Origin of the sequence: Planomicrobium stackebrandtii, assembly GCF_030814955.1 — a bacterium.
Lineage (GTDB): Bacteria > Bacillota > Bacilli > Bacillales_A > Planococcaceae > Planococcus > Planococcus stackebrandtii.
On the sequence record NZ_JAUSWB010000008.1, the window covers coordinates 56,701 to 114,371 of the forward strand.

Annotated in this window: 57 protein-coding genes and 1 tRNA gene (2 of these 58 only partly in view); 48 read left to right on the forward strand and 10 right to left on the reverse strand. The window is 46.2% G+C overall.

From position 1 onward, the window contains the following. A protein-coding gene (locus QOZ98_RS15230; RefSeq protein WP_308788216.1) for an ABC transporter permease crosses the window boundary here: on the forward strand, window positions 1–248 show its 3' end. The gene continues 955 nt to the left of window position 1, outside the view; 248 of the gene's 1,203 nt are visible here — the last part of the coding sequence; its start codon lies off the left edge, out of view; the stop codon is at window positions 246–248. A gap of 45 nt (window positions 249–293) precedes the next feature. Here the strand turns inward: QOZ98_RS15230 and QOZ98_RS15235 are convergent, their stop codons facing one another. The 3 genes from QOZ98_RS15235 to QOZ98_RS15245 form a co-directional block, all read right to left on the reverse strand. Beyond that, window positions 294–1,463, reverse strand: a complete 1,170-nt coding sequence (locus QOZ98_RS15235) for a M20 metallopeptidase family protein (protein ID WP_308788217.1) — start codon at window positions 1,461–1,463, stop codon at window positions 294–296. 114 nt (window positions 1,464–1,577) lie between these two features. Beyond that, entirely contained in the window at window positions 1,578–2,573 is a 996-nt protein-coding gene (locus QOZ98_RS15240) for a sodium:calcium antiporter (protein WP_308788218.1), read from the reverse strand. 52 nt (window positions 2,574–2,625) lie between these two features. Next, complete coding sequence (locus QOZ98_RS15245; RefSeq protein ID WP_308788219.1) at window positions 2,626–3,138, reverse strand: antibiotic biosynthesis monooxygenase family protein; 513 nt, start codon at window positions 3,136–3,138, stop codon at window positions 2,626–2,628. A gap of 212 nt (window positions 3,139–3,350) precedes the next feature. Here QOZ98_RS15245 and hemE point away from each other — a divergent pair, with 212 nt between their 5' ends. Genes hemE through QOZ98_RS15265 form a run of 4 tightly spaced genes read left to right on the forward strand, consistent with a single transcriptional unit; the run spans window position 3,351 to window position 7,286 of the window. After that, window positions 3,351–4,397 carry a uroporphyrinogen decarboxylase gene (gene hemE, locus QOZ98_RS15250; protein ID WP_308788220.1) on the forward strand — a complete coding sequence of 349 codons (1,047 nt, stop codon included), beginning with the start codon at window positions 3,351–3,353 and terminating at the stop codon, window positions 4,395–4,397. A 25-nt stretch (window positions 4,398–4,422) separates the two neighbouring features. Then, window positions 4,423–5,349, forward strand: coding sequence for a ferrochelatase (gene hemH / locus QOZ98_RS15255; RefSeq protein WP_308788221.1), 927 nt, complete (start codon window positions 4,423–4,425; stop codon window positions 5,347–5,349). A gap of 30 nt (window positions 5,350–5,379) precedes the next feature. Then, window positions 5,380–6,819: a protoporphyrinogen oxidase gene (hemY, locus tag QOZ98_RS15260; RefSeq protein WP_308788222.1), complete on the forward strand. Its 1,440-nt coding sequence runs from the start codon at window positions 5,380–5,382 to the stop codon at window positions 6,817–6,819. Beyond that, the gene (locus QOZ98_RS15265; protein ID WP_308788223.1) at window positions 6,816–7,286 is read left to right on the forward strand and encodes a FixH family protein; all 471 of its coding nucleotides are present in this window, start codon (window positions 6,816–6,818) and stop codon (window positions 7,284–7,286) included. The genes hemY and QOZ98_RS15265 overlap by 4 nt, the downstream gene beginning before the upstream one ends. Window positions 7,287–8,081: 795 nt before the next feature. Here the strand turns inward: QOZ98_RS15265 and yhfH are convergent. Next, window positions 8,082–8,207: a protein YhfH gene (gene yhfH, locus QOZ98_RS15270; protein WP_308788224.1), complete on the reverse strand. Its 126-nt coding sequence runs from the start codon at window positions 8,205–8,207 to the stop codon at window positions 8,082–8,084. 141 nt (window positions 8,208–8,348) lie between these two features. Between yhfH and QOZ98_RS15275 the strand changes: the two genes are divergently transcribed. The 7 genes from QOZ98_RS15275 to QOZ98_RS15305 all read left to right on the forward strand — a co-directional run bounded on the left by QOZ98_RS15275 (window position 8,349) and on the right by QOZ98_RS15305 (window position 17,631). After that, entirely contained in the window at window positions 8,349–9,341 is a 993-nt protein-coding gene (locus tag QOZ98_RS15275; RefSeq protein WP_308788225.1) for a lipoate--protein ligase, read from the forward strand. Window positions 9,342–9,413: 72 nt separating this feature from the next. Continuing rightward, a complete protein-coding gene (locus tag QOZ98_RS15280; protein WP_308788226.1) occupies window positions 9,414–10,118 on the forward strand; it encodes a response regulator transcription factor in 705 nt (234 codons plus the stop codon). Continuing rightward, window positions 10,118–11,191, forward strand: a complete 1,074-nt coding sequence (locus QOZ98_RS15285; RefSeq protein ID WP_308788227.1) for a sensor histidine kinase — start codon at window positions 10,118–10,120, stop codon at window positions 11,189–11,191. Before QOZ98_RS15280 ends, QOZ98_RS15285 begins: the two co-directional genes overlap by 1 nt. After that, window positions 11,124–11,897 (forward strand): ABC transporter ATP-binding protein, encoded by a 774-nt coding sequence (locus QOZ98_RS15290; RefSeq protein WP_308788228.1) that lies wholly within the window; start codon window positions 11,124–11,126, stop codon window positions 11,895–11,897. Before QOZ98_RS15285 ends, QOZ98_RS15290 begins: the two co-directional genes overlap by 68 nt. Next, window positions 11,869–13,806, forward strand: a complete 1,938-nt coding sequence (locus tag QOZ98_RS15295) for an ABC transporter permease (RefSeq protein ID WP_308788229.1) — start codon at window positions 11,869–11,871, stop codon at window positions 13,804–13,806. Before QOZ98_RS15290 ends, QOZ98_RS15295 begins: the two co-directional genes overlap by 29 nt. A gap of 97 nt (window positions 13,807–13,903) precedes the next feature. Next, window positions 13,904–15,457, forward strand: a complete 1,554-nt coding sequence (locus tag QOZ98_RS15300) for a fatty acid--CoA ligase family protein (RefSeq protein WP_308788230.1) — start codon at window positions 13,904–13,906, stop codon at window positions 15,455–15,457. Window positions 15,458–15,654: 197 nt separating this feature from the next. Beyond that, entirely contained in the window at window positions 15,655–17,631 is a 1,977-nt protein-coding gene (locus tag QOZ98_RS15305) for a S9 family peptidase (protein WP_308788231.1), read from the forward strand. Between the two features lie 71 nt (window positions 17,632–17,702). Here the strand turns inward: QOZ98_RS15305 and QOZ98_RS15310 are convergent, their stop codons facing one another. Further along, window positions 17,703–18,479 (reverse strand): enoyl-CoA hydratase-related protein, encoded by a 777-nt coding sequence (locus QOZ98_RS15310; protein ID WP_308788232.1) that lies wholly within the window; start codon window positions 18,477–18,479, stop codon window positions 17,703–17,705. A 101-nt stretch (window positions 18,480–18,580) separates the two neighbouring features. Between QOZ98_RS15310 and QOZ98_RS15315 the strand changes: the two genes are divergently transcribed. Beyond that, a complete protein-coding gene (locus tag QOZ98_RS15315) occupies window positions 18,581–20,197 on the forward strand; it encodes an ABC1 kinase family protein (protein ID WP_308788233.1) in 1,617 nt (538 codons plus the stop codon). A 206-nt stretch (window positions 20,198–20,403) separates the two neighbouring features. Here QOZ98_RS15315 and QOZ98_RS15320 read toward each other — a convergent pair whose 3' ends face one another. Then, window positions 20,404–20,958: a competence protein ComK gene (locus tag QOZ98_RS15320; protein ID WP_308788234.1), complete on the reverse strand. Its 555-nt coding sequence runs from the start codon at window positions 20,956–20,958 to the stop codon at window positions 20,404–20,406. 177 nt (window positions 20,959–21,135) lie between these two features. Between QOZ98_RS15320 and QOZ98_RS15325 the strand changes: the two genes are divergently transcribed. The 6 genes from QOZ98_RS15325 to QOZ98_RS15350 all read left to right on the forward strand — a co-directional run bounded on the left by QOZ98_RS15325 (window position 21,136) and on the right by QOZ98_RS15350 (window position 29,581). Then, complete coding sequence (locus tag QOZ98_RS15325; RefSeq protein ID WP_308788235.1) at window positions 21,136–21,378, forward strand: IDEAL domain-containing protein; 243 nt, start codon at window positions 21,136–21,138, stop codon at window positions 21,376–21,378. Between the two features lie 249 nt (window positions 21,379–21,627). Further along, entirely contained in the window at window positions 21,628–23,610 is a 1,983-nt protein-coding gene (gene uvrB / locus QOZ98_RS15330; protein WP_308788236.1) for an excinuclease ABC subunit UvrB, read from the forward strand. 6 nt (window positions 23,611–23,616) lie between these two features. Continuing rightward, the gene (gene uvrA / locus QOZ98_RS15335; protein WP_308788237.1) at window positions 23,617–26,499 is read left to right on the forward strand and encodes an excinuclease ABC subunit UvrA; all 2,883 of its coding nucleotides are present in this window, start codon (window positions 23,617–23,619) and stop codon (window positions 26,497–26,499) included. Window positions 26,500–26,598: 99 nt separating this feature from the next. Next, window positions 26,599–27,771: a DUF4097 family beta strand repeat-containing protein gene (locus QOZ98_RS15340; protein WP_308788238.1), complete on the forward strand. Its 1,173-nt coding sequence runs from the start codon at window positions 26,599–26,601 to the stop codon at window positions 27,769–27,771. Between the two features lie 210 nt (window positions 27,772–27,981). Continuing rightward, complete coding sequence (locus QOZ98_RS15345; RefSeq protein WP_308788239.1) at window positions 27,982–28,356, forward strand: potassium channel family protein; 375 nt, start codon at window positions 27,982–27,984, stop codon at window positions 28,354–28,356. Beyond that, entirely contained in the window at window positions 28,346–29,581 is a 1,236-nt protein-coding gene (locus tag QOZ98_RS15350; RefSeq protein WP_308788240.1) for a M20/M25/M40 family metallo-hydrolase, read from the forward strand. Before QOZ98_RS15345 ends, QOZ98_RS15350 begins: the two co-directional genes overlap by 11 nt. Window positions 29,582–29,625: 44 nt before the next feature. Here the strand turns inward: QOZ98_RS15350 and QOZ98_RS15355 are convergent, their stop codons facing one another. The 3 genes from QOZ98_RS15355 to QOZ98_RS15365 form a co-directional block, all read right to left on the reverse strand. Further along, the gene (locus QOZ98_RS15355) at window positions 29,626–30,051 is read right to left on the reverse strand and encodes a DUF1801 domain-containing protein (RefSeq protein ID WP_308788241.1); all 426 of its coding nucleotides are present in this window, start codon (window positions 30,049–30,051) and stop codon (window positions 29,626–29,628) included. Between the two features lie 31 nt (window positions 30,052–30,082). Next, window positions 30,083–32,029 (reverse strand): TetM/TetW/TetO/TetS family tetracycline resistance ribosomal protection protein, encoded by a 1,947-nt coding sequence (locus tag QOZ98_RS15360; RefSeq protein WP_308788242.1) that lies wholly within the window; start codon window positions 32,027–32,029, stop codon window positions 30,083–30,085. A gap of 110 nt (window positions 32,030–32,139) precedes the next feature. After that, on the reverse strand, window positions 32,140–32,688 hold the full coding sequence (locus QOZ98_RS15365; RefSeq protein WP_308788243.1) for an N-acetylmuramoyl-L-alanine amidase family protein: 549 nt from the start codon (window positions 32,686–32,688) through the stop codon (window positions 32,140–32,142). A 167-nt stretch (window positions 32,689–32,855) separates the two neighbouring features. Between QOZ98_RS15365 and hprK the strand changes: the two genes are divergently transcribed. The 20 genes from hprK to QOZ98_RS15465 all read left to right on the forward strand — a co-directional run bounded on the left by hprK (window position 32,856) and on the right by QOZ98_RS15465 (window position 49,719). Continuing rightward, a complete protein-coding gene (gene hprK / locus QOZ98_RS15370) occupies window positions 32,856–33,782 on the forward strand; it encodes an HPr(Ser) kinase/phosphatase (protein ID WP_142828821.1) in 927 nt (308 codons plus the stop codon). A 21-nt stretch (window positions 33,783–33,803) separates the two neighbouring features. Continuing rightward, window positions 33,804–34,616, forward strand: a complete 813-nt coding sequence (gene lgt, locus QOZ98_RS15375) for a prolipoprotein diacylglyceryl transferase (protein WP_308788244.1) — start codon at window positions 33,804–33,806, stop codon at window positions 34,614–34,616. Between the two features lie 19 nt (window positions 34,617–34,635). Beyond that, window positions 34,636–35,571: a nucleoside recognition domain-containing protein gene (locus QOZ98_RS15380; protein ID WP_308788245.1), complete on the forward strand. Its 936-nt coding sequence runs from the start codon at window positions 34,636–34,638 to the stop codon at window positions 35,569–35,571. After that, window positions 35,568–36,224, forward strand: coding sequence for a pyrophosphatase PpaX (gene ppaX / locus QOZ98_RS15385; protein WP_308788246.1), 657 nt, complete (start codon window positions 35,568–35,570; stop codon window positions 36,222–36,224). The genes QOZ98_RS15380 and ppaX overlap by 4 nt, the downstream gene beginning before the upstream one ends. After that, window positions 36,221–36,733 carry an acyltransferase gene (locus tag QOZ98_RS15390; protein ID WP_308788247.1) on the forward strand — a complete coding sequence of 171 codons (513 nt, stop codon included), beginning with the start codon at window positions 36,221–36,223 and terminating at the stop codon, window positions 36,731–36,733. Before ppaX ends, QOZ98_RS15390 begins: the two co-directional genes overlap by 4 nt. A 129-nt stretch (window positions 36,734–36,862) precedes the next feature. After that, on the forward strand, window positions 36,863–38,020 hold the full coding sequence (locus QOZ98_RS15395; RefSeq protein WP_308788248.1) for an ATP phosphoribosyltransferase regulatory subunit: 1,158 nt from the start codon (window positions 36,863–36,865) through the stop codon (window positions 38,018–38,020). Next, window positions 38,020–38,646: an ATP phosphoribosyltransferase gene (hisG, locus tag QOZ98_RS15400; protein WP_308788249.1), complete on the forward strand. Its 627-nt coding sequence runs from the start codon at window positions 38,020–38,022 to the stop codon at window positions 38,644–38,646. Before QOZ98_RS15395 ends, hisG begins: the two co-directional genes overlap by 1 nt. After that, on the forward strand, window positions 38,643–39,926 hold the full coding sequence (gene hisD, locus QOZ98_RS15405; protein WP_308788250.1) for a histidinol dehydrogenase: 1,284 nt from the start codon (window positions 38,643–38,645) through the stop codon (window positions 39,924–39,926). The genes hisG and hisD overlap by 4 nt, the downstream gene beginning before the upstream one ends. Next, on the forward strand, window positions 39,923–40,510 hold the full coding sequence (gene hisB, locus QOZ98_RS15410; RefSeq protein ID WP_308788251.1) for an imidazoleglycerol-phosphate dehydratase HisB: 588 nt from the start codon (window positions 39,923–39,925) through the stop codon (window positions 40,508–40,510). Before hisD ends, hisB begins: the two co-directional genes overlap by 4 nt. After that, entirely contained in the window at window positions 40,507–41,136 is a 630-nt protein-coding gene (gene hisH, locus QOZ98_RS15415) for an imidazole glycerol phosphate synthase subunit HisH (protein WP_308788252.1), read from the forward strand. Before hisB ends, hisH begins: the two co-directional genes overlap by 4 nt. Beyond that, the gene (hisA, locus tag QOZ98_RS15420; protein WP_308788253.1) at window positions 41,129–41,857 is read left to right on the forward strand and encodes a 1-(5-phosphoribosyl)-5-[(5-phosphoribosylamino)methylideneamino]imidazole-4-carboxamide isomerase; all 729 of its coding nucleotides are present in this window, start codon (window positions 41,129–41,131) and stop codon (window positions 41,855–41,857) included. Before hisH ends, hisA begins: the two co-directional genes overlap by 8 nt. Then, on the forward strand, window positions 41,851–42,603 hold the full coding sequence (hisF, locus tag QOZ98_RS15425; RefSeq protein ID WP_308788254.1) for an imidazole glycerol phosphate synthase subunit HisF: 753 nt from the start codon (window positions 41,851–41,853) through the stop codon (window positions 42,601–42,603). Before hisA ends, hisF begins: the two co-directional genes overlap by 7 nt. Then, window positions 42,600–43,226 (forward strand): bifunctional phosphoribosyl-AMP cyclohydrolase/phosphoribosyl-ATP diphosphatase HisIE, encoded by a 627-nt coding sequence (gene hisIE / locus QOZ98_RS15430; protein ID WP_308788255.1) that lies wholly within the window; start codon window positions 42,600–42,602, stop codon window positions 43,224–43,226. The genes hisF and hisIE overlap by 4 nt, the downstream gene beginning before the upstream one ends. Before the next feature lie 80 nt (window positions 43,227–43,306). Next, window positions 43,307–44,830 carry a tetratricopeptide repeat protein gene (locus QOZ98_RS15435; RefSeq protein ID WP_308788256.1) on the forward strand — a complete coding sequence of 508 codons (1,524 nt, stop codon included), beginning with the start codon at window positions 43,307–43,309 and terminating at the stop codon, window positions 44,828–44,830. A 69-nt stretch (window positions 44,831–44,899) separates the two neighbouring features. After that, window positions 44,900–45,862, forward strand: coding sequence for a thioredoxin-disulfide reductase (gene trxB, locus QOZ98_RS15440; RefSeq protein WP_308788257.1), 963 nt, complete (start codon window positions 44,900–44,902; stop codon window positions 45,860–45,862). A 206-nt stretch (window positions 45,863–46,068) separates the two neighbouring features. Further along, entirely contained in the window at window positions 46,069–46,554 is a 486-nt protein-coding gene (locus tag QOZ98_RS15445) for an 8-oxo-dGTP diphosphatase (protein WP_308788258.1), read from the forward strand. Further along, window positions 46,547–47,428 (forward strand): RNase adapter RapZ, encoded by an 882-nt coding sequence (rapZ, locus tag QOZ98_RS15450; RefSeq protein ID WP_308788259.1) that lies wholly within the window; start codon window positions 46,547–46,549, stop codon window positions 47,426–47,428. The genes QOZ98_RS15445 and rapZ overlap by 8 nt, the downstream gene beginning before the upstream one ends. 4 nt (window positions 47,429–47,432) lie before the next feature. Next, window positions 47,433–48,428 (forward strand): gluconeogenesis factor YvcK family protein, encoded by a 996-nt coding sequence (locus QOZ98_RS15455; RefSeq protein WP_308788260.1) that lies wholly within the window; start codon window positions 47,433–47,435, stop codon window positions 48,426–48,428. A gap of 23 nt (window positions 48,429–48,451) precedes the next feature. Beyond that, window positions 48,452–49,402, forward strand: a complete 951-nt coding sequence (gene whiA, locus QOZ98_RS15460; protein WP_308788261.1) for a DNA-binding protein WhiA — start codon at window positions 48,452–48,454, stop codon at window positions 49,400–49,402. Between the two features lie 59 nt (window positions 49,403–49,461). Beyond that, window positions 49,462–49,719, forward strand: coding sequence for an HPr family phosphocarrier protein (locus tag QOZ98_RS15465; protein ID WP_308788262.1), 258 nt, complete (start codon window positions 49,462–49,464; stop codon window positions 49,717–49,719). Between the two features lie 64 nt (window positions 49,720–49,783). Here the strand turns inward: QOZ98_RS15465 and clpP are convergent, their stop codons facing one another. Then, window positions 49,784–50,395, reverse strand: coding sequence for an ATP-dependent Clp endopeptidase proteolytic subunit ClpP (gene clpP / locus QOZ98_RS15470; RefSeq protein WP_142828860.1), 612 nt, complete (start codon window positions 50,393–50,395; stop codon window positions 49,784–49,786). Between the two features lie 172 nt (window positions 50,396–50,567). Between clpP and QOZ98_RS15475 the strand changes: the two genes are divergently transcribed. The 9 genes from QOZ98_RS15475 to gpmI all read left to right on the forward strand — a co-directional run. Further along, window positions 50,568–50,639: transfer RNA gene (locus QOZ98_RS15475), tRNA-Arg, on the forward strand. Between the two features lie 196 nt (window positions 50,640–50,835). Beyond that, complete coding sequence (locus tag QOZ98_RS15480; RefSeq protein WP_308788263.1) at window positions 50,836–51,420, forward strand: LemA family protein; 585 nt, start codon at window positions 50,836–50,838, stop codon at window positions 51,418–51,420. Continuing rightward, window positions 51,417–52,202: a TPM domain-containing protein gene (locus QOZ98_RS15485; protein WP_308788264.1), complete on the forward strand. Its 786-nt coding sequence runs from the start codon at window positions 51,417–51,419 to the stop codon at window positions 52,200–52,202. The genes QOZ98_RS15480 and QOZ98_RS15485 overlap by 4 nt, the downstream gene beginning before the upstream one ends. A 67-nt stretch (window positions 52,203–52,269) precedes the next feature. Then, window positions 52,270–52,500: a glutaredoxin family protein gene (locus QOZ98_RS15490; RefSeq protein WP_142828866.1), complete on the forward strand. Its 231-nt coding sequence runs from the start codon at window positions 52,270–52,272 to the stop codon at window positions 52,498–52,500. A 107-nt stretch (window positions 52,501–52,607) separates the two neighbouring features. Continuing rightward, on the forward strand, window positions 52,608–53,651 hold the full coding sequence (locus QOZ98_RS15495; RefSeq protein ID WP_308788265.1) for a sugar-binding transcriptional regulator: 1,044 nt from the start codon (window positions 52,608–52,610) through the stop codon (window positions 53,649–53,651). Continuing rightward, window positions 53,652–54,659: a type I glyceraldehyde-3-phosphate dehydrogenase gene (gene gap / locus QOZ98_RS15500; RefSeq protein ID WP_308788266.1), complete on the forward strand. Its 1,008-nt coding sequence runs from the start codon at window positions 53,652–53,654 to the stop codon at window positions 54,657–54,659. A 110-nt stretch (window positions 54,660–54,769) separates the two neighbouring features. Next, window positions 54,770–55,954, forward strand: a complete 1,185-nt coding sequence (locus QOZ98_RS15505; protein ID WP_308788267.1) for a phosphoglycerate kinase — start codon at window positions 54,770–54,772, stop codon at window positions 55,952–55,954. 27 nt (window positions 55,955–55,981) lie between these two features. Next, complete coding sequence (gene tpiA, locus QOZ98_RS15510) at window positions 55,982–56,743, forward strand: triose-phosphate isomerase (protein WP_308788268.1); 762 nt, start codon at window positions 55,982–55,984, stop codon at window positions 56,741–56,743. Continuing rightward, window positions 56,736–57,671, forward strand: the 5' portion of a protein-coding gene (gene gpmI / locus QOZ98_RS15515) for a 2,3-bisphosphoglycerate-independent phosphoglycerate mutase (RefSeq protein ID WP_308788269.1). Its footprint extends 597 nt past the window's final position; the window shows 936 of its 1,533 coding nt (coding positions 1–936); the start codon lies at window positions 56,736–56,738; its stop codon lies off the right edge, out of view. The genes tpiA and gpmI overlap by 8 nt, the downstream gene beginning before the upstream one ends.

Below are 57,671 nucleotides of genomic sequence, written 5' to 3' on the forward strand. Positions count from 1 at the left end.
TCATTCAAATCTGGCAGGGGTTGACGCATACTCAGCATTTCCGGATGGACAATCTGTTTCCGTTGACCCGGTTCAGCAGGCAGCAGGCTGTCGGGAAGCTTATCCTGGCAATGCAGATTCTGCAGAGCATAGCGGCAGCAGCCGTTTTGCTGGCGATGGGAGAAGTCATTTCTGCTTTGATGACTTTGGTAGTCATATTAGCCATTTCTCTCATTACCGTTACCGTATTAAAAACCAAAAAAAATTAAACAAAGCCCGGCATCTGAGAATAGATGCCGGGCTTTGTTTTTGCGTTATTTATGGAAATTGACCGCTGCTGCACCAAGTGTTTTAGCAGCGAGCAGCATTGCTTCTTCTTTAAAATCAAATTTCGGATGATGGTGAGGGAAGACCTCGCCATCAGGCATTGCTCCTGTAAAGAAGAACGCTCCTGGAATTTCCTCCAAGTAATAGGCAAAATCTTCGCCGCCCATCTGAGGTGGACAGTCATAGACTTGTTCTACACCGGGAACGGTTTCTGCGATATCTTTTACATACAAAGTTTCTTTTTCATGATTAACAACCGGCGGATACCCTCGCTTGAAATGGAACTCATAACGGCTGTTGTTCGCCATGCTGGTTCCTTCAATGACGCGTTCCATCTCTGTCTCCATTAGGCTTCTGACATCCTCTTTAAATGAACGGACAGTGCCGGACAATATGGCCTGATCCGCAATGATATTGAATGGGTTTTGCGCTACAAAAGAACCGACTGACAAAACTGCAGATTCTAAAGGATCCACACGTCTGGATACCAAGGGCTGCAGGTTCGAGACGATTTGAGAACCGATAACAACCGCATCGATCGTTTCATGGGGGCTGGCACCGTGGCCGCCGCGCCCTTGGATTTTGAGTTCAAAGCTGTCTGCGGCAGCCATGATTGGCCCTACACGCGTATCAATTCTGCCAAATGGTGTTGTGGACCAAAGGTGGGTACCGAAAATGGCGTCAACCCCGTCCAGCACACCTGCTTCGATCATCGATTTTGCGCCTCCAGGCACCAATTCTTCGGCATGCTGATGGATCAATACATACGTGCCTTCCAGTTGATCACGCATATTGTGCAGGGTTTTTCCAAGCACTAAAAGCGTGGCCGTATGGCCGTCATGGCCGCATGCGTGCATAACGCCATCAACTGTTGATTTATAAGGTACATTTTCTTTTTGGTCTTGGATCGGCAAAGCATCAAAATCAGCGCGCAACGCGACAGTTTTGCCAGGTTTGGCACCCTGGATAGTGGCGACCACGCCATTTCCGCCAACGCTGTGTTTAACGTCGACACCTAATTGCTCATAATAATTTCGAATGTAACGGGCTGTTTTGATTTCATGAAACGATGGTTCAGGATTCATATGCAGGTGGCGGCGAATCTCCACCATTTCCGGATAAGCAGTATCTAACTCAGCGTATAAGGCATCAATCATTTTCAAAACCCCTTTCTTTTTCAAGCATATCATAAATGGCAGTGAAGGATAGAAGAGAGAGAATATCAAAAAGCGCAGTCAACTTCCTGATGAAGTTGGCTGCGCTTTGTTAGGTTAGTACGTGAAGTTCATGTAGGATGCTGCAAAGTAGGTGATGAGAATAATCACTGATGGCAGTGCATATGCTAATGTAGATTTACTTTCTTTCCGGTAAAGCGATAGCAAGGCCAGCAATGACATGATCAGAACCCCGACAGCAATGATCATGTTCGCACCGGAAACATCCAACATGATAGGTCCAGCAGTATAGACTGGGTCAGACAGAGCTAGGATGATCATGTTGAAGATATTGCTTCCGAGAATCGCACCGACTGCCATATTGACATTGCTCAATCGCAGCGCTACAAAAACAGAGATGGCTTCCGGAAGGGAAGTTGCAGCTGCAATCAGAAAGCTGCCTATAAAGCTGGAGCCGATTCCGGTAATGATGGCAATTTGGTCACCGGTAATCGATAAAGCAGTACCAGCAGCCAAGATAACCAGAGCAGCGATAACAAAGCGGAAAATTGCCGCCTTAGATGATAACGAAGCACTCGGATTGTCGGGTTCTTCTTCCGATTCCGCAACTGCTTCTGCTTCAGGATCAAGTGAAGGCAATTTGTTGATCGCAACCATACCGACGATATAAGTGATGGCGATAATTAAAGCATCCAGACCGACGCCAAGGATTTGTATATCAAGACGGAGCCAAAGTGCCATAATGACAAGAACGGTCAATAAAATCCCGAGTAGGGCTGTGTAAATATTGTTGCGCGAAGCCCGATCTAAAATCCGGCGTCTCCGGAGCAGAAAGTCAAATCCAGCAAGTATGAACAGATTAAAAAGGTTCGATCCGATCATGTTGCCGACAGCGATATCGGCGTTGCCGATCGCTGCTGCTGAGAAACTGGTGGATACTTCAGGCAGGGAAGTAGCCCCTGCAAGCAAAAGTGTACCGACCATCATTCCGCCCATTGCCGTTTTTGAACTGATAACATCGGCGTACTGGGACAACTTGATGGATGCGAATACGGTTAATGCAGCTGCTAATATAAAAATAACGAAAACCAAGTAATTTCCTCCTTAAATTTACAACAAGCCATCTTTGCGTAGCTTGAGGCCATCATTCTTCTTCAGGTTTTGCCCGATAAGTGCTGATGTAGGATACACCAGAGAAAATATTAGGGCGTTGGGAAGCGGCCGAACTTTCCGGCTGAGCGGAATGAGCTTGTGCAAATGCTTGCGACTCTTTCCATTTTTCATAAAAAGCGTGAGATTCCCATTCGGTCAGGACAACATAAGTGTCGGAATCGAGCGGTCTCAGAACACGGAATGCGATATAGCCCGGCTCATTTTCGATCGCGCCAGCCCGATTTTTAAAGCGATGTTCGAAAACTGGGCGGCCTTCGTCAGAGACGGGAATGTTATTAAAGACAAAAAACCCTTTTTCCTTCAACTCACCTGTTCCATCGACCACTTCATATCGGCGAGGTGTTTGGAAAATCGTCTTACCTTCCGTTTCATGAATCATCAACGTCGTGTTTTCGCCTTGCATGAGAACCATCGTCTCGGATGAATGTTTTTCACGCATTTTTTTCATGTAGTCATATGTTCCTGTAGTCATGTAAAAATTCATTGAAACCCCTCCTCGGAAAATATACACATCTTCTTTATAACCTTCCCTATAGAAATCTACACGAAACAGGTATTGACAATCAAGTGAAAAGAGAAGCGTCTAATTTATGACAATTGCGCCCGGAATCTATACAATAAAGGACGGAGCGTCTATAGTATAGACGGATATAGGTAGACAGACAGCATAGCAGCAGACTGAAGGGATGAAAAATCATGACATTTAATGACACGTATCTTCGCGCAGCACGAGGAGAAAAAACCGACCATGTACCGGTTTGGTATATGAGGCAAGCGGGGCGTTCCCAGCCGGAATACCGCAAAATCAAGGAAAAATATTCGCTGGAGGAAATTACGCATCAGCCGGAGTTGTGTGCATACGTGACCAAGCTTCCTGTGGATCAGTACAACAACGATGCAGCGATTCTGTACAAAGACATCGTCACACCATTGCCTGCAATTGGAGTCGACGTAAAAATAAAATCAGGTATCGGTCCTGTAATCGACAACCCGATTCGCACAATGGCAGATATCGAACGCTTAGGCGAGATCAATCCTGAACAGGATGTTGATTTTGTGCTTAATACGATCCGTTTATTGACACAGGAGCAACTGAATGTGCCGTTGATCGGATTTTCAGGTGCGCCTTTTACATTGGCAAGCTACATGATTGAAGGCGGCCCTTCGAAAAGCTATAACAAAACCAAAGCGATGATGGTTTCAGAACCGGCCATGTGGTTTGCATTAATGGATAAACTGGCAGATACCATCATTCCCTACGTAAAAGCGCAGATCCAAGCAGGCGCTAAAGCCATCCAGATTTTCGACTCGTGGGTCGGAGCATTGAATGTAGAAGATTACCGGATTTTCATCAAGCCGGTGATGGACCGCATTTTTGCTGAACTTCGCACAGAAGGCGTACCACTAACGATTTTCGGAGTCGGAGCAAGCCATTTGGCAAAAGAATGGAACGAGCTTCCGGTGGATGTTGTTGGATTGGATTGGCGTCTGCCGATTTCAGAAGCGCGTTCGATGGGCTTGACCAAAACTCTGCAAGGCAACTTAGATCCTTCTTATTTATTGGCAGACTGGGCGGTAATTGAAGAACGCACGAAAAAGATTTTGGACATGGGCATGCAAAGCGATGGCTATATCTTTAATCTTGGGCACGGAGTGTTTCCGGAAGTTAATCCGGATACGTTAAAGCGACTGACTTCATTTGTTCATGAATACAGCACGGCTCATAAAAACAATTTAAAATAAGTACAAAATTCATGTTGAGGTGATTATGTTGAAGAAGACAATGGGATTATTAGTAATGGCATATGGAACGCCGTACTCTGAAGAAGATATTGAGCGCTATTACACGCACATCCGCCGCGGCCGCAAGCCGAGCGAAGAAAGTCTGGAAGATTTGCGCAGCCGCTATAAAGCAATTGGCGGGCTGTCCCCACTTGCAAAAATCACATTGGATCAAGCAAATGGCTTGTGTGACCGTTTGAATGAAGTTCAGGATGACATTGAATTTAAAATGTATCTTGGCCTGAAGCATATCGAACCGTTCGTTGAAGACGGCGTTGAAGAAATGAAAAAAGACGGCATCACTGAAGCCGTTTCGATTGTGTTGGCACCGCATTTCTCGACATTCTCTGTAAAATCATACAATGGCCGCGCAGCTGAAGCTGCTGAAAAAGCGGGTATTTCATTGACATCAGTTGAAAGCTGGTACACAGAACCGAAATTCATCCAATACTGGAGCGAAAAGGTCAGTGCTTCATTTGCTGAAATGTCAGAAGAAGAACGGGCGAAATCATGCCTGATCGTTTCTGCACATTCATTGCCTGAGAAAATTATCGCTAATGGCGATCCTTACCCTGATCAACTAAAAGAAACGGCTGAAATAATTCAACAGGCTACTGGCGTGAAAAATGTGGAAATTGGCTGGCAAAGTGCCGGACAAACAGGCGAACCTTGGATTGGGCCGGATGTCCAGGACTTGACCCGCGAGTTGTTCGAACAAAAAGGGTACACTTCTTTTGTCTACACGCCGGTTGGGTTTGTGGCAGATCATTTGGAAGTTCTTTTTGATAACGACTACGAATGTAAAGTGGTTTGCGACGAAATCGGTGCAAACTACCGCCGCCCCGAAATGCCGAATGTACAGCCTCTATTCATCGATGGCTTGGCTGACGTGGTATTGAGAAAGCTGGCATAAAAATAAACCAATTGAAAGTGAGGATTGAACGTGGCTGGACAAACGCATAAAGTAATCGTCGTCGGCGGGGGCATCACAGGACTGTCGGCAGCATACTACTTACAAAAGCAAGCGATTGAGCAAGGTATGGAGATTGAAATCACAGTGATTGAAGCAGCCCATCGTCTAGGCGGGAACATCCAGACTTTGCAAAAAGATGGCTTTGTAATTGAGCGTGGTCCGGATTCGTTTATCTCACGAAAAAACAGCATCCAGCAGTTGGCCGGAGAGTTGGGGATTGGAAGCCAGTTAATTCAAAGTGCTCCCGGCAAAACACATGTGGCTGTTGAAAATCAATTGTATGCGATTCCGGCTGGCACCGTAATGGGTGTGCCAACGAATTTCGGCTCATTCCTTGCTTCGGGCATTAGTTCCTGGTTCGGCAAAGCCCGGGCTATGGGAGACTTCTTCCTGCCTGTATCACCGACACTTGAAGATCAGCCGCTGGGCAAGTTTTTGAGGCGCAGATTTGGAAATGAATTAGTTGAGAATTTAATCGAACCTTTGTTTTCTGGCGTGTTTGCCGGCGATATTGATCGCTTGAGCTTGAAAGCGACTTTTCCGGAACTGCTTGAAACCGAACAACAGCACCGCAGTTTGATGCGCGGCTTAAAAAAAAGCCGGATATCGGACTACCGTGCTTTTAATACTGAAAAAGAAGGCATGTTTCAAACTTTTAAGGGCGGTCTGGAAACTCTCGTTCACACATTGGAAAAAGAACTTGAAGCCTGTACCATCCTTAAAGGTGTAAAAGTGGAAAAGCTGGAACAACACACTGGACAGGCTAAATTACAGCTCAACAATGGAGCCGCGATTATGGGGGATGCAGTGATCTTTGCCTTGCCGCATGCGAAGCTCCTGCCAATCTTTGAACCTTTTGGGTTGATGAAAGGCTTGAAAGAAATGCCTTCCACATCCATTGCAACGGTATCCATCGCTTTTCCGGAAGGTGCCGTTACGCCGAAACAAGACTGCATGGGGTTTGTGGTGGCACGAAACAGTGATTTCACCATTACTGCCTGTTCAGCAGCCCATCTGAAATGGCCAGGCTTGGTTCCGCCTGGAAAAACGATGTACCGCTCATTTATAGGGCGTGTAGGAGACGAGGCGGTCGTGGATTTGTCTGACAAAGAAATTGTCAAAGCCGTAATGGAAGACCTGCATAAATTATTGGACATTCAGGCCGACCCTGAATTTACCGTCGTTTCTCGCATGAAAGAAGCGATGCCTCAATATACAGTAGGGCATAAAGAACGGATTGCTTTGGCGAAAAAAGAGCTGCATGAAGCGATGCCGATGGTGCAAATTGCGGGCGGATCTTTTGAAGGATTTGGATTGCCTGCTTGCGTCGATCAAGGAAAAGCCGCCGCCAATCAATTAATTGACCAATTTACTGCTGAACCATTCAGCATGGAGGGAAATCTACAATGAAGAAATTTTTGTGGTTAGGCTTGCCGATTTTACTGCTTGCTGCTTGTGGAACCGGTGAAGCTGATTCTTCTGGAGCCGGAGATCCGATTGAAGAAGTGATGGTGTCATTTAACACTGATACCCAGGCTGATCCATCGGAAGAAGTAGTATTGTCGGTTACAGTGACACAAGGGGACGAAGCTGTAGAAGACGCAGACGAAATTGTCTATGAAGTCTGGGAGTCCGGAAATCGCGACAACAGCGAAATGATTACGGCTGAACATACTGAAGATGGTGTCTACGAAGCAAAAACCACTTTTGAAGAAGAGGGACTTTATTACATGCAGGCGCATACGACGGCACGAAGCCTGCATGTTATGCCGAAACAGGAAGTTACGGTCGGCAATCCGGATCCAGATTCCATCGTTTCGGATGACAGTGAAGATTCACAAGGCATGGGTAAAATGGAAGACCATTCCGGCCATTGATATAGAACTCCAGAGGCATCGCTTAGGCGGTGTCTTTTTAATTTTGTGAATAAAAGACAGATGCATCGTTTGAAGAGCAAAATTTTTTCTGGTTTCTATAGCCGCTTCGGTCGCTCTGGAGTAGGTTTCCACAATAAGCCAGGCAGCTGAAGGACGCTGCCTGGCTTATTGCTCCACCCACTCCGTTGCCGCGCCTCAGCTGAGGGTGTATTTGATAGGTGGCAATTCTACTTGTTTGGTATAGATAGGATGGATTAAAATTCTAAAATCGCTCGGCAGCGGTGGTGCACGCGCCGTCGCTTGGCTTGGGGTGGTTATGTGTAGGTTTCGTGGCTTTACCTCACCAGTTCACATTTCTACCTAAGAGAAGTGATGCTTCTACCTTAACTTTTTAGTTTTCTACATGAAGCTTTTGTATTTCTATGCAGATTTTTGAAAATATGATGCGAAAATAGTCTGCTTAGTGGTTGAAAGATTCATCACTCATGGACTGTCAACAAACCAAAAGCAGAAAGCGATCCGCTGCGCTTCTCCGACATGCCCGCTTTTCGCAGGCGAAAAGCATAAGTACAACTCATTTTTTCATCACCTCCTCGAATGAATATAACAGTGATGCCTATCTTCTCATCCACATTAAGAAGAACTCTAAAGAAAGAGCGTAAGACGGCGACTCCCGCGGGAAAGCGTCCGTCTGAAGCGATTTCTCTCCCTTTACACTAATTTAAATTACTTCATAAAAAAAGAAACAGCGCCGGCAAGCGCTGCTTCTTTTTTATAAGTATGTTTTACTGGATTTTATAATTCGCTGCAAGTGTCACATTTAGTACCATAACATTCATGCTGCTCTTCGATCTTTTCTCCGCAAGTCGCGCACTGTTTCGGGGGCAAGTTCTTGAAAAATTCAACTACGTTTTCAATCATAACTTCCATCTCCTTTGTTATAGTACTGTCTGTGTTTAAGTAAGTGTATTATAACAGTTTGGATTCGTCAACCCTAAACAATGAATTTATTCAAATAATCCGTTAAACTGAAGAGAAGAACGCAGCAAAAGGAGAGAGATTATGTATTTCGTAGACAATAAAGGCATTACAGACCCCCGGATTAACTTGGCAATCGAAGAATATCTTTTGAAATCGATGGATGTTGAAAAGGATCCATTCCTTCTGTTCTATATCAATGAACCTTCAATTATTATTGGCAAGAACCAAAACACTTCAGAAGAAATTAATACAGATTATGTGGATTCCAAAGGCATTCATGTGGTGCGCCGTTTATCCGGAGGCGGAGCGGTTTACCATGATCTTGGAAATTTGAATTATAGCTTTATCACAGTGGACGACGGCAACAGCTTCCGCAATTTCCGCAAATTCACTGAACCGGTAGTAAAAGCCCTGCAAAGTCTTGGCGTTAATGCAGAGCTGTCGGGCCGCAATGATTTGATGGCGGAAGGGCGAAAAGTTTCAGGCAACGCGCAATTTTCAACGAGAGGGCGCATGTTCAGCCACGGGACTTTGTTGTTTGATACGCAGGTTGATGAAGTGGTGTCTGCGCTGAAAGTCAGCAAAGAGAAAATCGAGTCGAAAGGCATCAAGTCAATCCGCAGCCGTGTGGCGAACATTTCGGAGTTTTTGAAAGAGCCGATGACTGTCGCAGAATTCCGCAACGCTGTGCTGCATTCGATTTTTGAAGGTGAAGAAAATGTCCGTTATTATGAACTGACAGACGAAGACTGGAAGAGCATCCATGAGTTGTCGCAAGAGCGCTACGGCAACTGGGATTGGAACTACGGCAAATCGCCGAAATTCAACATCAAGCATTCCCATCGCTTCCCGGTTGGCGGCATCGACGTTAGGCTGCAAGTAGATAAGGGCATTGTTCAAGATGCAAATATTTACGGTGACTTTTTCGGTGTGGGCGACGTATCGGAAATCGAACAGGCAATCATCGGTTCGAAGTATGAGCGGGCTTCATTGGATAAGGCAATTGCCGGCATCGATATCCCGAAACTTCTGGGCGGCATCACGACGGAAGAGTTTTTGAAATTAATTTATTAAGAATGTCCGGGAGCCTGCTTTTATGCAGGCTCTTTTGTTAAAATGGAAAGAAAAAGGAAAGGGGGAATCAATGTGGCTGTTCAACGGATCTTCATTGTCGAAGATGATTTGAAAATTGCGGAGTTATTGGCAGAGACGTTAAGGAAATACCATTACGAAGTAAAGACCGCAAAAGATTTTGATCAAATTATCGAAGAGTTCGAAGCTTTTGATCCCCATTTGATTTTACTTGATATTAACCTGCCTTCTTATGATGGCTATTACTGGTGCCGCCAGCTCAGGCAGCAAACTACGTGTCCAATCTTATTCATTTCAGCCCGTTCGGGAGAAATGGATCAAGTCTTCGCCTTGGAAAACGGAGGGGATGATTTTATTACGAAACCTTTCCATTATGAAATCGTCCTTGCAAAAATAAGAAGCCATCTGCGCAGAGCCTACGGCGAATATGCACCAAAGCAGGAAGAACGCTCCATCAAAGCAGGGCGCATCGTGCTGTACATGGAACGCATGGAGCTGCATGTAAAATCGGAAGCTATCCCGTTGCAGAAAAAAGAATGTACAATTCTCGAACTGCTGCTAACGAGTTATCCCAAGGTGGTGTCGCGCGAGCAGCTGCTGGAAGAGTTGTGGGATGACCAGGCGTTTGTTGACGAAAACACATTGAATGTCAATATGACCCGCGTGCGGAAAAAACTTGCCGACTACGGCGTGCTGTCGGCCATCGAAACAGTCAGAGGAGCCGGATACCGGCTGCTGCTCCATGAGGAGGAAGCGTAATGCTGCGATTATTCTTGAGAGAGCATGCGGCATTTATCGTTTTTCAGATTGTGCTGGTGGCGTTCATTATGCTGCTGTACTGGCTGGATGGCTTCCGGAATCTGGATACCGCAATTTATTCCTTTGTCATCAGCAGCGTACTGGTCATCACGTTCCTGAGCGCCCGCTTTGTCAAACGCTATCAGTATTACCAACGGATTTTGGCGACACCGCAAAGCATGGAACATGTGCTTCAGCGTGAAGGCAAATCACCAGAACAAATCCAGAACGAAATTTATCTGCAGAAATTGTACCGCTTGTACCAGCATGAGGTGCAATCTTTATATGCGACCCAAAATCGCCATCTGCAGTTTATGAACCAATGGGTACATCAGATGAAAACACCTTTATCCGTGATGCATTTGCTGCTTCAGGAAGAACGGGAACTCGATAAGAACAGTGTCCGCGAAGAAATGGACCGTTTGAAAGCAGGATTGGATACCGTGCTGATGAATGCGCGCTTAGACACGTTTGAGCAGGATATGCAAATCGAACAAGTTGATTTGCGCTCATTGGTCCGCGAAGTAGCGACAGAGAACAAGCGGCTGTTCATATCTAAACGTGTTTATCCGGAAATATCGATCGGAGAAGAACATATTGTTGCAACCGATCAAAAATGGATGAAGTTTATCATTGGACAATTTTTTACCAATGCAGTCAAATATACATTTGAACCGAATAAAAAAGTAATGATTGCCGCCGAATGCTCAAATGGCAACACGCTCCTTACGATCCGGGACGAAGGAATCGGCATTCCTTCTTCTGATCTGCCGCGCGTAACCAAAGCATTTTTCACTGGAGAAAATGGACGGAAAACGGGAGAATCTACAGGCATGGGCTTGTTCCTGGCAAAAGAAGTTTGCCGGAAATTGGGCCATGAACTGGCGATTTCTTCCGTTCAAGGAGAAGGGACAACCGTCTCTGTGCTGTTCTTCAACCAAGATCTTGCAACACAGGAGGAAAATGATGACAGTAGTGAAAATCGACGAAGTGACAAAAGTATACGAGGGGAAAGTGACCCACCGGGCAGTTAACCAGCTGAGCTTCACAGTGGAAAAAGGTGAATTTTTGGCAGTGATGGGACCTTCAGGAAGCGGCAAAACAACGCTGCTGAATTTGATTTCCACCATTGACTCGCTGACTTCCGGTGAGATTTTAATCGACGGCACCAATCCGCATCTCCTGGATAAAAATGAGTTGGCACTGTTTCGCAGAAGGGAATTGGGGTTTGTTTTTCAAGATTTCAATTTATTGCAGATGCTGACTGTTGAAGAAAATCTGGTGCTGCCTTTAACGCTCGATTATGTCCCTATCGATGAAATGGCACGGCGGGTGCTGCTTGTTGCCAAACGCCTTGGACTGACTTCGATCCTTCATAAAAAGCCGAATGAAATTTCCGGAGGCGAAGCCCAGCGTACGGCAATTGGCCGCGCACTTATCCACCAGCCTGCGCTTATTCTGGCTGATGAGCCAACAGGGAATCTGGACTCCAAATCGTCGCGGGATGTACTGGAAATTTTATCGAATGCGGCGAATGACAGCAACACTACCATAATCATGGTGACGCACGATCCGATTGCTGCAAGCTATTGCGACCGCGTACTTTTCATTAAAGACGGTGAATTTTTCAACGAAATTTATGGAGATGAACGGCGCCAGACATTTTATCAACGAATTTTGAATGTCCTGTCGTTGCTAGGGGGATCCGTGAATGACCTTTCGGCAACTCGCTTACCATAACGTTGTCCGCAACAGAAGAAACTATGCTGCTTTCTTTCTGGCCAGTGTTTTTTCAGTCATGGTATTTTTTGTCTACTCGATGTTCATTTTTCACCCGGCATTCGAGGAAGAAGGTCTTCGGCTGCTGGCCATCCGCGGAATGCTGATTGCGGAAGTGGTCCTTTATATTTTCACGCTGTTTTTTCTGTTTTATTCGATGAGCGCTTTTTTGCAGGCCCGATCGAAGGAATTCGGCGTGCTGATGCATCTGGGAATGACGAAAAAACAATTGAACAAACTAATCTTTTTTGAAATGCTCATCATTGGCACAATCTCCACTGCAACAGGCATTGCGTTCGGTTTTGCTTTCTCGAAATTCTTTTTCATGATCGGCCGTGAAATTATGGAGTTGGAGTCTCTGCCGCTGTATGTTTCGTGGGAACCATTCTTGTTAACCATTGCCGCATTTGCCAGCCTTTTTGTCATTATTTCATTCATTAGTGTTGGATTTATCCGCACAAAGCGGATTGTCGATTTGCTGCAGGGATTTTGGAAAGTGGAAGAAGAAACAAAATCGTCGACGGTGCTGTCGATTATGGGAATTGTCTTTTTAGCTGTCGCTTATACATTTGCTGCGAACGTTTCTGACCGGACCGTCTACCAGATGATTTTTATCGTTCCGCCGCTTGCCACGTTTGGCACGTATTTATTTTTTACCCACACAATTCATTCGTTGCTGCGGCTGTATAAACGCAAAAAGACAGTATACTGGAAAAAAACACGCCTGGTTTCGCTGGCCGAAGCTTCTGTCAAATTGAAAGACAGTGCCCAAATGTTCTTTATTGTCACCATCGTATCGACTGTCGCTTTTTTGACAGTGGGAACTTTGGCGTCTTTCATGTCCTATACAGGCGATTTCCGTGAATCAAATCCGCTTGGCCTCGTCTATATTTCGTTTAATGGAAACGACCAGGAGGCTGAGCATATTGAGCGCTTGACCAGCCAGTTGGAAAGTGAGCAATTGTCCTATGACTTGGTTGAACTGAATGTTAAGCGGCAAACGTCCGGGGCTTCCGGCAACGATGTGGACATCTTATCGCTGTCTGAGTTTAATCGCTTAGCAGGTGCGCTTGATTTTGACCCGGCGCAATTGCAGGAAGGCGAAGGGATGTTTGTTCCGTTTTCACTTGATTCACTAAAGACATTGGAAAGTACGAGCGTCGATACGGTGTTGTTTGAAAGTGACGTGCCCTTGTCAATCCGCTCGACATACCCGCATGTCGTCTTTCCCATCCATACTTTAAATGTCAATACAATTGTAGTCAGCGACGCTGATTATGAAGCAATCAATCAGCCTCTGCTTGGATATGAAGCCGGTGCATCGGATTTTACTTATTACGCCTTTGATGTGCTGAACTGGACAGAGACAATAAATATCGGCAATCGGCTTACGGATACGGTGAGCGAAGCGGTGGAAACTGCGGATTTCAATGGAGTAAACTTTTTCTTTGAAAATCCGGGCGACGATTACCGCTGGTTCAAGTCATCGTTTGCTTTGCTGCTGTTTATTGGAGTGATGGTGGCGGCTGTGTTCCTGCTGGCAGCCGGCAGCTTTATATATTTCAAGTTATATACCGGCCTTGAGCGGGACCGTAAACAGTATAAATTATTGATTCGTCTGGGCATGACAGATAAGGAACTGGGTAAAATTGTAAACCGGCAGCTGGTTCCCCAATTCTTTTTACCATGGAGCTTGGCCTTGCTGCACAGCGCATTTGCTTTTATTTCGCTGCAGGTAGTATGGGAAGAGTTTGCCGAACTGTCGATTCTCGGTGAAATGGCTCTCGTGCTCGGCGGCTTTACCGTTGCGCAAATCCTGTACTTTTTTCTGATCCGCTGGCGCTATGTCGCCCATCTGCAGGCACCGTGAATTCACGGTGCCTGTTGTATTGTCTGAAGATTTATTTTATAATAAACATAGAATAAAATATGAATGAGTATTCATTCAACATGGAAGAGGGATGGAAATGAATTTAATGTCACGTGTTCACGAAATTGCGGAGCAGGATTCTGCCAGAGTTGCCTACAGCTTTATGGGGAAAGACACAAGCTACGGTGAGTTTGATCAGTCTGTTGCTGTTTTTGCTGGTGCTTTGCAAGGATTAGGCGTGAAAAAAGGGGACCATGTCGCATTCCTTCTGGGCAACACACCACATTTTTTAATTTCTTTGTATGCTACGATGCGCCTTGGGGCTACAGCGGTACCAATCAATCCAATTTACAGCCCGGATGAAATCGCTTACATTGCCAACAATAGCGATGCTAAAGTAGTAGTGGCACTGGATATGCTGCTGCCGCTAATCGAAGGAGCGCATAAAGCGTTGCCGGCTGTTAAGTCGTATGTCATTTGTGAGACAGATCCATCGACTCCGGAAAAAATGGGGCAACTTTCTGAAGAAGTGAAAGGAAAAGTCCATTCATTTACAGGGCTATTAGGAAAATCCGCGCCGCTTACTGCATTGGCTGAAGTCCAGGCAGATGATAATGCAGTCATTTTGTATACATCAGGTACGACGGGCAAACCAAAAGGCGCCATGCTGACGCATCAGAACTTATATTCAAACGCACGTGATGTCGGTGAATATCTTCAAATTGGTGAAAATGACCGGGTGGTAGCAACGCTTCCGGTATTTCACGTATTTGCACTGACTGTTGTAGTCAATGCCCCTCTTTTGCAAGGAGCAACGATTGTTTTGGTGCCGCGCTTTAATCCGAAAGAAGTATTCGAAGCCATTAAGACGTCCAAGGCAAGTGTTTTTGCCGGAGTGCCGACCATGTTCAATTTCATGAACCAATTGCCGGATGTTGATCCTGCAGATTTTGCTTCTGTCCGATTGGCAGTTTCCGGTGGATCTGCAATGCCGGTAGCCCTGCTACATAGTTTTGAAGACAAATTCAATGTCCGGATTTCAGAAGGCTATGGGCTGTCTGAAGCTTCGCCGGTCACTTGCTTTAACCCGATTGACCGTGAACGTAAAGCCGGTTCGATCGGAACTTCGATTATCAATGTGGAAAATAAAGTCGTCAACGAGCTGGGCGAAGAAGTGGGACCGAATGAAGTCGGTGAACTGATTGTCCGCGGACCGAACGTCATGAAGGGCTATTACAAAATGCCTGAAGAAACGGCTGCAGCAATTCGGGACGGTTGGTTGTATACAGGCGATTTGGCACGTGTCGATGACGAAGGTTATTTCTATATCGTAGACCGGAAAAAAGACATGATCATTGTAGGCGGGTATAACGTCTATCCACGCGAAGTCGAAGAAGTGCTGTTTGCACATCCGGCAATTCTGGAAGCGGCAGTTGTTGGCTTGCCGGATCCGGATTTTGGTGAAGAGGTCAGTGCCTATGTTGTGCTAAAAGATCCATCTGTCTCGGTGGAGGAATTGAAAGCGTATTGCGCAGAACATTTAGCGAAATACAAGGTGCCGAGACAATTTGAAGTGCTGGAAGAGTTGCCGAAAAATACAACTGGGAAAATTCTGCGGCGCTCACTGAAAGACCAGGCAATGCAAAAATAACTAAGTAAGCAAGGCTCCGGTGCGAAGTCCGGAGCCTTTTTTCTGTTTTGGAGAAAAGAATATGACAGATTTCTTTTGAGACAACTTATCCCGAATACAGATACATAACAATTTGATTGAAAAAACTGACATTTTTGATTATAGTTAAAGAGTAGTATTACGAATTTCGAAATAGTTAAATCCGAGGAGGAAATGGAATGGCGAAAAAAGCAGTGGAAATTAAGGATTTAACCCAGTTGGTTTCAGTGACAGACCCACAGATTTCACCGGATGGAAAAAGAGTGGTGTTTGTTCATACGAAAATTGATGAAGAAGAAAATACATACAGAGCCCATCTTTACCATATTGACCTGGAAACCGGACAGCAGGCTCAGTGGACGCATGGCAAGGAACGCGTAAGTTCACCTCGGTGGTCGGCTGACGGAACAGCTGTGGCTTTTTTATCGGATCGGGACGAAAAAAATCAGTTGTTCGTGATGTCGGCTGCTGGCGGGGAAGCAAGGTCTCTGACAGATTTCGAAAAAGGGGTCAATGGATTTGAGTGGTCGCCGTGCGGCACTAAGATTTGGTTTAATGCATTGGCGAAAGAAGGGAAAACGTTCACGGATAAGGAAGAAAAAGAAGAAAAGAAACAGCCTGAACCGTATCATGTCGACAAAATGAAATACAAGATGGACGGCATGGGCTTATTGCCCAAAGACTTTCATCGCCATATCGGCTCGGTGGAGATTGATTCGAAGAACGTAGAACAGCTGACTGAAGGAAGCTACCATCACAGTCTGGAAGCTGTGTCACATGACGGAAAAAAACTGATTTATGGTGTAACTCGTGAAGAAAATCTGGACTTTGTTTTCCGACAGCCGCTTTATCTCTATGATCTTGAGACAGCAAAAGAATCGGCACTGATAGAAGAAGAGGGGTATTTCGGAGATGCCGCTTTTTCATTCGACGATTCCAAGGTCGCTTTTGTAGGAAGCATGCGACAGTATGAGAATGCCACACATACAGAAATTTATGTAGCGGATTTAAACAATCAGACACGAATTTGTCTGACTGAAGGGCTGGACGCGCCAGTTGGTGATTATGTCGTGGCAGATCACCAGCAAGGAGCAGCTTCACCGGGGGTGGTTTGGACGAAGGACGACCATTTGTATTTCCAGGTATCGGCAATGGGAGATGTGCGTTTGTATTTTGCTTCGCTTGATGGGATGATTTTCCCGGCCTCTCCTGATCTGGAACATGTTTACGGATACGATGTTTCGCAGGATGGTGAATTTGCGATTGCGGCCATCAGCAATCCGGTCAATCCAGGGGAACTGTACCGGTTGACGATTGCGACGGGTGAACGCAAGACTTTGACCCGCTTTAATCAGGAGTTCCTGGAAGGAACGGAGTTGGCTGAAGCACAGCCAATTGTCGCAAAAGGCGCAAAAGATTGGGCGGTCCATGGCTGGCTGATGAAGCCGTATGGTTATCAGGAAGGCCAAAAATATCCCTTGGTCGTCAATATTCATGGCGGACCGCATGCGATGTACGCCAATACTTTTGTTCATGAAATGCAATTGCTGGCAGCCCGCGGTTTTGGCGTTCTGTATGTCAACCCGCGCGGCAGCCACGGCTATAGCCAGAAATTTGTAGATGCAGTGCGCGGCGAATATGGCGGCGGCGATTACGAGGATATTATGAACTCCGTCACTGAAACAGTGGAGTCGAATGACTGGATTGATGCCGACCGTTTAGGCGTTACCGGCGGCAGCTACGGCGGCTTTATGACCAACTGGATCGTCGGCCATTCAGACCTCTTTAAAGCTGCAGTAACACAGCGTTCTATCTCTAATTGGATTTCGTTCTTCGGTGTTTCGGATATCGGCTATTATTTCAGTGACTGGCAGATTGGTGCAGATATGACGGATGTCGACAAGTTGTGGGAGCATTCGCCGTTGAAGTACGCCAAGAATGTAGAGACGCCGCTGCTGATCCTTCATTCGGAAAATGATTACCGCTGCCCGATTGAACAGTCGGAACAACTGTATGTAACGTTGAAGAGCATGGGCAAAGAAACGGAGTTTGTCCGGTTCCCGGAAGCCGACCATAATTTATCGCGGACCGGCAAGCCGAATCTCCGCTTCGCCCGTCTGGAGCAGATTACGGGTTGGATGGAAAAATATCTGTAAACAGTAAAAAACGGAGCGGCTGAATAAGCTGCTCCGTTTTTTGTTTGGAAAAGACTAGGCTGCACTCTTTGTTATCTTCCTTTAAATACCGGTTTCCGCTTTTCGCCGAAAGCAGCAAGTGCTTCCATCCGGTCTTCTGTTGGGATGGTGATTTCATATGCCTTGCGTTCGATTTGAAGGCCGGTCTGCAAGTCGGTGTTCATGCCGTTCTTAACCGCGAACTTGGCCTGTTGAAGAGCGATGGGCCCATTGGCTAACATCGCATCGGCAAAAGCGCCGGTTATTTCTGCCAATTGATCCCGAGCTGCAACACGTGTTACCAGTCCATAATCCAGCGCTTCGGCTGACTTCAGGCGGCGTGCAGTCAAAATCAATTCCAATGCTTTGGATTCTCCAATCAAGCGCGGGAGACGCTGTGTGCCCCCAGCTCCTGGAATGATGCCTAAGCTCGTTTCAGTCAGCCCAAGCAGCGTGTCATCGGCGACAATGCGGAAATCACATGCGAGCGCCAGTTCCATGCCACCGCCGAATGCAAAGCCGTTCATCATAGCGATAGTGGGCTGCGGCAAACTTTCAATGGTTGAAAATACTTCGCCGATTTTGAAAATATTGCGTTTGACGTGCTGTTCTGTCAAATTCTTGCGTTCTTTTAAGTCTGCTCCGACACTGAATGCTTTTTCGCCAGCCCCTGTGAACACTACAACCCGAATGTCCGGGTTAATGCGGATCGCATCCACGACTTGTCCCAGTTCGAGGAGCATATCGTAATTGAAGGCGTTCATTGCCTCTGGCCGGTTTAATGTGATAAAAGCTAAATGGTTTCGTTGTTCGTAATGAATTGTGTCCATTTTCATCCCCCTTATGTCATTCCATCCGTTAAAAACATACCACTTTTTGGACTATTTCGCTATCAGACTCTATAATGAAATCCATGGGAGGGACAGCACTTATGAATCAAATTACGTTTATCCGAATCTTCCGGATTGTCTGGCTGGCAGTCAAAATCTTTTTGCAAGTGACGTTCTTCCAAAAGAGAAATCGTGGAAATTGGAACCCGCTCGTTGAAAAAAGATGGAACGAGATGATAACAAAACAAGCTAAAGAATACAAAAACCTGGCTTTAAAGTTGGGCGGACTTATGATTAAATTGGGCCAGTTCCTGTCAACAAGGGCAGACATTATGCCGCCTTCATTTCTTGCGGAATTGGAAGGGTTGACTGATCGAGTGCCATCTGTTTCAAGAAGTAGCATCGTTTCGGTGCTTGAAGAAGAATGGAATTTACCGCATACCAATTACCTGGAGCAATTGTCGGATTCGGCAGTCGCGTCCGCTTCTATTGGTGAAGTATATAAAGGTGTATTGAAAAACGGCATGGAAGTGGCTGTCAAAGTACAACGGCCAGGAACAGACCGTATTTTGCGTGCGGATTTCAAAGCCATCCGCATAGTGATTTGGCTGGTTGAGAAATTTACGCCGTATGCCAAGCAAATTGATTTTAAATTGCTGTATGCAGAAATGACAGATACGATTGGTGCGGAATTGAATTTCCTGAAAGAGCTTCAGAATGGCCGTTCTTTTGCCGATCGCTTTGACGCCATGGAAGGTGTCCGCATACCGCTGTATTTCGATGAGTATACAACACGGCGTGTGTTGGTCATGGAATGGATTGAAGGAGCCCGCATCACAGATTTGGCCTTCATTGAAAAGAATGAACTGGACCGCCATGAAATTTCCGAGCGGCTGTTTATCTTATTCCTGGAGCAAGTTTTGTACGGCGGACAATTCCACGCTGATCCTCACGGCGGCAACATCCTATTAGAGCCGAACGGTGGCATAGTGCTGATCGACTTTGGAATGATCGGCAACATCAGCAAAAAGGATTCCCAGGCAGTATTGCGGGCAGCGGAAGGCGTCATATTCAAAAACTACGATCAAGTGCTTGATTCACTGGAAGATCTCCGGTTCTTGTTGCCTCAGGCCGATCGGGCAGTTTTGGGAGATGCCATTTCGCGTCTCATAACCGCCTACGAATCGAATGAACTGTCGCAAATGGACAGTTTTGTCGTTGAGCGCCTGTTGAACGACATGCAGGAAATTGTCCGGACGCAACCGGTTCAACTGCCTGCAGAATTTGCCTTTTTTGGACGGGCTGCTTCGATCTTCGTCGGCGTCCTGCATGTCTTGGATCCGAATGTGGATTTGCTGGCGCTTGCCAGACCGCGAATATTGGAATGGGCTTCATCACAAAAAGAAGGCAAAGGCATCTTTGGGAAAGAGGATGTCTTGCGCTGGGCGTTGAACGCCACCGGGCCATTGCGTGTATTTCCGCAGAAAGTCATCAACTACCTGGAGGAGCCGGAACGTCTCCGGCATTATCTCGAAAACCGGGATGGGCGGGAACGGGAATATCGGCGTGATCTGCAGTCCCGAATGTTTGCCGGGATTTTCACCATCATTTCATTTACCGGAATTTCCGTTTCGGTTTGGTTTTGGAACGAACCCTACTTATGGGTTTCCTCGGTATTTTTCGTCGGTTCCCTATGGGCATACCGTTCAATTAAATAAGTAAGATTAAAAAAAGAGTTGCCGCCAGAAGTCATCATACTGACTTTGGCGGCAACTCTTTATTATAATAGTAGAAACTTGATGGGTGATAACGGAAGCTGTTGCAGTAAGGAACAGAGGTCCATATGCAGTGGCTCCATATGGAAAATGCTGCGCGGCAATGGAGATGGGGCCTTTACAGGGAACATTTTGCATATTGTCAGGAGTTACTCGAGTGGCTGTTGTTTGCGCGGAGGAAATGTCCGTTTTGTTACATAAGCCATTGGGCGGTTATGGACACGCTGCGCCTTTTTGAAATAACGGCGCAGCGAACCGGCGAAAGAATGCTGATTCCGTAAAGCGATAGGAGACACATCCAAATAAACCGTCTCGCTGTTGCTTAAGTATATAATGCTGCCCTTGCCGCTGCTGTCGCTTTCGATCAAATCGATGGCATCGTAATTAAACCAAACGCATTCTTTGTTTTTTGGAGAGTGTGTTGGGAAGAAAATGAGTGGATTGCCGTAATACTCGCCGATGATGATGGGGGGCTTATGTTTTACGCCGACCGCTTTTTGGGCATAGAGTGTGGCACTTTCAAGCGAAGCGCGATAGAATCGGCAAGAAGTTGTCACTGTTTTGTAAACCGCTTCTTCAACTACTAATTCACTGCGGTCTTCAATCACACGCATCCAGGTGCGATGGCCATCCGTATAGGGTAAAAGGGCATACGTATTTGCGCAGATTGTATACGAATGTGGTCTGTGGTTCTTTTTGCTCATGAAAATTAACCCCCTAAATTTACTTTACATACCTTATTATAATAAAAAATGGAAATTTCGCAATGCGCATTAGATTGAAAATAATATTTTTTCTATTTCATCGGAATTTTCAAATAAATCTTGATTTATTCTGTTTGCTTAATGTATACTAATGAAAAGCATTCGGGGTGAAGAAGAATGGAAAACTATTATTCTTATGCTGATTTCATGAAAGCGATGGCTCAAACAAAAAAAATTACAGAAGCGGAAAAACTGCTGAATGACATCTACTTGGATCTGTTCTTAAAGCATGTTCACCGTTCGCAGCAAGAAGCACAGCTGTTGGCTCTAATCGACGAAGCCCTGGATAATCATGACCAAAAAGCGTTTATCATATATGCCGCTCAACTACAGACCTTAAAGCACGAAGAAGCTGAATAAATGGCTGCTTGAAGAGAGCCTTGAAAAAAGGAAGTCGGATCTGATCCGACTTCCTTTTTTTTGCCGATAAAAAATACCCATCACTCTTCTGTATATCTTCAGACTCTATTGATTTAGCTGTAACAACGCCTGTCTCTGCCGTCTTTTTTATTTGTCTACATATAAAAAACATACGTTCGCTTTTTGTTAGTGGTTTTTTAGGGCATATGGTAAAGTAGAGGTATTGAAAGAACGGGAGGACGTCTTATCATGAAACAGGAATTTAATCTTCAAGCCCCTTATGAACCAGCCGGCGATCAGCCTCAAGCTATTACCGAACTGACACAAGGCATCATCAACGGCAAGCGTTGCCAGACATTACTGGGAGCCACAGGTACAGGGAAAACTTATACCATGTCGAACGTCATTCAACAAGTAAAAAAGCCGACGCTCGTCATGGCTCACAATAAAACATTGGCAGGGCAGCTCTACAGCGAATTCAAGGAGTTTTTCCCTGATAACGCGGTTGAGTATTTTGTCAGTTATTACGATTATTATCAACCGGAGGCATACGTGCCGCAATCGGATACGTTCATTGAAAAAGATGCCAGCATCAATGATGAAATCGATAAGCTGCGCCACTCCGCCACGAGTTCCCTATTTGAACGGGATGATGTAATTGTCATTGCTTCGGTTTCCTGTATCTATGGACTCGGTTCGCCAAAAGAATATCGTGAACTCGTTGTTTCCCTCCGCAAAGGCATGGAGATTGAACGCAACCAGCTGCTGCGAAAGTTGGTAGATGTGCAATATGAACGCAATGATATCAATTTTATCCGCGGAACGTTCCGTGTCCGCGGAGACGTCGTGGAAATTTTTCCAGCGTCTCGCGACGAAAGATGCTTGCGCGTCGAATTTTTTGGCGACGAAATTGATCGCATCCGCGAAGTCGATGCTTTGACCGGTGAAATTATTGGCGAACGCGAACATGTCGCTATCTTCCCGGCGTCCCACTTCGTAACACGTGAAGACAAGATGGTCAAAGCGATTGAAAATATTGAAGCAGAATTAGAAGAACGTTTGAAAGAGATGCGTGCAGAAGACAAGTTGCTGGAAGCGCAGCGCCTGGAACAGCGGACGCGCTATGATTTGGAGATGATGCGGGAAATGGGCTTTTGTTCCGGCATCGAAAACTACTCACGGCATTTGACGCTGCGTCCGGCAGGTGCACAGCCCTATACATTGATCGATTATTTTCCAGAGGACTTTTTGCTGGTAGTGGATGAAAGCCATGTAACTTTACCGCAAGTCCGCGGCATGTTCAATGGTGACCAGGCACGCAAAAAAGTACTGGTCGACCATGGTTTCCGTCTGCCTTCAGCAATGGATAATCGGCCGCTGACTTTTGATGAGTTTGAAAAACATATCAGCCAGGCGGTTTTTGTATCAGCGACACCTGGACCTTATGAATTGGAACATACCCCGGAAATGGTGGAACAAATTATCCGGCCAACCGGCTTGCTTGACCCGACAATCGAAATACGTCCAATTGAAGGCCAGATTGATGATTTAATGTATGAAATACGCCAGCGTGCTGAAAACAATGAGCGTGTACTGGTGACCACATTGACGAAAAAAATGTCGGAAGATTTAACAGCCTATCTGAAAGATGCCGGCATCAAAGTCAATTACCTCCATTCGGAAATTAAAACGCTTGAACGGATCGAAATTATCCGTGAGCTGCGGATGGGCGTCTACGATGTATTGGTCGGCATCAACCTGCTGCGTGAAGGATTGGATATTCCGGAAGTTTCACTGGTGACCATTCTCGATGCCGACAAAGAAGGGTTTTTGCGTTCTGAACGGGCATTAATCCAAACGATGGGCCGGGCAGCAAGAAACTCCAACGGCCATGTTATCATGTACGCTGACCGCATAACGGACTCGATGCAAAAAGCGATGGATGAAACAACACGCCGCCGCACGATCCAGGGCGATTACAATGAAAAACACGGCATAACGCCAATTACGATACAGAAGAAAATCCGCGACGTCATCCGAGCGACTGCTGCGGCGGAAGAGTCAGAGGAATATATCTCAAAAGCAATTTCAGGCAAAAAACTCAAAAAAGAAGACCGCCTGAAACTGATCAGCTTATTGGAAACAGAAATGAAAGATGCAGCAAAAGCGCTCGATTTCGAACGGGCTGCAGAGCTGCGTGATACCGTGCTTGAATTGAAAGCGGAAGGATGATAGAAAGTGAAAAAACAGGAAATACGCATACAAGGCGCACGTGCGCATAATTTAAAAAATATTGACGTTGTCATTCCGCGTGACAAGCTCGTTGTAATGACAGGGCTGTCAGGATCCGGTAAATCTTCTCTGGCATTTGACACCATTTATGCAGAAGGGCAGCGGCGATATGTAGAATCATTATCGGCATATGCCCGCCAGTTTTTAGGCCAGATGGACAAGCCGGATGTCGATTTGATCGAAGGCCTGTCACCTGCTATTTCGATTGACCAAAAAACTACCAGTAAAAATCCACGTTCTACAGTAGCAACCGTCACGGAAATTTACGACTATATGCGCTTGATGTTTGCGCGGATCGGCAAACCGATCTGTCCAAATCACGGGATTGAAATTTCATCTCAGACAATTGAACAGATGGTTGACCGCATTGTGGAATATCCGGAACGCACCAAAATGCAGATTTTGGCACCTATCGTATCGGGCCGCAAAGGCACTCACGTCAAGCTGCTGGAAGACATCAGAAAGCAAGGCTATGTGCGCGTCCGCGTTAATGGCGAACTGATTGATCTGGATGACAATATAACATTGGATAAAAACAAAAAACATAATATTGAAGTGGTCATTGACCGGATCATTATTAAAGAAGGTATTGCACCGCGCCTGAGCGATTCACTGGAATCAGCTCTAAGGCTGGCAGACGGACGGGTATTGGTTGATGTGATGGAGCAAGAGGAGTTGCTGTTCAGTGAACATCATGCATGTCCAATCTGTGGATTTTCCATCGGGGAATTAGAGCCGAGAATGTTCTCGTTCAACTCGCCATTCGGAGCGTGCCCGGAATGTGATGGATTGGGTATGAAACTGGAAGTGGATCCGGATCTGGTGATTCCAGACTGGAATGTGTCGCTTAATAAAGGAGCTATTGTTCCTTGGCAGCCGACCAGTTCTCAATACTATCCGCAATTATTAAAAGCAATTTGCAAGCATTATAAAATTGATATGGACGTGCCTGTCAGCGATTTGCCGGAAGAGCACATCAACATCATCCTGCGCGGTTCTGGAAACGATAAAATCCGTTTCCGCTATGAAAATGATTATGGCCAGATTCGCGACAACCACATCAATTTTGAAGGGGTGCTCTCCAATGTGGACCGCCGCTACCGTGAAACTTCATCTGATTATATCCGCGAACAGATGGAAAAATACATGGGCGAGCAGCCGTGTACGGTTTGTGAAGGCTATCGCTTGAAGCCCGAAACACTGGCTGTTAAAGTTAATGGCTTGCACATCGGTACTGTGGCTGAGTTCTCCATTATCGAAGCCAATCAGTTTTTCGATCAATTGGTGCTTTCTGAGAAAGACATGCAGATAGCCAAGTTGATCTTGCGTGAAATTCAGGAGCGTGTCGGTTTCCTGATCAATGTCGGGTTGGATTACCTGACTTTGAACCGGGCATCAGGAACGCTTTCCGGAGGGGAAGCACAACGCATTCGTTTAGCGACTCAAATTGGATCGCGATTGACTGGAGTGCTGTATATTTTGGATGAGCCGTCGATCGGTCTGCACCAGCGCGACAATGACCGATTGATAGAGACCTTGAAAAGCATGCGTGACATCGGCAATACGCTAATAGTGGTCGAGCATGATGAAGATACGATGCTGGCAGCTGATTACCTTATTGATGTTGGCCCTGGAGCCGGTGTTCATGGAGGAGAAATCATCGCAGCAGGAACACCTGACAAGGTGATGAAAAACAAAAAGTCGTTAACCGGACAATATTTAAGCGGCAAGAAGTTTATTCCACTGCCTGCAGAGCGAAGAACACCAAGCGACCGGAAGATTTCCATCCGGGGCGCCAATCAAAACAATTTGAAAAAAGTGGATGTTGATATTCCACTTGGCTTGTTTACAGCAGTTACCGGCGTCTCAGGTTCAGGGAAAAGTACACTTATTAACGAAATCCTTTACAAGACGCTTGCACACCGGCTGAACCGCGCCAAAGCGAAGCCTGGACATTTTGATTCGATAGAAGGCACGGAAGAACTGGAAAAAGTCATTGAAATTGATCAGTCCCCTATCGGCCGGACGCCGCGGTCAAATCCGGCAACGTATACAGGCGTTTTTGACGACGTCCGTGATGTTTACGCCACAACAAACGAAGCAAAAGTCCGCGGCTATAAAAAAGGCCGTTTCAGTTTCAACGTCAAGGGCGGTCGCTGTGAAGCTTGCCGCGGAGATGGTATTATAAAAATAGAAATGCATTTCCTTCCGGATGTTTACGTGCCTTGCGAAATCTGCCATGGCAAACGCTACAACCGCGAAACGCTGGAAGTGAAGTATAAAAACAAAAGCATTGCTGATGTACTGGCAATGACAGTGGAAGATGCGTATTCATTTTTCGAGAACATTCCAAAGATCAACCGGAAGCTGAAGACCATTGTAGATGTGGGATTAGGGTACATCACTATGGGACAACCTGCTACAACCTTATCCGGCGGCGAAGCGCAGCGCGTCAAGCTGGCATCCGAGCTTCATAAACGTTCAAACGGCAAGTCCTTCTATATTTTAGATGAGCCGACGACCGGCCTGCACGCTCATGATATTTCCCGGTTGCTGACGGTTCTGCAGCGCCTCGTTGAAAATGGCGATACGGTGCTGACCATCGAACACAACCTGGACGTCATCAAGACGGCGGATTATATTATTGATCTGGGACCTGAAGGCGGCGACAAGGGCGGTACCATATTAGCGACAGGAACTCCGGAAGAGATTGCTGCTGTTGAGAATTCCTATACCGGCAAATACTTGAAGCCGATTCTAGAGCGGGATCGCGCACGGATGGAAGCAACGGTCAAAGGAGCCAGCCGCAAGAAAAAAGCGGTGAAATGAAACTTTTCCTGCTGGCAAACGTAACAATTAGAAGAATAGATCTGTTTGTTCCGTAAGCTCTTGCTTATCGGCATTCAGGCAAAGAGGAGGCCAAAATACATGCAAAGCGAAAAAGAACGCATTTTAGACATGGTAGAGAATGGTACGATTTCAGCGCGGGAAGCGGTTGAGTTGCTGCGCGCTATAGATGGCAACAGTGCTTCTTCGAATGAACCGAATTATGGCCGCAACAGCCAGAAAGACAAATCAGCCAAGCGCGGATTTTTCAGACCGGAAGATATTGTGAAAAGAGTATCAAAAGATTTCTCGAAGAACGTTTCCAAAAACGTTTCAAAAAATGTCTCGCGTGATTTCAATGATTTCGGTACCCGAATGATGGACTTTATGCAATCTTCTGTAGGCAAGCTGAAAACAATGGAATTCGATTCCCCATTTGGTGAAGCGGTTCAATTCAGCCATACTTTTACAGATGAAATGACAGATTTGAATACCATCATTGCGGATATTGCCAATGGCCAATTGGAAATTTTTCCATCCCAAGATGGCTTGCTGCGTGCGGAATGCAGCGTCAAAGCTTACCGGGCAGAGTCTCCAGCACAGGCAAAAGAAGATTTTCTTGATAAATTCGTCTTTATCGCGGATGATCATAAGTTGCGGATCATCAGTGATTTTAAAACGACTCAAGTAAATGTCATTCTTTATGTACCTGAAGCTTCTTATGAACACATCACAGCGCGCCTGTTTAATGGCGGATTCACGATGAAGCGCATCGATGCTGCATTGATCAAGGTGAAAACGGCGAACGGCAAAATCGACTTGAAGCATGTGGAGTTTGACGATGCAGAATTGGAAACAGCGAATGGTGCGATTCACGTCCAGGAAACCAAAGGCAAAGTATTGGAAGCGGAAACCTTGAATGGCCGCATCTATATCGATGGTGATATCCAAACAGTCGAATCCAAGTCTTTAAACGGCAACATTGTCGCTACTACAAGATGTAAGGAAGCACGCAAGCTGGAAGCAAAAACTTTGGCAGGAAATGTGGAAATTTACATTCCAGCTCATTTGCCGCTGAAAGGGGAAGTTTCATCTAACCTTGGCAAAATGGATGTCTTGCTTTCAGATATCGACAGCACGCATGAACAAGGACAATTCATGCAGAAATCGATCCGGTTCTCAAAACAGGGGACTGAACCGGCTGCAGCTCCATTATTAGTCTATGGCGAAACCAAAACAGGTTCTGTTCTGCTTCGCTATTTAACAATCGAATAAAGTAATACAAAAGCCGGCACAGGTATTTAGTGCCGGCTTTTCATATGATAAAATTCACATAAATGGTATTTTCCGCGCTTTTATCATACTATTTGAATAAAGGAAAGGTTTTGAAACATGCTATCGATCATTTTAATAGGGATTACAGTTTTTTTGATGCTGCTCAATTTGTACTATTTCTTTACGAATAAGCAACATAATGAGAGTTTTATGCATACTTCATTATTTACGAAATTATTTCTCGTAATGACAGTGATCACCCTTGGCTTTGCGGTAATTTATTATGTGCTGTCTTTAAATACTGACATTCTGCGAGTTAGTGACGAGACAGGGAGAGCAGGGGGAGACAATTTCTGGGACTATTTATACTTTAGTGGTGTAACGATTCTATCCATCGGCTATGGCGACTTGGTGCCGGTTGGTTCTGCCCGTTTCTTCGCTGTTATTCAAGCCGCATTGGGCTTGCTGCTGCCATCAGCCTATTTTGTGAAAGCATTCAGTGAAATGGGGGATAAAGAAAAAGAGGGTCAAGGAAATCGAAGCGATAAAAAAATAGAAGGTGAGGAAGGTGAAGATGGTGAATAAAAGTGATGCTGCTGCTATTAGCAATGCATTTGACCAATTAGTGAATGACACTGGGATTCAACAGGCGCTCGCGTTTATCGAAAATGATCATCCTCTTACAATCGAAGAACAGATTGCTTTGACAGAGATACCGGCACCGCCGTTCAAAGAACAGCGGCGTGCTGAAAACTTCATGAAGCGTCTAAAAGACTTGGGATTGGCAGATGTCCACATGGATGCGGAAGGAAATGTCTATGGTTTGCGAAAAGGGAAAGGGAAAGGTCCAAGAATTTTTGTATCGGCCCATCTGGATACTGTTTTTCCTGAAGGAACAGATACCACGGTGCATCAGAAAGAGGGTGTTTTGCATGCACCTGGAATTGGAGACGATACTCGTGGATTGGCAGAATTGCTGGCGGTGGTAAGAGCATTCAATGAAGCTGATATTGAAAACAGCGGTGATATTATTTTTGGCGGGACAGTCGGTGAAGAAGGGGCGGGCGATTTGCGTGGCGTCAAAGCCTTTTTTAGAGAGCATCAAGACATTGATGCGTTCCTGTCGCTGGATGGACCAGGATTTAATTACATTACGTATTTGGGTACGGGGAGCTATCGCTACAAGATTACATATAAAGGACCCGGCGGCCATAGCTTTGCGGCTTTCGGCACACCGAGTGCCACCCACGCGTTAGGACGGGCGATGGCGGCAATTGCTGACCTGGAAACGACCAGTGAGCCAAAGACCACTTTTTCAATCGGGGAGGTTTCCGGAGGAACTTCGGTTAATGCCATTGCACAGGAAGCTTCGATGCTGGTCGATCTACGCTCCAACGACCAAGGTGAACTGGATAAACTGGAACAGCGTTTTCTGGAAATCGTACAAGAGGCGGCTCAAGCTGAAAACAGACGGTGGAACGATGACCGGCTGCAAGTAGAAAGCGACCGTTTTGGCAACCGGCCGCCGGCAAGCCAATCGGTCGGAGAGCCGATTGTACAAGTGGCAAGCGCAGCATTACGGGCACTTGGAGCAGAACCTGAGTTGAAGGAGCCGAGCAGCACCGATGCCAACTATCCGATGAGTATCGGCATACCGGCAATTACCATCGGTCTTGGCGGTGAGTTTGACAAGGCGCACACATTGGAAGAATGGCATGATCCAAAAAACGGCCATTTGGCTATTCAAAAAAGCTTGATGACAATTTTGGGCTTGGTTGGTGTTGAGAAGATCAGTTCACCATTGCTTTAGATCAATAAAAAATCCGGACAGCCTTTGACGGCCGTCCGGATTTTTTATTTTTTATCTGGATACAATTCCTGCAGAAAATCAATGGATTGCCTGATCAGCTGTCGCAGGACGTCAAGATCGATATCTTCGGTTTTATTAATGTAAATACAAGATTTTCCACTGGTATGCTTGCCGAATTTCTCGAGCAATGGTTCACGGGCCGTATCTCCGGTTGCAACATACAAACTGATTTTTGCTTTACGCGGGGAAAAACCGACAAGCGGCGCATCGCCTTCATGGCCTGTTTTGTATACATAATGGTACGAGCCGAAGCCGATGATGCTGGGTCCCCACATTTTGGCAGGAAAGCCGCTGGTTTGCTCGAACAGCTCAAGCAATTTAAAAGCATCCAGCCGTTTTTTCGGATTGTCGACCGCTTCAATAAATTCAATGACGTCGGCATCAGTTTCTTTTGTTTTTTGTTCGTACATGGCCAATCCCTCTTTTCCTTTAGATGTGGTCCTACAAACAGTGCATCGCTTTTTCTGCTTTGTCCCATGTCACTTTATAGCCCTGTCCTTTAGCGCAGAAGATGGAAGTGGACGTATAAAGGGGATCTTCGGTTTTAACGTAGCCAATCCGAGCAATCACTTCTTCTTCATTATGACAGAATTCATAGCCATCGAAAAGCAGGCTGAGTGCTCCTTTGCCATGGGTATAGGCAGCGAGTTCCGAACTGTAATTCATAAATGTAGCAACTGGTACGCGGCCTTCAATAATTGTTTTTCCATCTTTTGTTTCCGGGGCATCAAAGCTGCCATGGGCTTGCTGAATGTCGGACAGTACTTTCCCCATTTGATCGAGAGTGACTTTGATTTTGAAACGGTAAACAGGTTCAAGCAGCCGGTTCTGTGCCTGCTCGAGCCCTTGGCGCAGCGCACGGAAAGAGGCTTCCCGGAAGTCGCCGCCTGAGGTGTGCTGGTTGTGTCCGCGGCCGGTCACTAGCGTCACTTTGACATCGGTCAAAGGAGAGCCGGTCAACAACCCATGGTGATCGCGCTCTGCCAGGTGATGAAGAACGAGATTTTGGTGGCCGACCGACATAGCATCGGCATGGCAGGCGTTGGCCACCTGAAAGCCGCTGCCGCGTTCCCCTGGTTCGAGTTTCAAGTGAACTTCTGCGTAATGCCGAAGCGGTTCGAAATGTCCATAACCGGTAACAGCTGCCTCAATTGTTTCCTTGTACAAAATTTCCGGTTGGCCAAACTGTATGGAATGCCCGAACCTTTCAAAAACAATTTGCTCCAGAACTTCCAATTGAATGGCGCCCATAACCTGAATTTGGATTTTTTGAAAATATTCATCCCAGTAGACAGAAAGAGACGGATCTTCGGCGCCGAGTAAATTAAAACAGGCCAAAATTTCCTTTGTATGAATAGATGGATCAAAAAGGACAGTGGATTTTAAGGTCGGCATTACATTAAATAAGGAGCTTTCCTGCCGGACGCCGATAGCATCGCCAATGGATGCTTCTGATAGTCCAGCGATGGCGAACAATTCGCCTGCGCGCGCCTGTTCCACAGCCTGGAATTTATGGCCACTGTAAACGCGGATCTGTGTGACTTTTTCTTCGAGATGACTGGGGCCATAGTGCACTTTGTCGCGCACTTGCAAAGTGCCGCTGAATGCCTTAAGAAAGCAGATGCGATTGCCGTTTTCATCATGCCGAATTTTATAGATTTGGGCTCCGAACGGCTCGCTGTCAGCGTAGGAGCTGACCGTCAGTCCATCGAGTTGCGCAAGAAATTCCAGGATGCCAGTATCCTGCAGTGCAGAGCCGCTGGCACACGGGAAAATTTGCCGGGCTGCAATCATGTTCTGAAATGCCTCCAGCCAAAGTGTCTCGTCATAACCCGATTCCACATACTGTGTCAGCAAGGCTTCATTTCGTTCAGCGATAAATTCAGCCAGCTCTTCACTCATAACTCCGTTTTGAAAAGAACCGTTAATGTCACAAGCGTCCTTTGAAAAGTTCAGACGGATTTCCTCCAGGACCTGATTCGGCTCTGCGCCTTCACGATCGGTTTTATTGATGAAAAAGAAGACAGGCACTTTGTATTTTTCAAGAAGCTGCCAAACGGTTTCAGTATGCCCTTCGATGCCGTCGACTGCACTGACGATGATAATGGCATAATCCATCACTTGGATTGACCGTTCCATTTCAGGAGAAAAATCGACATGTCCTGGCGTATCGATGAGGAAGTATGTTGACTCGTTAAGCGAAAAGCTTGCCTGGTCGGCGAAAATCGTGATGCCTCGGCTTTTTTCGATGGCATGGCTGTCGAGAAATGCGCTTTGGTGATCGACCCGTCCACGCTGGCGAATGCTTTTTGTGTGGTAAAGCAATTGTTCGGAGAACGTGGTCTTGCCGGCATCGACATGCGCAAGAATTCCGATGGTTTTGTTCATATGGTCACCTCTTTAGCTCCATTTTAGCAGAATGTGGATCTGAAATACGAAAAACGCGAAAGCCACATTGGCTTTCGCGTTCGGATATTATAGATTCAAAGGGAATGGGATCAGCGGTTGGCATCGAAACAGGCGATGCCGAAACATATCGCCAATGCGCAGCGCTTCCGATAAGCGGCAGATTTGAGCAGTTCCACCTCCTGTTTATGCGTCATAAAACCGCATTCCACCAAAATGGCCGGCATATGGGTGTCGCGAAGAACAGCAAAGTCTCCTCTTTTGACTCCGCGGTCTTTTCGGCCAGTCACCAAAACCAATGAACGTTGAACCGCCGATGCAAGCTCTTTTGTTGCTGCCTGCGGACGGCTGTATGTGAAAGTTTCCAGGCCGTTTGCTGTATTGAAAGTCTGTCCGAAGGCATTTGCATGTATAGAAACAAACAAATCCACCTTCAAACGATTGGCGAGTGAGGTGCGTTCGTGAAGCGGGACATCCTGGTCGCTTTGATGGCTGAAAAAAACAGTATGGCCATCCAACAACAGCCGTTTTTTTGCCTCTTCGGCAACAGCCGAATTAAAATGGAATTCCCTTAACCTGCCATCCGGCGATCGCTTTCCTGGGGTGTCTGGTCCATGTCCGGCATCAATCATAATCTTCATTTTTGAAAACCTCCTTTTGCGTTCTATATAGATAGAGGGATAGGGAAAGGGGACAAAAATCTTCAAATATATTTTTTACATGTTAAAATAAGAGCAAACCGCATGCAAAAAGAACAACTTCGACGAAAATTCGAAATAATGTGTGGATAAGGAATGAGGGGTAACAAATGGGACAAGTAACAACAAAACAAGTGATGGAAATGTTTGAGCTGGATCTGATCAGCGGTGAAGAAGGCATCGGACGCCATATTCCCATCAGTGACATTTCAAGACCCGGTTTGGAAATGGCCGGTTATTTCACTCACTATCCAGCAAATCGCGTGCAGCTGCTCGGAAAAACCGAGCTTTCTTTTTTTTCCATGCTATTACCGGAAGAACGCCTGGACCGCATGATGAAACTATGCACTGACGATACACCGGCCATCATCGTCTCACATGGTGTTCCGGTTCCGGAAGAATTGGTTATCGCTTCAAGCAACCGGCATGTGCCGGTTATGACTACACCAATGTCAACCACCCGGTTTTCCAGTTTGCTGACGAATTTTCTGGAAAGCCAATTGGCTCCAACAACAGCCGTTCACGGTGTGCTTGTTGATATTTATGGCGTTGGAGTGTTATTGACAGGGAAAAGCGGGGTCGGTAAAAGTGAAACGGCATTGGAGCTTGTCAAGAAAGGCCATCGACTTGTAGCGGATGATTGCGTGGAAATTCATCAGGAAGGCGAGAATACATTGGTTGGCCATTCTCCTAAACTGATAGAGCACTTGCTTGAAATTCGGGGAGTTGGCATCATTGATATTATGACCTTGTTCGGAGCAAGCGCTATTCGAACTTTCAAGAGGATTTCCTTAGTGATTGATCTGGAGATTTGGGATCAGGATAAAACTTATGATCGGCTTGGACTGGAAGAAGAAAAGATGAAGATCATCGATACAGACTTGACGAAACTGACAATTCCGGTCCGTCCCGGGCGAAATTTATCCGTCATCATAGAAGTTGCTGCGATGAACTACCGCCTGAAGCGTATGGGCATCAATGCCGCTGAAGAATTTTCAAAGCGTCTGAATGACGTAATTGCACAAGATACAAACTAAGCGAATGGGAAGGTGCACTACATGTTTTCTATGCTGGCTACAATAGACCCGGTCGCTTTTTCGCTCGGGCCACTTTCGGTACGGTGGTACGGTGTCATCATCGCTGCAGGAATTGTCATTGCTTTTTTGGTGGGGCAGCGCGAGATGGTCAAACGGGGGCTGCATCCCGAATATTTAACTGATTTGCTGATTTGGGCGGTGCCGCTGGCGATTGTCGGCGCCCGCATTTATTATGTCGCGTTTGAGTGGGAACATTATAAAGACAATCTTGGCGAAGTCATTGCCATTTGGAATGGCGGGATCGCGATACATGGTGCATTAATCGCTTCTGTAATCGTCGCTTATATATTTACAAAAAAACGCAATACGCCTTTTTTGAAAGTGGCAGATATATTGGCGCCCAGCATCCTTATCGGCCAAGCGATTGGCCGATGGGGCAATTTCATCAATCAGGAAGCACATGGCGGAGAAGTTTCTCGCATCTTCCTCGAGAATTTGTTCATACCTGATTGGATCATCAATCACATGTACATAGACGGAGCTTACTACCATCCGACTTTCCTGTATGAATCCATGTGGAGCTTGGTTGGAATCATTATTCTCCTGCTGCTCCGGAAGGTCAATCTGGTACGCGGTGAAATGTTTTTCTTCTATATGATTTGGTATTCCATTGGCCGTTTCTATATCGAAGGCATGCGAACCGATAGCCTCTATGTGGTTGGCGAACTTCGTGCAGCTCAGCTGGTATCGGTTATTGCCATCATCATCGCAGTAGTATTGATCGTTTACCGCCGTGCGGCAATCAAAAACCCGCCGCATTATAAAGACAAATAACCAAGAAAAGAGCGATCAAATGTCGACGTTAAGAAATGGATTAAAAGCAGGCTTGAAAACGACCTGGTCATTGGGAAAAATCATCTTCCCGATTACCTTGCTCGTCACGATGCTTCAATATACGCCGGTTCTGCCTTTTATCATCGATTTGGTAGCGCCGGTTATGGGATTGTTCGGATTAAGCGGTGATGCAGCCATACCGCTGGTTCTCGGAAATGCGCTGAATCTTTATGCCGGAATTGCCGGGATCCTTTCACTGGAACTGACGGTCAAGGAAGTTTTCATATTGGCCGTTATGCTGTCTTTCTCACACAATATCTTTATTGAAACCGGAGTTGCGCTGAAGGTAGGCGTCAAGTTATGGATCGTTTTGGTAGTCCGTTTTGGTCTTGCTGGATTGTCCGCGATTATCATTAACTTGTTGTGGAAAGGCGGCGGTGAAGTCGCGCAATACGGTTTTGCACCTGAAGCGGTTGCTGCACCGGAAAGCTGGATGGGTATTTTATTGATCGGACTTGAAAAAGCTTCATTTGGTGTTCTGCAACTGGCATTGATTGTCATTCCATTGATGATTATGATCCAAATTTTAAAAGACAAACAATATTTGCAAAAGATATCAAATCTGCTGGGTCCTTTGACTCGCTTATTGGGTGTAGAAAAAAATGCCTCTTTGACACTTGCATCAGGACTGGTTTTTGGACTGGCGATGGGAGCAGGGGTTATGATTCAAGCGGTTCAGGAAGATGGCGTCAGCAAAAAGGATGCCACGTTGGTGTTCATATTCCTTGTTGCCTGCCATGCCATCGTGGAAGATACACTAATCTTCATCCCGCTTGGCATCCCGATATGGCCCCTGCTCGCGATTCGTGTTGTCACCGCACTGGTGCTGACCATCTTTGTTTCTTATATGTGGCGTAAAGCGGAAGAAAAACAGAAGGAAGTGGTTTCTACATGACGGTAAAACAGATTAATACTTTACTATTCGATTTTGATGGCACTTTGCTGGATACCAATGAATTAATTATCCAGACCTTCCTGTCCGTGTTGGGTGAACATTATCCGGGTCGTTTTGGACGCGAGGATGCTCTCCATTTTATCGGTCCATCACTGGAGCAGACATTTACAGCAATCGATCCGGAACGGGTGGAAGAGCTGACCGTTCAGTACCGTACCCTCAACCGAATCATGCACGATGAGTTGGTTGAAGAATACGATGGTGTGGCAGAAACTTTGCGCCTTTTAAAAGCTCAAGGCTTAAAAATGGCGATTGTATCGACTAAAAGAAGCGAAACGATTCGCCATGGTTTAGACCTGATGGGCGTCGGTGACGTCTTTGACGTGCTGGTCGGCCTGGATCATGTAAGCAACCCAAAACCGGATCCGGAGCCTTTGCATTTGGCGTTAGAGCAATTGGGCGCATCGCACGATGAAGCATTGATGATCGGCGACAACTCGCATGATATCGAGGGCGGCAAAAATGCGGGTGTCCGGACAGCTGGCGTTGCCTGGACAGCAAAGGGCGAAGACTTTCTGGCCAGCTTTAATCCTGATTTCATGCTGCAGCATATCAGTGATTTGCTGGAACTGACTAAAGAGGCTGCAAAATGAGAAACACCCAACGCCATTTTGTGGAAGGCCCCAATTCGCTTTGGCATATCTACAAAACTGTACCTTTTTGGAAGGTCGCCAAAAACTTTTTGGTGATCCAGACAGCTAGATATACACCGTTTTTGCCGATGAAAAACTGGATGTACAAAGCTTTTCTTAAAATGAAAATCGGAGAGCATTCTTCTTTTGCATTGATGGTCATGCCGGACGTCATGTTTCCGGAACGGATTACGGTCGGCAAAAATTCGGTGATTGGCTATAATACGACAATTCTTGCCCATGAATATTTAATAGATGAATACCGGCTCGGCGATGTGGTTATCGGAGACCGCGTCATGATCGGAGCAAACACCACGATTTTGCCCGGCATCACCATCGGAAACGGCGCCATTGTTTCCGCTGCCACGCTCGTCCATAAAGATGTGCCAGCTGGAGCTTTTGTCGGCGGAAATCCGATGAGCATCATCTTTACAGCTGAACAAATGGCAGAGCGCCAAGCAAAATCCTGAAAGCCTGTGCTTTCAGGATTTTTTTCGAGTATATCTCTTGACGATGGGTGGAAAAATGCGCTAAAATAAATATTACTTCACCACATTAGCGAACTAAAGTAAAATAACCAATATTAGGGAGTTTTATGGATGACCATACAAATGTTTGAAAAACCGTTAGGCATGAGAGACGATTTCCCATTTATCGCAAAAAAGAAAGCGGAGCTCCGGGCAAGCGGGACCTCCATTATTCAACAGGCAGGCTATGACCTGCTGCAGACGCCAACTTTGGAATACTATGAAACGATCGGCAAAATTTCGGCAATTGCTGATAATGCCTTATTCAAATTATTGGACAGCCAAGGTGAAACTTTGGTTTTGCGCCCAGATATGACTTCCCCAATCGCGCGGATTGCCGCATCAAAGCTATTGAAAGAAAAGATGCCAGTGAGACTTGGCTATTATTCTAACGTCTTTCGCGCCCAGAAGCGTGAAGGCGGCCGTCCAGCTGAATTCGAACAGATGGGCGTCGAACTGATCGGTGATGATTCTTTATATGCCGATGCAGAAGTCATCATTTTGGCCTGGAATGTCTTAAAGAAACTCGATATTAAATCGAGTCGTTTTGTAATCGGCCACACGCAATTGCTGCAGCTGATCCTGCAGGATTTCGGATTGGATTCGGAGCAGATTGAAAAAGTGCACGCCACTTTTGTTTCAAAAAACAGTGTCGGCTTCGAAAGCTTAGCCAATCAATTGCCGATCGAGCCATCACGCCGGGAATCTTTCATTGGATTGATGTCAACGTCTACTGTCGAAGAATGGCAGCAATGGATCGACCCTCACAACGCGAAACAAAATTCTTTGTTTGAAGACATGAAGAAATTGAAAAAAATATTGGATCGCAGCGGCTTGTCCGACGCGATTACCTATGACTTATCATTTAATAGCCACATGACCTACTACACCGGATTGGTGTTTGAAGTATATGGAGCAGGCAGCGGCTTTTCACTCGGCAACGGGGGACGCTATGACGGTCTTATGAAGCAATTTGGGCTGCAGGTGGGCGCAACGGGCTTCGGGCTTCGTGTCGACCGTCTGCTGGAAATCATCTCTGCTGTTCCAGAGCAGGAAAATCATACCTTGATCCTCTTTGATGAACTGAGTGAAGACAAGGCGTTTGACGAAGCACAGAAACTTCGCGAACAGGGAGTCCGGGTTACATTGCAATTTGCGCCAGCCGTCTTGGCTGTCGATAGATTCAGCGGGCTGTTTAGCAAGGTTCTACGAATGGAAGGTGCTAACTAATGGATGCATTAACGATTGCAATGCCCAAGGGGCGAATATTTGAAGAAGCATATGAACTATTGGTAAAGGCAGGCTATGACTTGCCAAAAGAACTGGACGATTCGCGTAAGCTGATTGTCGAAGCGCCAAATGAAAATATCCGCTTTATCCTGTCCAAGCCGATGGATGTTCCAGCCTATGTAGAACATGGGGTGGCAGATATCGGAATCGCCGGAAAAGACGTTATGCTAGAGCACGACCGGGATGTCTACGAACTATTGGATCTTGGCATCAGCCGCTGCTATATTGCTACAGCCGGAATGCCGGACACGCCAATGAATGAAGTGACGCCGCGTGTAGCGACCAAATACCCGAAAGTGGCTTCGCACTATTATAGAGGCAAAGGCGAACAAGTCGAAATCATCGAGTTGAACGGTTCGATTGAACTGGCGCCGATGATCGGCTTGGCCGATCGCATTGTGGATATCGTCTCAACCGGAAAAACCTTGAAAGAAAATGGCTTGGTCGAATATGAAAAAATTGTCGATATCACATCGCGTTTGATCGCCAATCCGGTAAGCTATCGCCTGAAACAGAAACGGATTACGGAGTTGGTTGAAAAATTACGAAAGCAGGCGAGCTTATGAAAGTGACTCGTTTATCAGCGGGAATCTCAATCAGAAGAACGATTGCAGAAGGAACCGGCCAGCAGCTTGCGGCAGTTAGAGACATCATCCAGGACGTACGGGATAATGGAGACCAGGCAATGTTCCGCTATGCAGAGAAATGGGATAGAGCAAAACTGTCTTCACTGCGTGTAACAGATGAAGAAATCGCTCAGGCAGTCAATCGTTTTGACAGCCAATTGCTGGGGGATTTGACGGAAGCGGCAACGAATATCCGCCGCTACCACGAAAGCCAGCAGCAGCAGGGCTACCGGCAGGACAGTGATGATGGCTCATATGTAGCGCAACGCGTCACGGCCATCGAATCCGCTGGGCTCTATGTGCCGGGCGGAACTGCTGCTTATCCATCGTCCGTATTGATGAATGTCATTCCGGCTCAAGTCGCAGGCGTTTCGCGCATCGTGCTAATTTCGCCTCCAGGCAAAGATGGCACATTGTCGGATGGCGTTTTGGCATCGGCTCATATTTTGGGCATTACGGAAGTTTACAAATCGGGCGGTGCCCAGGCAATTGCGGCTTTGGCCTATGGCACAGAGTCTATTGCGCCGGTCGATAAAATTACCGGACCAGGCAATATTTTCGTGGCTTTAGCAAAACGAGAAGTTAATGGGGATGTCGCGATCGACATGATTGCTGGACCGAGTGAAATAGCCATCATTGCCGATGATTCTGCATATGCCGATGAAGTGGCTGCGGATTTACTGTCACAAGCAGAACACGATCCCTTGGCCAGTGCAGTGTTGCTGACGGCCAGCGAAGGATTGGCGGATGCTGTGTCAAAAGAAGTGGAGCGTCAACTGGCAGCTTTGCCGCGTCAAGCGATTGCCAGTCCCGCAATTGCGGATCATGGCATGATTTATTTGGGCGATACGCTGGAAGAGCTGATCGAAGCCGCCAACCAATTGGCTCCAGAGCATCTGGAAATCATGACGGAGGATGCAGAGGCGGTAGCGGACAAAATCCGCCATGCCGGTGCCATCTTTATCGGCCGCTATTCGTCCGAACCAATCGGTGATTATTTTGCGGGCACCAATCATGTTTTGCCGACCAACAGCACGGCACGCTTCTCAAGTGCTTTATCTGTATATGACTTTGTTAAACGAACAAGTATTATACGCTACAGCGAACAAGCCTGGAACACCAATAAAGAAAAAATCGCTCGTCTGGCACGCCTTGAAGGCTTAGAAGGCCATGCACGTGCAGTCGAATCGCGTTCGTGGGAAAAGGGGAATGGACAATGAGACAAGCTGAAATCAAACGAAATACCAATGAAACCAAAATAGCGATCAACTTTTCCTTGGATGGAGAAGGCAAATCGGTGATCGATACCGGCGTTCCGTTCATGGACCACATGCTCGATTTGTTCATCAAGCACGGCTTGTTTGACGGCAACATCCAAGCAGATGGCGATACTCATATTGATGACCACCATACGACTGAAGACATTGGCATCGTGCTTGGCCAGGCAGTTAAAGAGGCTCTTGGCGATAAAAAAGGCATCCGCCGTTACGGCAACGCTTTTGTGCCGATGGACGACGCGCTGGCACAAGTGGTCATTGACTGTTCAAACCGGCCGCATCTGGAATTCCGCTGCGAGCTGCCGAACGAAAAAGTAGGTACCTTCGATACTGAATTGGTCCATGAATTTCTATGGAAGTTTGCGCTCGAATCCCGCATGAATGTTCATGTCATCGTCCATTACGGAAAAAATACGCATCACATCATTGAAGCAGTATTTAAGGCATTGGCACGGGCACTGGATGAAGCAACAAGCATCGATCCTCGCGTTAAAGGAGTACCGTCAACGAAGGGGCTGTTAACATGATCATTGGCATCATCGATTACGGCATGGGCAATTTGTTTAGCGTCGAGCAGGCCTTGAAGAAACTGGAATGCACGGTCATCATCTCGGACGATCCGTCTGTCCTGCTGGAAGCAGAAGCAATTCTTCTTCCAGGCGTTGGCGCTTTTCCCGATGCGATGGAATTGCTGAATCAAAAAGGGCTTTCGGAATTTATCCAATCGCTGCCCGAGAAAAACATTCCGCTTATGGGAATCTGCCTTGGCATGCAGTTATTATACGAAGACAGCTCGGAAGTAAAGCCTACTAAAGGACTTGGCTTGTTGACCGGACAAATCCGCCGTTTTGAAAAAGGCGAGCACCGGATTCCGCATATGGGCTGGAACCGGCTTGAATTTTCGCATGTGCCATACTGGTTGGATGAGGTATTGAGCGATACCCATGTCTATTTTGTCCACTCCTTTTTGGCGGTCAATACAAAAGATGAGGAAGTTTGGGGAACTGCAAGCTACGCAAATCACGATGTTCCCGGAGTGGTTGGCAATGGGCTGATTACGGGCATGCAGTTTCATCCGGAAAAATCAGGCGATTTCGGCCATTATTTACTAGAGCAGTGGATTGCGAATGTCAGGAGGAACCTACATGACTAAGTTTCAAATTTACCCCGCCATCGATTTGCGGGACGGCAAATGCGTGCGCCTTTTCCAGGGAGATTATGCCCAGGAAACCATCTACGGTGATTCACCGGTCGACATGGCAAGAAAATTCGTAGAAGCCGGTGCACAGTGGATACATATGGTCGATTTGGATGGCGCTAAAGACGGTATACGGATTAATGACCAAGTAGTCATTGAAGCAGCTAAGCTCGGTGCCAAAGTACAGGTAGGCGGAGGGATCCGGACTCGTGAAGACATTGAGCATTATTTGTCGAACGGCGTTGCACGCGTCATTATCGGCAGCCTCGCTATCCGCAACCCGGAGCTTGCGGTGTCGTTCATTGAAGAATTTGGCCCTGACCGGATCGTCATTGGCATTGATGCAAAAAACGGCATGGCCGCAACCGAAGGCTGGATTGAGACTTCAGGGCAAGCGGCGACCGAAGTGGCAAATTATTTTGCTGCTAAAGGGGCCAAGCATTTTATCTATACAGACATTGCAACGGACGGCACGTTAGCCGGGCCGAATATCGAAGCCAATCAAGCGTTGGCTGATTCTGAAGACGCACAAGTCATCGTCTCCGGCGGCATCGGTTCACTGGCAGACGTCCGGAATGTAAAAGAGGCATCTACCCACAGCAATATTGCGGGTGTTATCATAGGAAAAGCCCTGTACGAAAAACGCTTTACCCTGGAGGAGGCCTTGTCATGCTGACCAAACGCATCATTCCGTGTTTAGATGTTAAAGAAGGGCGCGTTGTCAAAGGCGTCAGCTTCGTTTCGCTGCGTGACGCGGGAGATCCTGTTGAACTGGCCCGCTTCTACGACAAGCAAGGAGCGGACGAATTGGTGTTTTTGGACATCTCAGCTTCTCATGAAGGCAAAGAAACCATGGTTGAAGTGGTCAAAATCGTAGCGACAGAGCTTTCGATCCCCTTTACAGTAGGCGGCGGAATCCGGAGTCTGGACGACATGAAACGCATGCTGCGTGCCGGTGCCGATAAGGTATCGCTGAATACAGCGGCACTTGACCGTCCGGAACTGATCAAAGAAGGAGCGGACTTTTTCGGTTCCCAGTGCATCGTAGTGGCCATTGATGCTAAACGAACCGGCGACGGTTGGGACGTCTATACACATGGCGGGCGCAACAAAACCGAATGGGATGCCATTGAATGGGCGAAAAAGAGCGTGGAGCTTGGAGCCGGCGAATTGCTGTTGACGAGCATGGATAAAGACGGCTCGAAAGACGGGTTTGACCTGGAGCTGACCCAAGCAGTGCGTGAAGCGGTGGAAGTACCGGTCATTGCCAGCGGCGGAGCAGGCAACAAAGAGCATTTTAGCGAAGTCTTTAAAACGGTGGATGCTGATGCTGCATTGGCCGCTTCCATTTTCCATTACAAAGAAACCAGCGTAGCTGAAGTAAAAGAGTATTTGCGTAAAGAAGGAGTGAATGTCCGATGACAACGATCCAATATGACCAAGACGGGCTGATTCCTGTCATTATCCAGAATGCCGAAACAAAAGAAGTGCTGACATTGGCTTATGCCAACGAAGAAGCTGTAAAAAAAACGATGGACACTAATGAAACATGGCTGTATTCAAGAAGCCGCAGTGAACTGTGGAACAAAGGCGCGACGAGCGGCAATACCCAAAAAGTAACTGCTGTCCGTCTGGACTGTGATGGCGATTCCCTGATCTATGAAGTGATTCCAAACGGACCAGCTTGCCATACCGGCAAGGACAGCTGCTTTTTTGAAACCATCCATGGAGAGCGCAACGAGTCTCCAGGAGATATGTTCGGGCAGTTGACTTCACTGATCAAAACACGTGAAGAAGAAATGCCTGAAGGAGCTTATACAACTTACCTGTTTGAAGAAGGCGTAGACAAAATCTGCAAAAAAGTAGGCGAAGAAGCTTCTGAAGTGATCATTGCGGCAAAAAATCGGGATGCTGAAGAATTGTCGATGGAAGCAGCCGATTTGTTCTATCATGTACTGGTGCTTCTGCAGGAACAAAAAGTGGAGTTTAGTCAAGTGGTCAATGTGTTAAAAGAGCGCCACGCTACAAAAACCACAAGTAAATAATAAGGAAATATGCTATAATTACAGCACATTTGAGTATAGGAGCGATCTAATCGTTCCTTTTACTTTTTCGGAGGCATATTTTGGAGAATAAAAAAATAAACTATAAGAACGTCCTGTCTTTTATTCCGTCAGGAGAATTTTATTACAGAAAAGCGCTGAAAGAGCTTCAGCGTGAAAACTATCCGAGGGCACATAAGTATTTGCGCCGCGCATCCGAGTTAAGCCCGAAAGACCCGCTCATTCTGACGCAATATGGCATCGTGCTTATGGAAATGGAAGAGTTTGAGCAGGCCATGGACATGCTTCACTCGGCACATGAACTGGATTCGAAAGAACCTGACATCCTCTTTTTCCTCGCAGAAGTCCATGCACACATGGGCTTGTTTTGGGATGCGCGAAAATATGCAAAAAAATACCTGGCCCACGAAACGCAGGGCAAATACGCGGCGGAAGCAATGGAAATCGTTGACTTTGCGGAGCAGGAAGACTGGCAGCTTTTTGATGACGATGGGGAAGCGCAAAACAGCGAATACTATTATCGCCAAGAAAAAGCGCGTCGGATGATGGAACAGGGAGATTTTGCCGGAGCCATCGAACGGCTGGAAAAACTGGTTGAAGAAAAGCCGGATTTCTGGGGAGCCTTTAACAATTTGGCGTTGGCTTATTTTTATATCGGTGAAGCGGAAATGGCGAAAGCCCTGCTTCATGATGTGCTCCGGAAAAATACCGGCAACTTGCACGCCCTCTGCAACCTGGCAGTGTTTCATTATTATGAAAAAAACGCGGAACTGGACGATGTCCTGGAACTGCTGAAGAAAATTCAGCCTTATGTATTCGAACACCGCTATAAATTGGGGGCAACATTTGCGCTGGTCGGCAAATATAAAGAAGCTTACCGGTGGCTAAAAAGCCTGCAGAAACGTGGTTTTGATGGAGATCCCGCTTTTTATTTCTGGCTGTCGCATGCTGCATACCATTCTGGGCATGAAGAAGCATCGCGCCAGGCGTGGGACCAATTGAAAAAAATGGATCCCGGTAAAGATGGCTATGAGCCATGGAACGACCATTCGGCGATGCCGCATGCCGATGCGCTGGAGCATGACCGGGATTATTTAGTGAAAAAACTGGATCACGAGAAAAAAAGTGAGCGCTTGTTTGGCTTGTTTCTGTTAGGGAAATCGGCGCATAAACAAGAAATCATCTCGCATCCAAAATGGCTGGTATCCGATCAACCCTCAGTCCTGGAAACTTTTGTGCTGGGTTATGCCCTTGGCCATCCATTCAAAAAAGAAGTTCCGGCTGAACAGGCATTTATGCGGGCGATGGAAACAGCTGAACATCTTTATGCTCGGCACGGTATGGTGACACAGCAGCAAGCTGAAGCTTTCCAGTTGTGGTTCCTATTGGTTGAAAAAGCTTACAGCCAAAATTATACATTCAGAAATCCAGCTGCTTTAGCTTCGGCTGTCGACTATATGATTAAATCCGCTAAAAACGAAAAAACGACTAAAAAAGAACTGGCAGACAGCTTTGGCGTATCTGTCGCTACCTTGACAAAGTATGTAAAAGAAATGTCTGCGTATTTGGCAAAGTCGGATTCATAGGCATAAAAGTTGAAGCTTTTGCTGGAATCTTATACGATTTAGCTACTGAGAAATAGGAGGCCTATCATTATGACTGAAACAAACACGATTTATGACGTAGTTATTATTGGAGCAGGGCCAGCAGGCATGACTGCCGCTGTTTATACTTCCCGAGCAAACTTGACAACATTAATGCTGGAGCGCGGTATTCCCGGAGGCCAGATGGCCAATACGGAAGAAATTGAAAACTACCCGGGCTTTGACCACATTCTGGGACCTGACCTTTCGACAAAAATGTTTGAGCATGCAAAGAAATTCGGCGCCGAGTACGCATATGGCGACGTAACCGAAATTATTGACGGTGAAGAATTCAAGACGATTAAAGCCGGATCGAAAGAATACAAAACACGCGCCATCATCGTAACTACGGGAGCAGAATACAAAAAAATGGGCATTCCCGGTGAAAACGAACTGGGCGGCCGCGGCGTCAGCTATTGTGCCGTATGTGATGGGGCTTTCTTTAAGCAAAAAGAATTGGTTGTTGTTGGTGGGGGAGACTCTGCAGTTGAAGAAGGGGTTTACTTGACTCGTTTTGCAGACAAAGTCACGATCGTCCACAGACGCGATGAGCTTCGTGCACAGAAAATCCTTCAGGACCGGGCATTTGCCAACGATAAGATCGACTTTATCTGGAGCCATACGGTCAAAGAAATTCATGATGACGGAAATGGGAAAGTCGGAAGTGTTACCTTGGTATCTACAGATGACGACAAAGAAAGAGAATTCAATGCAGACGGCGTCTTTATCTATATCGGGATGTTGCCGTTGACCAAGCCATTTGCAGAATTGGGCATTTTAAATGACGATGGCTACATTGTCACCAATGAAAAAATGGAGACAAACGTACCTGGAATTTATGCAGCAGGCGATGTTCGTGAAAAAACATTGCGCCAAGTTGTTACGGCAACAGGCGATGGCAGTATTGCCGCGCAGGCAGCGCAGCACTATATCGAAGAACTGGTTGAGAAAATCAGCATGAAAACACAAGCTTAATTATTTCTTAATCATTTTGTAACGCGCTTGTCATGAATAGGGGCTATAGTAAGAAGAGTAAATTGACCCCCTTTTTATAAAGAAACTTTTGATGGGCCGTTTTTCGAGAAATTCGAAAGACGGCCTCTTTTTTTGCGTATTTTTGCATGACACACCAGGATAGATGTATAATGGAGTAAGTTTACAATAGATGCGGAGTGTCGAATGTGCAGCGAATCGCGAATTTAATCGTTATCAAAGATAGACAAGTCCTATTATTAAAGAAACCACGGCGTGATTGGTACGTCGCACCCGGCGGCAAAATGGAAGCCGGAGAGTCGATATTCGAAGCGGCAGTCCGTGAATTCAAAGAAGAAACAAACGCTACCCCAATCGGTACGCATTTAAAAGGCATCTATACGATGATGATCCAAGAACATGGACAAATTGTGGATGAATGGATGCTGTTCACGTTTGCAGCAAACAATTTAACCGGAGAATTATTTGAAGAAACGAATGAAGGTCTGCTGGAATGGCATCCAATAGAAGAACTGGCATTTTTGCCAATGGCTGAAGGCGACCGCACCAATCTCCAATTTGCAGTGAATCAGCAGGGAATTCAATACGGAACTTTCTACTACACACCAGAATTCCAGTTGATTAAAGAGACCATCCAATCATCAATCGAAGAGGTGAACCATCAGAATGGATAACCGTCAAGAAGAAACAGAATTAATCATCATCACAGGCATGTCGGGTGCAGGCAAAACCGTCGCAATCCAAAGCTTCGAAGATCTGGGTTTTTTTACAATTGATAATTTACCCCCTGCACTGCTGCCTACTTTTATCAAACTGATGAGAGATTCAGGAAAGTCGATGAAGCGGGTGGCGGCAGTTATGGATTTGCGTGGCGGAGACTTTTTTGACAGCCTCGTAGATGCAATCGACCATTTGTCGCAGGAACCGAACGTCTCTATAACCGTTCTGTTTTTGGATGCGGAAAACCAGACATTAGTCAGCCGTTATAAAGAAACACGCAGATCCCATCCCTTATCGCCAGGCGGATTGGTATTAGGCGGCATTAAAAAAGAACGCGATATGCTGAGCGACCTTCAAGGCAGAGCAAAATACATCTACAACACTTCGGATATGACGCCGCGGCAGCTGAAAGAAAGAATCAACGCTGACTTCTCTACCAAGACGAGCAATGTATTCACTGTCAATGTCACGTCTTTCGGCTTCAAGCACGGCATGCCGATAGACGCCGATTTGGTGTTTGACGTCCGCTTTTTGCCAAACCCTTATTACATTCCAGAACTGAATCCCTTGTCGGGTCTTGATGAGCGGGTGTCGAGCTACGTTTTGAAATGGCAGGAAACACAGATTCTTCTCGAGAAATTGACGGATCTGCTGCAATTTATGATTCCGCAGTATAAAAATGAAGGAAAAGCCCAGCTTGTTATCGCCTTTGGCTGTACTGGGGGCCAGCATCGTTCAGTGACCTTGGCTGAATACTACGGCAAGCTCCTGGCTGAAAACAATAAAGTGATTGTGACGCATAGAGATGTCAAAATAAGAAAGGAATGAGTGCATGGAACGCAACCAGCACCTGAAACGCATCGTTATTTTAGGCGGGGGCACCGGACTTTCCACACTTCTGCGCGGATTAAAGCTGTATCCTTTGGATTTGACAGCGATTGTAACTGTGGCAGATGACGGGGGAAGTTCGGGCCGCTTAAGAAATGATTTGGATATTCCTCCTCCGGGAGATATCCGGAACGTTCTGGCAGCATTATCGGACACCGAACCATTGGTTGCTGAAATGTTCCAATATCGTTTTAAGCAATCCCTGGATCTTGATGGCCATTCTCTCGGGAATTTGATGCTTGCCGCTTTGACAGACATTACGGGGGATTTTTCCCATGCTATCCGCGAGATGAGCCGCGTCTTGAGTGTCAATGGAACTGTATTGCCCGCGGCCAATCAAATCGTCACGCTGAATGCGGAATTGGAAGATGGCACCATCATCAAAGGCGAATCCAAGATTCCTGCTTATCTTCAACCGATCAAACGGGTGTTCATAGAGCCGCATGATGTAAAAACTTTGCCCGCTACCATAGCGGCGATTGAAAATGCAGACGTTATTGTGGTTGGTCCGGGTTCTCTCTATACCAGCATTTTGCCAAACCTGTTAGTGAAAGATATAAAAAAAGCAGTGATTGCTGCCAAAGCTAAGAAAATCTACATTTGCAACTTAATGACGCAAGCGGGCGAAACTTATAAATATACTGCCTCTGACCACGTCCAGGCGATTTATGATCATGTCGGGGAAAATTTTCTCGACGCTATACTTCTTGATAAAGTCCAAATGCCGCCGATTGTTGAGGAACGCTACAAAAAAGAGCTTGCTTCACCGGTGGAATACGATGAAGATCGCCTAAAACAGATGGGTCTGGAAGTTTACAGAAAAGACATTGCCAATATCTTTGGTGAAATTGTCCGACATGAGCCGATGAAAGTGGCAGAATGGTTGTTTGAATATGCCGGAGGCCGTGCAAGCGAAGATTCGAAGCATCTTTATTTTTAATGCTTTGAAAGGAGGAACGAATTTTGTCTTTTGCATCTGAAACAAAAAAAGAAATGACGCAAATTGAAGTGGACGACTGCTGTGGAAAAGCAGAGCTTTCTGCAATGATCCGGATGAACGGGACTTTGTCGTTTTCCAATCGGCAATTGAGTCTGGACATCCAAACGGAAAATGCAGCGATTGCACGGCGCATCTATACGTTGTTGAAACGCTTTTACAAAGCATATCCTATTGAATTGCTCGTCAGAAAAAAGATGCGTTTAAAAAAGAACAACATCTATATTTGCCGAATTCGTGAAGGAGCCAAGCACGTACTCGAAGACTTGGAAATTCTGACAGAAGGCTTTCAATTTCAACATCAGATCGTCAAGAGCCTGATTGAGAAAAACTGCTGCAAACGCTCTTATTTACGGGGGGCGTTTTTGGCCGGCGGATCGGTCAACAATCCTGAAACTTCATCTTATCACTTAGAGGTTTACTCTCTTTACAAAGACCATGCAGACTCTTTGGTCGACTTGATGAACGTATTTCATTTGAACAGCAAGACCATCGAGCGGAAAAAAGGCTTTGTGACCTATCTGAAGGAAGCAGAAAAAATTGCAGACTTTTTGAGTATCACAGGAGCACATTCTGCTTTATTGAAGTTTGAAGATGTCCGAATCATCCGCGACATGCGAAACAGCGTGAACCGCCTCGTAAATTGTGAAACCGCTAACTTGAACAAGACCATCGATGCTGCATTGCGGCAAGTTGAGAACATCCGTTTTATCGACGGGGCAATCGGAATCGACCAATTGCCTGAAAGACTGCGTGAAATTGCCCGACTTCGGGTAGAGTATCAAGACGTGACTCTTAAAGAGTTGGGTGAAATGGTCTCGGGTGGTTCGGTCAGCAAGTCGGGAGTCAACCACAGACTTCGGAAGATCGATGAAATTGCAGCGTCATTGAGAAAAGGAGAAATGATCGGCCGTTAGTTATCGGCTGTTCTTTCATATATATGAGAGTGAAGTTTCAAAGGAGGATGAGGATAAGCATGGTTGAAAAACAAGTGAAAGTGCTATTAAAAACAGGTCTTCAAGCAAGGCAGGCTGCGCTATTTGTTCAGGAAGCGAACCGGTACAGTGCGGATGTCTATTTAGAAAAAGACAATAAAAAAGTAAATGCTAAAAGCATCATGGGAATCATGAGCTTGGCCATCAGCAAAGGAACGGAAGTTAAAATCTCGGCTGATGGATTGGATGAGGAAAAAGCAGTTCATTCCTTATCGGAGATTATCGAACAGGAATCGTAAGCACACAGTATTCTAATTAGAAGACAGAAAAAAACTCACAGCGCAGAGGCTGTGAGTTTTTGTTTTAAATATCTTTTTTATGGTTTTCAGGAAGCTTGCTGCGTGTGATGACTTGATCGATCAAGCCGTATTCAAGTGCGCGTTCAGCTGTCATGAAATTATCACGGTCAGTGTCTTTCGAAATGACATCGATGGGCTGGCCCGTGCGTTCAGAAAGAATTTGGTTCAATTTCTCGCGAAGGTGAAGAATGCGTTTCGCAGCAATCTCGATTTCCGTTGCTTGCCCTTGAGCACCGCCAAGAGGCTGGTGAATCATAACTTCAGCATTTGGCAGCGCCAAGCGTTTGCCTTTTGTACCAGCTGCCAACAGGAAAGCTCCCATGGAAGCAGCCATACCGATGCAGATTGTTTGAACATCTGGGCGGATAAACTGCATTGTGTCGTAAATCGCCATACCGGCTGTGATGCTGCCGCCTGGGCTGTTGATGTAAATTGAAATATCTTTATCTGGATCTTCTGCTTCTAGGAACAGGAGCTGTGCAACAATTGAATTCGCAACATTATCGTCAATGCCGCTGCCCAGCATAATTACGCGGTCTTTCAACAAACGCGAATAAATATCATAAGCACGTTCGCCTCGGCTAGTTTGTTCAATTACTGTAGGAATTAAGTTCATAGAATAGTTCCTCCTCGATTAAGTGGTTTGCAAACAATGCTGAAAGATCTCTCAGCTGTACTATTATCATACACATCATGGTCAATGAAGGTCAAATCTAACGAATTAAAAAAATAAGCTTGATTAAGTTAAAATGTTTTCGTATAATAGAAAAGTCGCTAATAGCGAAAACGCCCTCGTAGTGTAATGGATCACACGTAAGATTCCGGTTCTTGAGATGGAGGTTCGATTCCTTCCGAGGGCATAAAAAAAGTAAGCCCGCTTTGCCTCTTCCATGGCAAAGCGGGCTTTTTTGTCTCCTGTACAGAGCGGGACACAGTTTGGCAAAGTTGCACACTTTGCGGAAAATGACAACCGGGATTTTTTGAAAGAACAGCGTTTAAAAAAACAGTCACATAGGGAAATGACTAATAATACATACCAGCAAAGAGGTGGAGCATTTGAGAAAATTATTGATTCCCATTATTATTGTTTTGGCGTTAATTGCTATTGTTGCAGCGATTCTGGTGCCAAGCTATAACGGCTTTGTGCAGTTGGAAGAGGACGTCAACCAGTCTTATGCGCAGATCGACAACCAATTGCAGCGCAGGCTGGATTTAATACCAAACTTGGTAGAAACGGTGAGAGGCTTTGCGGATCAAGAACAAAGCGTCATCGACAGTGTCACGGAAGCCCGGTCTAATTTGGCTGGTGCTGAAGGCGTGAGCGAACAGGCCGAAGCGGATGCTGAGCTGAGTGGGGCGCTTAGCCGTCTCTTGGTCGTAGTGGAAAACTACCCGGAAATTCGGTCCAGTGAAAATTTCCAGCAGCTGTCGGATGAACTGGCGGGAACGGAAAATCGCATTGCGGTTGCCAGACAGGACTACAACAACACTGTTTCTGAATTTAACCGAAAAGCAAGAAGCTTTCCTGGAAATATGATAGCCGGAGTTTTTGGGTTTGACGAAAAAGAGTATTTCGAAGCGGATGCAGATGCCTCGGAAGCTCCGGAAGTTGATTTTGGAACGGACGAGGACGAGCAATGAAACGCACAGCAGCGATCCTAGGTCTCCTGCTGCTGATGGTCAGTGGGCAAGGCTTTGCAGCTGACTTTCCCGAATTGACAAACGATCTTTATGTTCAAGACGAAGTGGGCATTCTTTCGGAACAACAGCAAGAAGAGCTGCGGCAGCTTGGCCGCGGACTGGAAGATGCGACGACTGCACAAATCATGGTGCTGGTTATACCAACATTAGAAGGCGAGCCGATCGAGAGCTACGCCAATGAAGCATTTCGCCATTATGGCATCGGTTCAGAAGAAGAAAACAACGGCGTTTTGGTCGTCTTGTCATTGGATGAACCCAATGACCGTGAAATTTATGTAGAAATCGGCTATGGACTTGAAGGTGCGTTGCCGGACGGGAAAGTCGGAAGGATGTTGGATGACTATGCCATTCCCTATTTAAGCCAGGGCGACTATGGCGAGGGTGTCATCAATTTGTATGAGGCGCTTTATCAGGAAGTGGCCGCTGAATACCAGTGGAACGGCGAAGCCGTAGAACCACAAGCCGCAGCTTCCCAGCAGCAAGAACAAGGTCTTCCGCCATTCATGACCATCCTGATTGTCACTGCCATTCTCGTCCTTATTACTGGAGGAGGCGGGGGCAAAGGCGGCGGCCGTGCGAGACGCCGGGGAGGAAGAGGCGTTTACATGGGACCAGGCAGCTTTGGCGGTGGATTTGGAGGCGGCGGTGGCTTCGGTGGTGGTGGTTTCCGTGGAGGCGGAGGCGGTTCATCAGGTGGAGGCGGCGCAGGCCGAGGTTTCTAAATTATAAATCAAGTTGCTGCAAGAACGAAAGAAGTTCTTCTGTCTTCCAATAGAAAGAAGGGATAGGATGTTCACTTTATACACCCGCTCCAACTGCCCGCTCTGTGATGAAGCAAAGTTAATGATTGAGCTGGTCAACGAAGATTTCCCATTGCCTTACAAAGAAGTCGATATCGAAAGCGACGAAGCATTGCATGAGAAATACATGCTGATGATTCCGGTGCTGGAAAGAGACGACAAAGTATTGCTGTATGGCAATATCGGATACGTAGAACTATTGGAAGCGTTAGAAAGTTAACGCTTCTTTTTGTTTGCAATTAATAGACAGATTGGGTAGAATGAATTTAGTGGGACACAAAATTATTTAATGGGACAAAAAACGTCCAGCTAGAACGGAGTGAAATTATGGATGCATTATCTGTCGCTCAGCGAAAACTGATGCCGGAAATGTCCGAACTCCTGAAAAAGCGATACCAGATTTTACAGACAATCTATTTGGAACAACCGATCGGCAGGCGAACTTTAAGTGAAGTTGCCGGTGCAACAGAGCGTGAAATCAGAAAAGAAACCGATTTGCTGCGCAATCAGCAGCTGATTGAAATGAAGACAGCAGGCATGACTGTCACTTCGCAAGGAGTGGAAGTGCTGGAAAAGCTGAAAGTTTTTGTTCGTGAAATATCCGGCCTGACAGATATGGAAATAGAACTGCAGACAATTTTAGGAATTTCTAAAGTGGTGATTTTGCCGCAAGACAGCGATGAAATTCCGGCAGTGAAATCTCATATCGGCAAAGAAGCTGCCCGTCTTCTGGAAGTATTGTTTGGCCGTTATAAAAAAATTGCCGTTACAGGCGGCAGTACAATGGCAGCAATTTCTAAAGAATTGTCAATCGGCAAACCCAACCGGGCGCTTCAATTTATCGCAGCCCGCGGCGGACTGGGAGAGGATGTCCTGCATCAGGCCAACACCATCGCAGCCGCCTTTGCTGAAAAAACAGGCGGCTCATTCAAAACCCTTTACTTGCCTGATCACTTGAGCGTTGAAGCTTTCGCAATGATGATGAAAGAGCCGGTGATCAAGGAAATGATGGACTTGTACGATCAGACAGACATAGTGGTCCATGGCATAGGCAACGCAGAGGAGATGGCGGTCCGCCGGCACTCTTCTCTGGAAGAGGTAGAAAAGATACGTTCAGGCGGAGCGGTAAGTGAGGCTTTTGGCTATTATTTCGATAAAGACGGAAAAATTGTTTATCGCATCCGCACAGCGGGCATTCAATTGGAACAGGTGCAAAAAGCTTCAACGATCTTAGCAGTTGCCGGTGGAGGTTCTAAAGCAAGAGCGATTTTATCTTATTTCAAAAATGCGCCAAACCCGACTGTGCTGGTCACAGACGAGGGCGCTGCAAGAAAAATTATCGAATTGACTAAAAAATTGGAGGAATTATAAATGACTTTAAAATTAGCAATTAACGGATTTGGACGTATTGGACGCATCGTATTTCGTGGGGCAATGGCAAACGAAGAAGTGGAAGTTGTTGCAGTAAATGACTTGACTGACGCTAAAATGCTTGCTCACCTTCTAAAATACGATTCAATCCACGGAACATTGGATGCTGAAGTTTCAGCAGAAGGCGATAACATTGTTGTGAACGGCAAAACAATCCGCGTATTTTCTGAAAAAGACCCAGCAAACCTTCCATGGAAAGACCTTGGCGTAGATATTGTTGTTGAATCTACTGGATTCTTCACAGACACAGAATCTGCTTCAAAACACATCCAAGCCGGCGCGAAGAAAGTTATCGTTTCAGCACCAGGCAAAAGCGGCATGAAAACACTTGTTATGGGTGTTAACCATGAATCTTACAACCCAGAAGAACACGATGTTGTATCGAACGCATCTTGTACTACAAACGGCTTAGCTGGAATTTCTAAAGTATTGAACGACCGTTTTGGCATCAAGCACGCAATGATGACAACAATCCACTCTTACACAAATGACCAAATTCTTTTGGATTCACCGCACAAAGACTACCGCCGTGCACGTGCAGCTGCAGAATCAATGATTCCAACAACAACTGGAGCAGCAGTAGCAGTAGCCCAAGTCTTGCCTGAACTGGAAGGCAAAATTGACGGTATGGCAATCCGCGTACCAACTTCAAACGTATCTTTAATTGACTTGGTAGTAGACCTTGAGCAAAAAGTTACAGCAGAAGATGTTAACAATGCTTTGAAAGAAGCAACTGAAAACGAATTGAAAGGTTACTTGGAATACAGCGACCTGCCATTAGTTTCAAAAGACTATAACGGCAATTCTGCTTCTTCAACAGTTGACGGCTTGTCAACAATGGCACTTGGCGACAACATGGTTAAAGTTCTTGCTTGGTACGATAACGAGTCTGGCTATTCAGCACGTTGTATCGACCTTGCATTGCACATGTACAAAACAGGATTGTAATTCCAAAATCATAGCTTAATTACCAATGAACCCCTATAATAAAAGAGGGTAAAAGGGGCGGGGACATACCCCGTCCCTTATTTTTTTGAATACAAATAGGAGGTATTTTCATGCAGCAGAAAATGACCATGAAAGATTTGGATTTGAAAGGGAAACGTGTATTTTGCCGTGTTGATTTTAACGTACCGATGGAAGAAGGCAAGGTAACGGATGATACAAGAATCCGTGCAGCAGTGCCAACAATCGAATACTTGATCGAACAAGGTGCAAAAGTGATTTTGGCCAGCCATTTGGGACGTCCAAAGGGTCAAGTCAACGAAGACATGAGACTCGCTGCGACAGGTGTCCGGTTAGGTGAATTGTTACATAAAGAAGTGAAGAGCCTGAATGAGTCGATCGGCGCGAAAGTTGAAAACGAAATTTCAACAATGCAAGAAGGCGACATTATCCTGCTTGAAAACGTCCGCTTCCATCCGGGAGAAGAAAAGAATGACGAGGAGCTGGCAAAAGCGTTTGCCAATCTTGCAGATGTCTTTGTTAACGATGCATTTGGTGCAGCTCACCGTGCACACGCTTCTACAGCCGGTATTGCCAGCCACCTGCCAGCCGTATCCGGTTTGCTGCTGGAAAAAGAGCTGGATGTATTGGGCAAGGCATTGTCAGAACCCGACCGTCCATTTACGGCAATCATCGGCGGCGCTAAAGTAAAAGATAAAATCGGTGTAATCGACCATTTGCTGGATAAGGTCGATAATTTGCTGATTGGCGGGGGACTTTCTTATACCTTTATCAAAGCACAAGGCTTTGAAATCGGAAACTCGCTAGTGGAAAATGACAAACTGGACTTGGCTAAATCGTTCATCGAAAAAGCAGAGCAAAAAGGCGTAAAACTTTATTTGCCGGTTGATGCTACAGTCGCCAGTGAATTCTCTAATGACGCAGATAAGAAAAATGTTGATATCCAGGAAATCCCATCTGATTGGGAAGGGCTGGATATCGGACCTGAAACTGTAAAGTTATATGCAGACGTTATCAAAAATTCGAAATTGATCATTTGGAACGGGCCAATGGGCGTCTTTGAAATGCCGTCTTATGAAAATGGCACAAAATCGGTAGCACAAGCAATGGCTGAAACCTCCGGATATACAGTAATTGGCGGCGGTGATTCTGCTGCAGCTGTTGAAAAATTCCATGTGGCCGATAAAATGGATCACATCTCTACAGGCGGCGGCGCTTCCTTGGAGTTTATGGAAGGCAAAGATTTGCCAGGCGTTAGTGCGTTAACAGATAAGTAAGGCGATTAATTGAAAGGGAGTGTTTTTGTGAGAAAACCAATTATTGCAGGAAACTGGAAAATGTATAAAACAGCAACTGAGGCAAAACAATTTGTCGAAGAAGTAAATGGCTTAGTGCCGGACTCTGAAAAACTGGATGCCGTAATTTGCGCTCCTGCCATTTTCCTGGCGCAGCTGGTCAGATCTGCAGAAAACAGCCCGCTTCAAATCGGAGCACAAACAATGTCCGAAGAAGATGAAGGTGCATTTACTGGAGAAATCAGCCCTGTCCAATTAACGGATATCGGCGTGAAATATGTTATTATCGGCCATTCAGAGCGCCGCCAGTATTTCAATGAAACTGACGAGTCGGCAAACAAAAAAGTTAAAGCGGCGTTCACCCATGGCTTAGTGCCGATACTTTGTGTTGGTGAAACACTGGAGCATCGCGAAAATGGCGAAACAGGTGCTATTGTTGAAGCACAAGTCGAAAAAGGAATTTCCGGTTTGAGCGAAGAACAGATCATTCAATTGGTCATTGCGTATGAGCCTATCTGGGCAATCGGTACAGGAAAAACAGCTACTGCTGAAGATGCAAACGAAGTTTGTGGAATTGTCCGCAAAAAAGTGGGGTCATTATACAACGAACAAGCGGCTGAGCAGCTTCGCGTTCAGTACGGCGGCAGCGTAAAGCCGGCCAATATCGATGAACTGATGGGCATGGAGCATATTGATGGAGCATTGGTTGGAGGCGCAAGCCTGGAAGCCGATTCTTTTATCAAATTGTTGGAGGCTGGTTCACATGCGTAAAACCGAACATCCAGCGGCTCTTATCATCTTAGATGGATTTGGCTGCCGTGAAGAGACTTTCGGTAATGCAGTTGCACAAGCGAACAAACCGAATTTTGATCGCCTTTGGAAAACCTATCCGCATGAACTGCTGACGGCTTCTGGGGAAGCGGTCGGTTTGCCGGATGGGCAAATGGGCAACTCAGAAGTAGGACACTTGAATATTGGTGCCGGACGAGTGGTTTACCAAAACCTGACGCGCATCAATAAAGCGATTCGTGAAGGCGATTTTTATGAAAATCCTGTATTTCTTGAGGCGATTGCCAACGCCAAAAGCCGCGGCAAAGCGCTTCACATTTTAGGCTTATTGTCGGATGGCGGGGTTCATAGCCATTATGAGCATCTATTTGCTTTATTGAGGCTGGCAAAGCAGCAAGGATTAACGGAAGTGTATGTTCATGGTTTCCTGGATGGCCGGGATGTTGGACCGCGAACTGCACTTAAATACGTAGAAGAAGCTGAGCAGAAAATGCGAGAAATTGGCGTCGGCAAATTTGCATCAATCAGTGGCCGCTATTATGCGATGGACCGTGACCAACGGTGGGAACGTGCCGATTTGGCATACCGCGTTTTGGTTGACGGCATTGGCACAACGGCTCCTTCAGCAAATGCCGGCATCACATATTCTTATGACCAAGATGTTTCCGATGAATTTGTCGTGCCATTTGCCATTGTCGAAGACGGCAAACCGGTTGCAACAATCGATTCAGGCGATTCGTTGATTTTCTTCAACTTCCGTCCGGACCGCTCGATTCAATTAACTGCTGCTTTTATACGCGAAGATTTTACCGGTTTCCCGTTAAGCGCCAAACACCCGAAAGATTTAACTTATATTACGTTTACTTCTTATAGTGAGGATTTGCCGACACGCGTCGCATTTGAAACGCTA

Bases quoted from the DNA above. Each gene is read 5' to 3' on its own strand.
- QOZ98_RS15495 (WP_308788265.1), top strand. From the start codon at position 52,608: ATGGATGCATTATCTGTCGCTCAGCGAAAACTGATGCCGGAAATGTCC.
- QOZ98_RS15455 (WP_308788260.1), top strand. From the start codon at position 47,433: ATGGAACGCAACCAGCACCTGAAACGCATCGTTATTTTAGGCGGGGGC.
- hisH (WP_308788252.1), top strand. From the start codon at position 40,507: ATGATCATTGGCATCATCGATTACGGCATGGGCAATTTGTTTAGCGTC.
- hisG (WP_308788249.1), top strand. From the start codon at position 38,020: ATGGATGCATTAACGATTGCAATGCCCAAGGGGCGAATATTTGAAGAA.
- QOZ98_RS15360 (WP_308788242.1), bottom strand. From the start codon at position 32,029: ATGAACAAAACCATCGGAATTCTTGCGCATGTCGATGCCGGCAAGACC.
- QOZ98_RS15295 (WP_308788229.1), top strand. From the start codon at position 11,869: ATGACCTTTCGGCAACTCGCTTACCATAACGTTGTCCGCAACAGAAGA.
- QOZ98_RS15315 (WP_308788233.1), top strand. From the start codon at position 18,581: ATGAATCAAATTACGTTTATCCGAATCTTCCGGATTGTCTGGCTGGCA.
- trxB (WP_308788257.1), top strand. From the start codon at position 44,900: ATGACTGAAACAAACACGATTTATGACGTAGTTATTATTGGAGCAGGG.
- lgt (WP_308788244.1), top strand. From the start codon at position 33,804: ATGTTTTCTATGCTGGCTACAATAGACCCGGTCGCTTTTTCGCTCGGG.
- hemH (WP_308788221.1), top strand. From the start codon at position 4,423: ATGTTGAAGAAGACAATGGGATTATTAGTAATGGCATATGGAACGCCG.
- QOZ98_RS15305 (WP_308788231.1), top strand. From the start codon at position 15,655: ATGGCGAAAAAAGCAGTGGAAATTAAGGATTTAACCCAGTTGGTTTCA.
- QOZ98_RS15355 (WP_308788241.1), bottom strand. From the start codon at position 30,051: ATGTACGAACAAAAAACAAAAGAAACTGATGCCGACGTCATTGAATTT.
- QOZ98_RS15290 (WP_308788228.1), top strand. From the start codon at position 11,124: ATGACAGTAGTGAAAATCGACGAAGTGACAAAAGTATACGAGGGGAAA.
- QOZ98_RS15365 (WP_308788243.1), bottom strand. From the start codon at position 32,688: ATGAAGATTATGATTGATGCCGGACATGGACCAGACACCCCAGGAAAG.
- QOZ98_RS15300 (WP_308788230.1), top strand. From the start codon at position 13,904: ATGAATTTAATGTCACGTGTTCACGAAATTGCGGAGCAGGATTCTGCC.
- hisD (WP_308788250.1), top strand. From the start codon at position 38,643: ATGAAAGTGACTCGTTTATCAGCGGGAATCTCAATCAGAAGAACGATT.
- hisIE (WP_308788255.1), top strand. From the start codon at position 42,600: ATGACAACGATCCAATATGACCAAGACGGGCTGATTCCTGTCATTATC.
- QOZ98_RS15465 (WP_308788262.1), top strand. From the start codon at position 49,462: ATGGTTGAAAAACAAGTGAAAGTGCTATTAAAAACAGGTCTTCAAGCA.
- rapZ (WP_308788259.1), top strand. From the start codon at position 46,547: ATGGATAACCGTCAAGAAGAAACAGAATTAATCATCATCACAGGCATG.
- hprK (WP_142828821.1), top strand. From the start codon at position 32,856: ATGGGACAAGTAACAACAAAACAAGTGATGGAAATGTTTGAGCTGGAT.
- QOZ98_RS15285 (WP_308788227.1), top strand. From the start codon at position 10,118: ATGCTGCGATTATTCTTGAGAGAGCATGCGGCATTTATCGTTTTTCAG.
- QOZ98_RS15325 (WP_308788235.1), top strand. From the start codon at position 21,136: ATGGAAAACTATTATTCTTATGCTGATTTCATGAAAGCGATGGCTCAA.
- hisB (WP_308788251.1), top strand. From the start codon at position 39,923: ATGAGACAAGCTGAAATCAAACGAAATACCAATGAAACCAAAATAGCG.
- hisF (WP_308788254.1), top strand. From the start codon at position 41,851: ATGCTGACCAAACGCATCATTCCGTGTTTAGATGTTAAAGAAGGGCGC.
- hisA (WP_308788253.1), top strand. From the start codon at position 41,129: ATGACTAAGTTTCAAATTTACCCCGCCATCGATTTGCGGGACGGCAAA.
- QOZ98_RS15505 (WP_308788267.1), top strand. From the start codon at position 54,770: ATGCAGCAGAAAATGACCATGAAAGATTTGGATTTGAAAGGGAAACGT.
- yhfH (WP_308788224.1), bottom strand. From the start codon at position 8,207: ATGATTGAAAACGTAGTTGAATTTTTCAAGAACTTGCCCCCGAAACAG.
- ppaX (WP_308788246.1), top strand. From the start codon at position 35,568: ATGACGGTAAAACAGATTAATACTTTACTATTCGATTTTGATGGCACT.
- QOZ98_RS15275 (WP_308788225.1), top strand. From the start codon at position 8,349: ATGTATTTCGTAGACAATAAAGGCATTACAGACCCCCGGATTAACTTG.
- QOZ98_RS15245 (WP_308788219.1), bottom strand. From the start codon at position 3,138: ATGAATTTTTACATGACTACAGGAACATATGACTACATGAAAAAAATG.
- QOZ98_RS15345 (WP_308788239.1), top strand. From the start codon at position 27,982: ATGCATACTTCATTATTTACGAAATTATTTCTCGTAATGACAGTGATC.
- uvrB (WP_308788236.1), top strand. From the start codon at position 21,628: ATGAAACAGGAATTTAATCTTCAAGCCCCTTATGAACCAGCCGGCGAT.
- QOZ98_RS15380 (WP_308788245.1), top strand. From the start codon at position 34,636: ATGTCGACGTTAAGAAATGGATTAAAAGCAGGCTTGAAAACGACCTGG.
- gap (WP_308788266.1), top strand. From the start codon at position 53,652: ATGACTTTAAAATTAGCAATTAACGGATTTGGACGTATTGGACGCATC.
- QOZ98_RS15350 (WP_308788240.1), top strand. From the start codon at position 28,346: ATGGTGAATAAAAGTGATGCTGCTGCTATTAGCAATGCATTTGACCAA.
- QOZ98_RS15395 (WP_308788248.1), top strand. From the start codon at position 36,863: ATGACCATACAAATGTTTGAAAAACCGTTAGGCATGAGAGACGATTTC.
- QOZ98_RS15490 (WP_142828866.1), top strand. From the start codon at position 52,270: ATGTTCACTTTATACACCCGCTCCAACTGCCCGCTCTGTGATGAAGCA.
- clpP (WP_142828860.1), bottom strand. From the start codon at position 50,395: ATGAACTTAATTCCTACAGTAATTGAACAAACTAGCCGAGGCGAACGT.
- QOZ98_RS15310 (WP_308788232.1), bottom strand. From the start codon at position 18,479: ATGGACACAATTCATTACGAACAACGAAACCATTTAGCTTTTATCACA.
- QOZ98_RS15235 (WP_308788217.1), bottom strand. From the start codon at position 1,463: ATGATTGATGCCTTATACGCTGAGTTAGATACTGCTTATCCGGAAATG.
- hemE (WP_308788220.1), top strand. From the start codon at position 3,351: ATGACATTTAATGACACGTATCTTCGCGCAGCACGAGGAGAAAAAACC.
- QOZ98_RS15265 (WP_308788223.1), top strand. From the start codon at position 6,816: ATGAAGAAATTTTTGTGGTTAGGCTTGCCGATTTTACTGCTTGCTGCT.
- QOZ98_RS15340 (WP_308788238.1), top strand. From the start codon at position 26,599: ATGCAAAGCGAAAAAGAACGCATTTTAGACATGGTAGAGAATGGTACG.
- QOZ98_RS15485 (WP_308788264.1), top strand. From the start codon at position 51,417: ATGAAACGCACAGCAGCGATCCTAGGTCTCCTGCTGCTGATGGTCAGT.
- QOZ98_RS15320 (WP_308788234.1), bottom strand. From the start codon at position 20,958: ATGAGCAAAAAGAACCACAGACCACATTCGTATACAATCTGCGCAAAT.
- QOZ98_RS15390 (WP_308788247.1), top strand. From the start codon at position 36,221: ATGAGAAACACCCAACGCCATTTTGTGGAAGGCCCCAATTCGCTTTGG.